Origin of the sequence: Brevibacterium sp. HMSC22B09 (assembly GCF_001806795.1) — a bacterium.
Taxonomy (GTDB): Bacteria; Actinomycetota; Actinomycetes; order Actinomycetales; family Brevibacteriaceae; genus Brevibacterium; species Brevibacterium ravenspurgense.
The window spans coordinates 115344-171835 of sequence record NZ_KV786004.1 but is presented as its reverse complement, the minus strand read 5'-3'; the positions used below and the strand labels follow the sequence as shown (position 1 = coordinate 171835).

Annotated in this window: 53 protein-coding genes and 1 tRNA gene (2 of these 54 cut by a window edge); 18 read left to right on the top strand and 36 right to left on the bottom strand. The window is 63.3% G+C overall.

What is annotated here, in order from left to right; all coding sequences use genetic code 11:
- The 6 genes from HMPREF3087_RS03070 to HMPREF3087_RS03045 form a co-directional block, all read right to left on the bottom strand.
- Positions 1-621, bottom strand: partial view of a M20/M25/M40 family metallo-hydrolase gene (locus tag HMPREF3087_RS03070; protein ID WP_070428004.1) — the start only. It extends 690 nt beyond the left edge of the window; 621 of the gene's 1311 nt are visible here — the first part of the coding sequence; it begins with the start codon at positions 619-621; its stop codon lies beyond the left edge, outside the window.
- A gap of 3 nt (positions 622-624) precedes the next feature.
- Positions 625-1254 carry a hypothetical protein gene (locus HMPREF3087_RS03065; RefSeq protein ID WP_141738853.1) on the bottom strand — a complete coding sequence of 210 codons (630 nt, stop codon included), beginning with the start codon at positions 1252-1254 and terminating at the stop codon, positions 625-627.
- 130 nt (positions 1255-1384) lie between these two features.
- Positions 1385-1472: transfer RNA gene (locus tag HMPREF3087_RS03060), tRNA-Leu, on the bottom strand.
- A gap of 76 nt (positions 1473-1548) precedes the next feature.
- The gene (locus HMPREF3087_RS03055; protein WP_070428002.1) at positions 1549-2385 is read right to left on the bottom strand and encodes a MaoC/PaaZ C-terminal domain-containing protein; all 837 of its coding nucleotides are present in this window, start codon (positions 2383-2385) and stop codon (positions 1549-1551) included.
- Positions 2385-3725 (bottom strand): 3-oxoacyl-ACP reductase, encoded by a 1341-nt coding sequence (locus HMPREF3087_RS03050; protein WP_070428001.1) that lies wholly within the window; start codon positions 3723-3725, stop codon positions 2385-2387. Before HMPREF3087_RS03050 ends, HMPREF3087_RS03055 begins: the two co-directional genes overlap by 1 nt.
- Before the next feature lies 1 nt (position 3726).
- Positions 3727-5007 (bottom strand): acetyl-CoA C-acetyltransferase, encoded by a 1281-nt coding sequence (locus tag HMPREF3087_RS03045; RefSeq protein ID WP_070428000.1) that lies wholly within the window; start codon positions 5005-5007, stop codon positions 3727-3729.
- 53 nt (positions 5008-5060) lie between these two features.
- On the opposite strand from HMPREF3087_RS03045, the gene HMPREF3087_RS03040 reads away from it, so the two are divergent.
- The 3 genes from HMPREF3087_RS03040 (at position 5061) to HMPREF3087_RS03030 (ending at position 8478) form a co-directional block, all read left to right on the top strand.
- Positions 5061-5669: a TetR/AcrR family transcriptional regulator gene (locus HMPREF3087_RS03040; RefSeq protein WP_062021351.1), complete on the top strand. Its 609-nt coding sequence runs from the start codon at positions 5061-5063 to the stop codon at positions 5667-5669.
- Positions 5666-7741 carry an acyl-CoA dehydrogenase family protein gene (locus tag HMPREF3087_RS03035; RefSeq protein WP_070427999.1) on the top strand — a complete coding sequence of 692 codons (2076 nt, stop codon included), beginning with the start codon at positions 5666-5668 and terminating at the stop codon, positions 7739-7741. Before HMPREF3087_RS03040 ends, HMPREF3087_RS03035 begins: the two co-directional genes overlap by 4 nt.
- 89 nt (positions 7742-7830) lie before the next feature.
- A complete protein-coding gene (locus HMPREF3087_RS03030) occupies positions 7831-8478 on the top strand; it encodes a DUF8175 domain-containg protein (protein WP_070427998.1) in 648 nt (215 codons plus the stop codon).
- 50 nt (positions 8479-8528) lie between these two features.
- Here the strand turns inward: HMPREF3087_RS03030 and HMPREF3087_RS03025 are convergent, their stop codons facing one another.
- The 5 genes from HMPREF3087_RS03025 to HMPREF3087_RS03005 all read right to left on the bottom strand — a co-directional run bounded on the left by HMPREF3087_RS03025 (position 8529) and on the right by HMPREF3087_RS03005 (position 16684).
- Positions 8529-9608, bottom strand: a complete 1080-nt coding sequence (locus HMPREF3087_RS03025) for a homoserine O-acetyltransferase MetX (protein WP_070427997.1) — start codon at positions 9606-9608, stop codon at positions 8529-8531.
- A gap of 6 nt (positions 9609-9614) precedes the next feature.
- Positions 9615-10925, bottom strand: a complete 1311-nt coding sequence (locus HMPREF3087_RS03020; protein WP_070427996.1) for a bifunctional o-acetylhomoserine/o-acetylserine sulfhydrylase — start codon at positions 10923-10925, stop codon at positions 9615-9617.
- 200 nt (positions 10926-11125) lie between these two features.
- Positions 11126-14398: an error-prone DNA polymerase gene (locus tag HMPREF3087_RS03015; protein ID WP_083271998.1), complete on the bottom strand. Its 3273-nt coding sequence runs from the start codon at positions 14396-14398 to the stop codon at positions 11126-11128.
- Entirely contained in the window at positions 14395-16035 is a 1641-nt protein-coding gene (locus HMPREF3087_RS03010) for a DNA polymerase Y family protein (protein WP_176744998.1), read from the bottom strand. The genes HMPREF3087_RS03015 and HMPREF3087_RS03010 overlap by 4 nt, the downstream gene beginning before the upstream one ends.
- On the bottom strand, positions 16028-16684 hold the full coding sequence (locus HMPREF3087_RS03005; protein ID WP_070427995.1) for a hypothetical protein: 657 nt from the start codon (positions 16682-16684) through the stop codon (positions 16028-16030). Before HMPREF3087_RS03005 ends, HMPREF3087_RS03010 begins: the two co-directional genes overlap by 8 nt.
- A 63-nt stretch (positions 16685-16747) precedes the next feature.
- On the opposite strand from HMPREF3087_RS03005, the gene HMPREF3087_RS03000 reads away from it, so the two are divergent.
- Both HMPREF3087_RS03000 and HMPREF3087_RS02995 read left to right on the top strand, forming a co-directional pair.
- Entirely contained in the window at positions 16748-17215 is a 468-nt protein-coding gene (locus tag HMPREF3087_RS03000) for a tRNA (cytidine(34)-2'-O)-methyltransferase (protein WP_061942883.1), read from the top strand.
- A 20-nt stretch (positions 17216-17235) separates the two neighbouring features.
- Entirely contained in the window at positions 17236-18066 is an 831-nt protein-coding gene (locus HMPREF3087_RS02995) for a bifunctional hydroxymethylpyrimidine kinase/phosphomethylpyrimidine kinase (protein WP_070427994.1), read from the top strand.
- 129 nt (positions 18067-18195) lie between these two features.
- On the opposite strand, the gene HMPREF3087_RS02990 is transcribed toward HMPREF3087_RS02995, so the two are convergent.
- The 5 genes from HMPREF3087_RS02990 to HMPREF3087_RS02970 form a co-directional block, all read right to left on the bottom strand.
- A complete protein-coding gene (locus HMPREF3087_RS02990) occupies positions 18196-18453 on the bottom strand; it encodes a type B 50S ribosomal protein L31 (RefSeq protein WP_019175036.1) in 258 nt (85 codons plus the stop codon).
- Positions 18454-18628: 175 nt separating this feature from the next.
- The gene (locus HMPREF3087_RS02985; RefSeq protein ID WP_083271997.1) at positions 18629-19393 is read right to left on the bottom strand and encodes a phosphatase; all 765 of its coding nucleotides are present in this window, start codon (positions 19391-19393) and stop codon (positions 18629-18631) included.
- Positions 19386-20273, bottom strand: coding sequence for a TrmH family RNA methyltransferase (locus HMPREF3087_RS02980; protein WP_176744997.1), 888 nt, complete (start codon positions 20271-20273; stop codon positions 19386-19388). Before HMPREF3087_RS02980 ends, HMPREF3087_RS02985 begins: the two co-directional genes overlap by 8 nt.
- Complete coding sequence (locus tag HMPREF3087_RS02975; RefSeq protein ID WP_070427992.1) at positions 20270-21073, bottom strand: sulfite exporter TauE/SafE family protein; 804 nt, start codon at positions 21071-21073, stop codon at positions 20270-20272. The genes HMPREF3087_RS02980 and HMPREF3087_RS02975 overlap by 4 nt, the downstream gene beginning before the upstream one ends.
- Complete coding sequence (locus HMPREF3087_RS02970) at positions 21073-21861, bottom strand: ABC transporter ATP-binding protein (RefSeq protein WP_019175040.1); 789 nt, start codon at positions 21859-21861, stop codon at positions 21073-21075. The genes HMPREF3087_RS02975 and HMPREF3087_RS02970 overlap by 1 nt, the downstream gene beginning before the upstream one ends.
- 39 nt (positions 21862-21900) lie before the next feature.
- Between HMPREF3087_RS02970 and HMPREF3087_RS02965 the strand changes: the two genes are divergently transcribed.
- Both HMPREF3087_RS02965 and serB read left to right on the top strand, forming a co-directional pair.
- A complete protein-coding gene (locus HMPREF3087_RS02965; RefSeq protein WP_070427991.1) occupies positions 21901-22656 on the top strand; it encodes a hypothetical protein in 756 nt (251 codons plus the stop codon).
- Between the two features lie 28 nt (positions 22657-22684).
- Complete coding sequence (serB, locus tag HMPREF3087_RS02960) at positions 22685-23476, top strand: phosphoserine phosphatase SerB (protein WP_070427990.1); 792 nt, start codon at positions 22685-22687, stop codon at positions 23474-23476.
- Positions 23477-23603: 127 nt separating this feature from the next.
- Here serB and HMPREF3087_RS02955 read toward each other — a convergent pair whose 3' ends face one another.
- From HMPREF3087_RS02955 to HMPREF3087_RS02945, 3 genes are read right to left on the bottom strand one after another with little or no spacing between them, the layout of a single operon-like run.
- Positions 23604-24074, bottom strand: coding sequence for a SixA phosphatase family protein (locus HMPREF3087_RS02955; RefSeq protein WP_019175043.1), 471 nt, complete (start codon positions 24072-24074; stop codon positions 23604-23606).
- A gap of 10 nt (positions 24075-24084) precedes the next feature.
- Positions 24085-24843, bottom strand: coding sequence for an enoyl-ACP reductase FabI (gene fabI / locus HMPREF3087_RS02950; protein ID WP_061942899.1), 759 nt, complete (start codon positions 24841-24843; stop codon positions 24085-24087).
- A gap of 26 nt (positions 24844-24869) precedes the next feature.
- The gene (locus HMPREF3087_RS02945; RefSeq protein WP_070423470.1) at positions 24870-25580 is read right to left on the bottom strand and encodes a beta-ketoacyl-ACP reductase; all 711 of its coding nucleotides are present in this window, start codon (positions 25578-25580) and stop codon (positions 24870-24872) included.
- 116 nt (positions 25581-25696) lie between these two features.
- Between HMPREF3087_RS02945 and HMPREF3087_RS02940 the strand changes: the two genes are divergently transcribed.
- Positions 25697-26056 carry a DUF3099 domain-containing protein gene (locus HMPREF3087_RS02940; protein ID WP_070427989.1) on the top strand — a complete coding sequence of 120 codons (360 nt, stop codon included), beginning with the start codon at positions 25697-25699 and terminating at the stop codon, positions 26054-26056.
- 202 nt (positions 26057-26258) lie between these two features.
- The gene (locus HMPREF3087_RS02930) at positions 26259-27155 is read left to right on the top strand and encodes an SURF1 family cytochrome oxidase biogenesis protein (RefSeq protein WP_062021310.1); all 897 of its coding nucleotides are present in this window, start codon (positions 26259-26261) and stop codon (positions 27153-27155) included.
- Positions 27156-27210: 55 nt separating this feature from the next.
- Here the strand turns inward: HMPREF3087_RS02930 and HMPREF3087_RS02925 are convergent, their stop codons facing one another.
- The 8 genes from HMPREF3087_RS02925 to HMPREF3087_RS02890 all read right to left on the bottom strand — a co-directional run bounded on the left by HMPREF3087_RS02925 (position 27211) and on the right by HMPREF3087_RS02890 (position 34379).
- Positions 27211-28812 carry an ABC-F family ATP-binding cassette domain-containing protein gene (locus tag HMPREF3087_RS02925; RefSeq protein WP_070427987.1) on the bottom strand — a complete coding sequence of 534 codons (1602 nt, stop codon included), beginning with the start codon at positions 28810-28812 and terminating at the stop codon, positions 27211-27213.
- Positions 28809-29531 carry a ribonuclease H family protein gene (locus tag HMPREF3087_RS02920; RefSeq protein WP_070427986.1) on the bottom strand — a complete coding sequence of 241 codons (723 nt, stop codon included), beginning with the start codon at positions 29529-29531 and terminating at the stop codon, positions 28809-28811. The genes HMPREF3087_RS02925 and HMPREF3087_RS02920 overlap by 4 nt, the downstream gene beginning before the upstream one ends.
- Positions 29532-29593: 62 nt before the next feature.
- A complete protein-coding gene (locus HMPREF3087_RS02915; protein ID WP_019175051.1) occupies positions 29594-29929 on the bottom strand; it encodes a metal-sulfur cluster assembly factor in 336 nt (111 codons plus the stop codon).
- Positions 29930-29947: 18 nt separating this feature from the next.
- The gene (gene sufC, locus HMPREF3087_RS02910) at positions 29948-30703 is read right to left on the bottom strand and encodes a Fe-S cluster assembly ATPase SufC (protein WP_061942908.1); all 756 of its coding nucleotides are present in this window, start codon (positions 30701-30703) and stop codon (positions 29948-29950) included.
- 11 nt (positions 30704-30714) lie between these two features.
- Positions 30715-31035 (bottom strand): Rieske (2Fe-2S) protein, encoded by a 321-nt coding sequence (locus HMPREF3087_RS02905; RefSeq protein ID WP_019175053.1) that lies wholly within the window; start codon positions 31033-31035, stop codon positions 30715-30717.
- A complete protein-coding gene (gene sufD, locus HMPREF3087_RS02900; protein ID WP_070427985.1) occupies positions 31032-32183 on the bottom strand; it encodes a Fe-S cluster assembly protein SufD in 1152 nt (383 codons plus the stop codon). The genes HMPREF3087_RS02905 and sufD overlap by 4 nt, the downstream gene beginning before the upstream one ends.
- A 40-nt stretch (positions 32184-32223) precedes the next feature.
- Positions 32224-33663 carry a Fe-S cluster assembly protein SufB gene (gene sufB / locus HMPREF3087_RS02895; RefSeq protein ID WP_280512873.1) on the bottom strand — a complete coding sequence of 480 codons (1440 nt, stop codon included), beginning with the start codon at positions 33661-33663 and terminating at the stop codon, positions 32224-32226.
- Positions 33660-34379 carry a helix-turn-helix transcriptional regulator gene (locus tag HMPREF3087_RS02890; protein ID WP_062021300.1) on the bottom strand — a complete coding sequence of 240 codons (720 nt, stop codon included), beginning with the start codon at positions 34377-34379 and terminating at the stop codon, positions 33660-33662. The genes sufB and HMPREF3087_RS02890 overlap by 4 nt, the downstream gene beginning before the upstream one ends.
- Positions 34380-34519: 140 nt before the next feature.
- Here HMPREF3087_RS02890 and HMPREF3087_RS02885 point away from each other — a divergent pair, with 140 nt between their 5' ends.
- From HMPREF3087_RS02885 to HMPREF3087_RS02865, 5 genes are read left to right on the top strand one after another with little or no spacing between them, the layout of a single operon-like run.
- The gene (locus HMPREF3087_RS02885; protein WP_256173020.1) at positions 34520-35422 is read left to right on the top strand and encodes an ABC transporter ATP-binding protein; all 903 of its coding nucleotides are present in this window, start codon (positions 34520-34522) and stop codon (positions 35420-35422) included.
- On the top strand, positions 35419-36204 hold the full coding sequence (locus HMPREF3087_RS02880; protein ID WP_070427983.1) for an ABC transporter permease: 786 nt from the start codon (positions 35419-35421) through the stop codon (positions 36202-36204). The genes HMPREF3087_RS02885 and HMPREF3087_RS02880 overlap by 4 nt, the downstream gene beginning before the upstream one ends.
- 13 nt (positions 36205-36217) lie before the next feature.
- A complete protein-coding gene (locus tag HMPREF3087_RS02875) occupies positions 36218-37186 on the top strand; it encodes a COX15/CtaA family protein (RefSeq protein WP_070427982.1) in 969 nt (322 codons plus the stop codon).
- A gap of 3 nt (positions 37187-37189) precedes the next feature.
- Positions 37190-38917, top strand: coding sequence for an ABC transporter ATP-binding protein (locus tag HMPREF3087_RS02870; protein ID WP_070427981.1), 1728 nt, complete (start codon positions 37190-37192; stop codon positions 38915-38917).
- Positions 38907-40793: an ABC transporter ATP-binding protein gene (locus tag HMPREF3087_RS02865; RefSeq protein WP_070427980.1), complete on the top strand. Its 1887-nt coding sequence runs from the start codon at positions 38907-38909 to the stop codon at positions 40791-40793. The genes HMPREF3087_RS02870 and HMPREF3087_RS02865 overlap by 11 nt, the downstream gene beginning before the upstream one ends.
- Before the next feature lie 198 nt (positions 40794-40991).
- On the opposite strand, the gene HMPREF3087_RS02860 is transcribed toward HMPREF3087_RS02865, so the two are convergent.
- Entirely contained in the window at positions 40992-41966 is a 975-nt protein-coding gene (locus tag HMPREF3087_RS02860) for a heme o synthase (protein ID WP_019175062.1), read from the bottom strand.
- Positions 41967-42119: 153 nt separating this feature from the next.
- Here HMPREF3087_RS02860 and tkt point away from each other — a divergent pair, with 153 nt between their 5' ends.
- From tkt to HMPREF3087_RS02840, 4 genes are all read left to right on the top strand, one after another.
- Complete coding sequence (gene tkt / locus HMPREF3087_RS02855; protein ID WP_070427979.1) at positions 42120-44201, top strand: transketolase; 2082 nt, start codon at positions 42120-42122, stop codon at positions 44199-44201.
- Entirely contained in the window at positions 44198-45289 is a 1092-nt protein-coding gene (tal, locus tag HMPREF3087_RS02850) for a transaldolase (RefSeq protein ID WP_083271996.1), read from the top strand. Before tkt ends, tal begins: the two co-directional genes overlap by 4 nt.
- Positions 45286-46893 (top strand): hypothetical protein, encoded by a 1608-nt coding sequence (locus HMPREF3087_RS02845; protein WP_070427977.1) that lies wholly within the window; start codon positions 45286-45288, stop codon positions 46891-46893. Before tal ends, HMPREF3087_RS02845 begins: the two co-directional genes overlap by 4 nt.
- A gap of 131 nt (positions 46894-47024) precedes the next feature.
- Positions 47025-48689: an alanine/glycine:cation symporter family protein gene (locus HMPREF3087_RS02840; RefSeq protein ID WP_256173019.1), complete on the top strand. Its 1665-nt coding sequence runs from the start codon at positions 47025-47027 to the stop codon at positions 48687-48689.
- 509 nt (positions 48690-49198) lie between these two features.
- Here the strand turns inward: HMPREF3087_RS02840 and secG are convergent.
- The 8 genes in view from secG to uvrC are tightly spaced (at most 48 nt apart) and all read right to left on the bottom strand, a layout consistent with a single transcriptional unit that may run on beyond the window.
- A complete protein-coding gene (gene secG, locus HMPREF3087_RS02835; RefSeq protein WP_082784752.1) occupies positions 49199-49441 on the bottom strand; it encodes a preprotein translocase subunit SecG in 243 nt (80 codons plus the stop codon).
- A 13-nt stretch (positions 49442-49454) separates the two neighbouring features.
- The gene (gene tpiA / locus HMPREF3087_RS02830) at positions 49455-50246 is read right to left on the bottom strand and encodes a triose-phosphate isomerase (protein ID WP_070427975.1); all 792 of its coding nucleotides are present in this window, start codon (positions 50244-50246) and stop codon (positions 49455-49457) included.
- 10 nt (positions 50247-50256) lie between these two features.
- The gene (gene pgk, locus HMPREF3087_RS02825; protein ID WP_070427974.1) at positions 50257-51477 is read right to left on the bottom strand and encodes a phosphoglycerate kinase; all 1221 of its coding nucleotides are present in this window, start codon (positions 51475-51477) and stop codon (positions 50257-50259) included.
- A gap of 25 nt (positions 51478-51502) precedes the next feature.
- Positions 51503-52507, bottom strand: coding sequence for a type I glyceraldehyde-3-phosphate dehydrogenase (gap, locus tag HMPREF3087_RS02820; RefSeq protein WP_062021263.1), 1005 nt, complete (start codon positions 52505-52507; stop codon positions 51503-51505).
- Positions 52508-52555: 48 nt separating this feature from the next.
- A complete protein-coding gene (whiA, locus tag HMPREF3087_RS02815; protein ID WP_019175071.1) occupies positions 52556-53539 on the bottom strand; it encodes a DNA-binding protein WhiA in 984 nt (327 codons plus the stop codon).
- A 16-nt stretch (positions 53540-53555) separates the two neighbouring features.
- Positions 53556-54569 (bottom strand): gluconeogenesis factor YvcK family protein, encoded by a 1014-nt coding sequence (yvcK, locus tag HMPREF3087_RS02810; RefSeq protein ID WP_070427973.1) that lies wholly within the window; start codon positions 54567-54569, stop codon positions 53556-53558.
- Between the two features lies 1 nt (position 54570).
- Positions 54571-55443 carry an RNase adapter RapZ gene (rapZ, locus tag HMPREF3087_RS02805; protein WP_070427972.1) on the bottom strand — a complete coding sequence of 291 codons (873 nt, stop codon included), beginning with the start codon at positions 55441-55443 and terminating at the stop codon, positions 54571-54573.
- A gap of 33 nt (positions 55444-55476) precedes the next feature.
- Positions 55477-56492, bottom strand: partial view of an excinuclease ABC subunit UvrC gene (gene uvrC, locus HMPREF3087_RS02800; protein ID WP_070427971.1) — the 3' portion only. Its footprint extends 841 nt past the window's final position; 1016 of the gene's 1857 nt are visible here — the last part of the coding sequence; the start codon falls outside the window, past its right edge — the gene reads right to left on this strand; its stop codon occupies positions 55477-55479.

Genomic DNA, 56492 nt, shown 5'->3' with positions numbered 1-56492 from the left:
TACCAGTTTGAGCCACTGCAGGCCCTTTTCGGCGGTCTGGACCAAGTAGATCTTCTCACCGCGCACATCAACGGAGTAGCCGCCGACTTCCGAAACCGCCTCGGCAGCGCCTGCGAACACCTCGGGGTGGTTATCGACCATCCAGCGGGAGCCGTACGTTCCGCCGGCTTCTTCGTCAGCGAAGAAGACCACGAGGATGTCACGGTCCGGGACAATGTTCTCGCGCATCATCTGGCGCACTACGGCAATGATCATGGCGCAGCCGTTCTTCATGTCGACGGCACCTCGGCCCCACAGAAGACCGTCCTTGACTTCGCCGCCGAACGGGTCAACGCTCCACTCCGAGGCGTCAGCGGGGACGACATCCGTATGCCCGTGCATGACGAGTGCCGGGCGATCAGGGTTCTTGCCTTTGATGCGTGCCACGAGATTGGCCCGGCCGGGGGCTGATTCGTAGATTTCGGAGTCAAGCCCGACTTCGCGGAACTTCTCTGCGATGTAGTCGGCGGCGGGCCGTTCCGGGTTGGCTTTGCCTTCACCCCAGTTCTGCGTGTCAATCCTGATGAGATCCGAACAGATCTGCACAACTTCGGACTGAGCGGCGGAGAAGTCGATGGTCATGGGTTACTCCTGTGTTTCGTCAGCCTGTGCTTCCTTTGCGGCGGACCAGCTGCCGAAGAATTTGCGCAGCGCCGGTCCTGAGGGGCGGTGCGCTCCCGCGGCGTTCTGGCGAGCCACCCACTCACCGTATGCCCGGAAGGACTGATCGGTCGAAGATTCTGCAATAAAGTCCGTCACAGCCCGCACGTATTGATCTCTGCTGAAGCGTGTAGGCCCGGGAGCTTTGCCTCGCGAGGAAATGGGTATGCCGAGGCTGCGCATGGCTGTGTTCCACTGCTGGCCGCCAAGCTGGGCGCGCACGGTTTGGCTGGTGGGCGGCCACAGGCGGACTCCCGCACTGCCGGCGCGGACAAGACGCGAAACAAACTGCCTGCGGGTCTTGTCGTAGGAAACAGCGCTGAGCGGCTTCGCCTCATCTGATCCGATGTGCTGCTGGGCCGCTGCGATGAGGCCCTCAACTTCGCTGATCTTCTCTGTGGGGGTGCCCTGCTGTTCGAAGCGGTTCAGGAGAAGAGTGCGCACTTCAGGGGTGAGGACGCGGACGCTCACATGGGCCTGCAGCCGGTGGATGCGCGCGTAGGCTGCCAAAACCGCAGCGGTGGTCAGCTCCGATTCGAGATGCGCTTCTGTCATGCGTTCTCCGTTCATCCCAGCGCTCTTTCAGCTGATTTCTAAGCGTACCGCGGGGCACAAGAGGACTCATGCAATTCAGCCGTGTAAAGCACAAGGCCCGGAACCTTAAGTTCCGGGCCTTGTTTCGCTGTGCGCGGAGGGGGACTTGAACCCCCACGACCGTATAAATGGCCACTAGCACCTCAAGCTAGCGCGTCTACCAATTCCGCCACCCGCGCTGGGCAACAGATGACACTCTACACCCTGGTAAGACGATTGCAAAATCGACTGTGCGTCACCGGTTGCGCCGTGTATTCACGCGCCCAACGGGGTGATTTTGGAGATCACGTGAGGCGCCCCATCGGACTTGCGGGTGACAGCCGTTGTAACGCTTTCTCCAGCCCGCTGCAGGCTGAAATCAACCGTGCTTGGCAGCAGAAGAGGCTTGGCGAACTGAATCTCCCACACATATGTTTCACTTGCGACATCAGTCGCATTGAGCGCACGCGCGGCCGTGTACATTCCGTGGGCAATGCGCCGCGGGAAGCCGAAGGCCTTTGCGGCAACACCGCTGAGATGAATCGGGTTGCGGTCCCCTGACACCGCGGCATAGCTGCGGCCGATAGCAGGATCGAGCTTCCACTGAGCTGTCGGCAGGCTGTCCGCCTGCCATTCAATCCGCGGAATCGCTTCGCCTTCATCAGCATCGATCAGTTCCGCACCCTTAGCCAGATAAACCGAGGTTTCTTCGAAAACCGGGGCTCCACCTCGGCGGCCCGTGACCCTGATGTCCACAACGGCACCCTTGGGGTGCCGGCGGGGAGCGGAAACGGATGTCTCCACGGTCAGTTCGTCACCCACCCACACGGGTGCGAGAAGCTCAAAGCGGTTATAGACGTGGACCATGCCGAGCACCGGCAGAGGGAACTGACTGTCAGCCATGAGCTCAAGTGAGGGCAGGAACCCAAACGTGTGCAGGTAGGCGGGGCTGACGCTGTTGCCGACGGGCCCGGACGTGACGCGCTGGAAACGAGCCCACGCGGCAGGGTCGATGCGATGTTCCTCGGTCACTGTTCGCGCGGGTGCGGCTGCTTTCTGCGGCCCTCGACGCAATGCAGTCAGAGCGGCCTTCGCGTAGGTTGAAGCGCTCATCACGCACCGACCATGTTCTGTCCGCACACGCGCAGCGTCTGCCCGTTGATGCCGCCGGCAGCGGGGCTTGCAAGGAAGGCAATGGCCTCAGCGACATCAACGGGAAGGCCGCCCTGCTGCAGGCTGGACAGGCGCCTGGCCGCCTGGCGGGTGAGGAAAGGCATCGCCGCGGTCATATCGGTTTCAATGAAGCCCGGGGCCACCGCGTTGATGCTTCCGCCGCGAGCGGCGAAGTCGTCCGCGCACGCAGCGGCCATGCCGATGACACCGGCCTTGGACGCAGAGTAGTTCGTCTGACCGCGGTTGCCGGCAATGCCCGATGTCGAGGCGAGGCTCACCACGTGCGGTTCACTCCCCCACGCATCGGCCAGCTGCGAGTTGATCCGCAATTGGGATTCAAGGTTGACCGCAAGAACCGAATCCCACTGCTGCTGATTCATATTGGCCAGCAGCTTGTCGCGGGTGATGCCGGCGTTGTGCACGAGGATGTCAACGGGAGCGCCAACAGCCTCAGCAAGTCGCACACCGGCGTCTTCAGCAGTCACATCGAGTGCGCAGGCGCGCCCGCCGATCGAGTTCATGGTTTTTGCGAGAGAATCGCCGGCCGGCGGGACGTCAACGCCGACGACGTCGGCACCGTCGCGGGCGAGGGTCTTCGCAATCGCTGCGCCAATGCCACGGGCGGCACCCGTGACAACAGCCGTCTTGCCTGCCAGGGGGCCGGTCTTCCCGGTGGCGGCGAACTGTTCGGCGTCAATCGACGTACCGGCTGTCGAGTTCACGCGCAGGAACTGACCGGACACATAGGCCGACTTCGACGACAGGAGGAACCACAGGGCGCCCCGGACGCTCGGGGCATCGAGGCCGACGCCGTCCAGCTGAATGCCATTTGTCGTTGAGCCGCGCAGCATTTCGTGTGCCAGCGAACGCGTGATGCCCTCGACGGCCTGGCGTGCAGAGTTGAGCTCTGCAGATGCGCTGTTGTCAGGGGCGTGCGCAATCGTGATGATCCGGGCGCAGGCGGTCATTCGCCTCAGAGCAGAGCCAATTCCCAACGTGATCTCTGCGAGGTCTGCGGGTGTCTCGATCTGCGTGTAGTCGGCGACGATTCCGCCGTATCGGTAGGCCGGGTCAAAGATTCGGTGTACGCGGAAGCCGTTGTCTTCCAGCAGCTGTCCCAGCGTGTCTGCTGAACTGCCTGTCCCGACCAGCAGAATCGGCTCTTTGAGATAGGCCGCACCCGAATCGAAGCGACGCAGCTTCACCGGTGACGGCAATCCGAGCTTCTTGACGATTCCGGCCAGCGGGCCGTTTGCGATGTCGATGTACTTATCAGCCATGTCATGCCTCCACGATTGCTGCGAGTCCCTGACCGCCGGCCGCGCAGATGGAGATGAGTGCGCGTTTACCACCGGTTTCCTTCAGATGTTTGGCCGCCGAAGCGACAATCCGTCCACCGGTTGCCGCGAACGGGTGTCCGGCCGCCAGCGACGATCCGTTCGGGTTGATCTTGCTGCGCTCAATCGCTCCCAGTGGCGAATCCAGGCCCAGGCGTTCACGGCAGAACTCTTCGGATTCCCACGCGGCCAGGTGACACAGAACGGTCGATGCGAACGCCTCGTGGATTTCAAAGAAGTCGAAGTCAGCGAACGTCAGTCCGTTGCGGTCCAGCAGACGCGGCACGGCGTAGGCGGGTGCCATGAGCAGGCCCTCGTCGCCGGTGACGAAGTCAACTGCCGCAACTTCGGCGTCCTTGAGGTAGGCAAGCGGCTCGAAGCCGTGCGCCTGAGCCCAGTCTGGGCTGGCCAGAAGAACCGACGATGCGCCATCGGTCAGCGGTGTCGAGTTGCCCGCGGTCATGGTTGCCGGGGTGTCGAGGCTGTGGCCGAAGACGGTGCCGAGTTTTGCCAGAGCTTCCGGGGTCGAATCGGGGCGCAGGTTGCCATCGCGCTTAAGTCCCAGGTACGGGGTGACGAGGTCATCGAAGAAACCGCGGTCCCACGCCGCGGCAAGGTTTTTGTGCGAGGCGGCTGCAAGCGCATCTTGGTCTTCACGGCTGATGCCCCACGCGGCGGTTGTGCGGGCCTGGTGTTCACCCATCGACAGTCCGGTGCGCGGTTCGGTGTTGCTCGGTGGCGCGGGTGCGAGGTCGGCAGGGCGAATGCTCGCCAGCGCTTTGAGGCGGGCGGGCAGGGTGCGTGCCCGGGAAGCCTCGAGCAGTGCCCTGCGCAGGCCCTCGCTGACTGCGATCGGAGCGTCCGAGGCGGAGTCAACTCCTGATGCGATGCCGGCTTCGATCTGGCCCACCTTGATCTTCTGGGCGATTGAGACGACGGATTCGAGGCCCGTGGCGCAGGCCTGCCCCAGGTCAAAAGCGGGAGTCTGAGGTGCGAGAGCTGAGCCGAGCACCGCCTCGCGCGTGATGTTGAGATCACGTGAGTGGCGAAGAACGGCTCCACCGGCAACAGCCCCAAGGGTCTGTCCTGCAAGGCCGAAGCGGGCGCTGAGACCGTCGATGGCTGATGTGAGCATGTCCTGCACGGAAGCTTCGGCGTACTCACGGTTGGCGCGGGCGAAAGGAATGCGGTTGCCGCCGAGAATTGCGGCCGGAGTCTGTGACACGGGAACCTCCTGAAGAGTTATCTGATACGAACAGTACTTGATACTGTTGCGGTATGGAACCGCAGAGACGCGACGGCCGCGCAGCACGATGGGACGCTCACCGCGCCCGCAGGCGTGCTGACCTGCTTCGATCGGCGCGCAAAGCGGTCGATGCCCACGGCGATCTTTCAATGGATGACATCGCCGCCCAGATCGGGACGTCGAAAACTGTTCTCTACCGCTACTTCGGTGATCGCACCGGCCTGCGTCGCGCTATGGGCGAATGGGCTCTGGGCCGCATAGAGCGCAGCCTCGACACCGGCGGGCAGGGCAGCCCGCAAGGCGAACTGCGCGACATGGTCTTTGCGTTCGCCCAGTTCGCAGCCGGATCCCCCAATGTCTACCGCTTCTGCGATATAGCGGTAAGCCCTGACAGCCCTTTTATGAAGGGCATTGCAGAGCTCATCGCCTCCCGGCTGCGTTTGGCCGGACCTGATGGACTGGCATGGTCCTACGGCGCGCTCGGGTTCATCCACTCCGCCACCCAGCACTGGCTAGCCCAGGCCCCCGCACAGCCCGCTGCTGACCTGCCGGCTGACAGCCTGCCCTCCCACGATCACCTTGCCGCCACGCTGACCGACTGGCTGTACGCATCAGCCCGCACCCTCCCAGGAGAATCATGAGCAGCAAAGACCACCTGACACTCGATGTTGAAGTCCTCTCGGCTCTGCTGGACGGCACCCGCGCTGAATCTCGCGCCGCCGGCCGTGCATTCGCAGGAGGCGACGGCCTTCTGCTCGAAGACAGCTGGACACTGGAGGAAAAGCGCGAAGCAACGCGCGAAAGCCTGCAGAAGCTGGTTGAAACGGGCATCGCGCGCACTCCCCTGCCCGAGCGACTCGGCGGCGAGAACCAGCACGACCAGCACATCACAATGTTCGAAGAGATCGTCACGGTCAGTCCTTCCCTGCAGATCAAAGCGGGCGTGCAGATCGGACTGTTCGCCGGCGCCATTCAGCACCTGGGCAATGAAGAACAGCACGATGCCTGGCTGCTCGACGCGATAGAAGGCCGCCTTCTGGGCTCGTTCGCGATGACGGAAATCGGCCACGGTTCTGACGTCGCCGCTGTTGCCACGACTGCCGAATACGACCCTGAAACACAGGAATTCGTCATCAACACCCCGTTCCGCGCGGCCTACAAGGAGTACATCGGCAACGCGGCCTGCCACGCACAGGCAGCGGTCGTGTTCGCCCGCCTCATCACCGCCGGCGTTGATCACGGCGTGCACGCCCTGTTCGTGCCCGTGCGCGATGAATCCGGCAATCCCCTGCCTGGCATTGCAATCGAAGACGACGGATACAAAGGCGGCCTTCCCGGTGTGGACAACGGCCGCTTTGCCTTCGACCACGTGCGCGTACCCCGCACCCACCTTCTGGACCGCTACGGAAGCGTCTCAGAAGACGGCGAATACTCCTCGCCCATCGAATCGCCCGGCCGGCGCTTCTTCACAATGCTCGGCACCCTGGTGCAGGGCCGCGTCTCCCTTGTCGGGGCATCCAACACGGCGGCGAAACTGGCCGCCGACATAGCAGTGCGCTACGCACTCGCCAGGCGCCAATTCCAATCACCGGACGCCGCGGAAGAATCCACACTGCTCTCCTACCGCCGTCACCAGCGCCGACTCATGCCGAAGCTCGCACAGATCTGGGCCAACCAAGCCGCATACGAGCGCCTTCTGGACCAATTCGACGCGGTGTTCTCCGGACGGGACGACACCGAAGAAGCCCGAGCGGAACTCGAAACGCTGGCCGCCGGACTGAAGGCCACAACCACCTGGGAAGCCCTCGACATCATCCAGGAAGCACGCGAAGCCTGCGGCGGTGCTGGCTTCATGGCCGAAAACCGGCTCGTGGGGCTGCGCCACGACCTCGACGTGTACGCCACCTTCGAAGGTGACAACACGGTCCTGCTGCAGCTGGTCGGCAAGCGCCTCCTGACGGACTACGCGAGCGAAATGCGCGACCTCGACGTCGGCGGCATTGCCCGTTACGTCGGCAGCTACGCCGCTGAGCGCACTCTCTTCCGCTCCGGCATTGCCAATGTCAGCTCGACCATCGGGGACCTCTTCACCCCGGCAATGAACGAAAAGCGCATCCGGTCCGGCCGCCTGCAAGAAGCTCTTCTGGCATCCCGAGCAGAGGTGACGCTGACTGAACTGGCAGCGAACCTCCGACCGGCGAACAAGATGAACTCGACCGACGCCGCCGAACTCTTCAACGACCACCAGAACGACCTCATCGAAACCGCACGCGCATTCATTGAGCTGCACAAGTGGCGCGCACTCAATGACCTCATGCACTCCGTTGACCCTGAGGGCAACCCGGCAGAAGCGAAGTTCCTGCGCCGCATTCGCGACCTCTACGGCCTCGAGCTGATCAGCGCTCACGCCGGATGGCACATTGCCAACGGACGTCTGTCCATGAACCGTGCCCGCCAGATCGAGCCGACCATCAACCGTCTGGTGCGCAAACTCGCCGCCAACGCCGGTGATGCTGTTGCCGCTTTCGGCTATGGCCCCGAACACCGTCGCTGCCCGATTGCCGACGGTGCCGAAGAACAGCGCCAGCAGGAAGCACGGGACTACTACGCCGAGCTCAAGCGCAGCGGAAACATGCCGCAGGATGAAAAGGACATCTATCGCCGCAAACAGCAGCGGGAGGCCCAGCTGAAGGCAAAATCAGCCGACAGCTGAACTGCGTCAACGCGCCTGTCAGCGTCCACTGCGGCCGTTAGTGTCGTATGCATACTGAGCGCCGCTTTGGAAGCGAATCGAGGAGAACAATGGCCACAGAGCACACCAGCAGCCGACAGACCCGCAGATTCAAACCGTGGGCGTGGGGTGTTGGTGCGCTCGGGCTTGTCGCAGTGCTCGTGATCATCGTTGTTGCCATAACGGCAACGGGAAAGCTGCAGGCCGAGACGACGGGAAACGACTGTGCGGGCCTTTCGGATGATCAGGCCAGTCCCAGCGCTGCACCGAACACCACGTGGGAATCGTATGGTGATTCACCTTTCACGCTTCCTACGTCAGACGAATTCGGACCGCTCGGCCACGACGGCGCAATGCCGCGGTGCTTCGCCCATTCCCCGACAGGTGCTGCCTACGCAGCAGCCAACCTCGCAGCCGCATTTTCCATCGGCAGGGAAATAGAGGCCGCAGCGGATTCACCCGAAGCGAAGAAGCAGCTCGAAGCCGAAAAGCTGCAGGGCGAGAACGGCATATTCATGCAGCCCGAGGGGTTTCGGATTGAAAGCTACACAGAAGCTGGCGCGGAAGTGACTCTCTACGCGACGAAAGACACCACCAAGGGTGCATTCACCTACCGGCTCGTCTGGGATGACAACGCCGGCGACTGGCGTCTCGATATGACAGCGCCTCCGCAGTACGATCCGGACCCTCAGGCCTCAGACTTCGTCATGTGGAAGTGAACCGGCCCTCAACCCCTCGCTGGTGAAGCCGACAAGGCTGCTCCGCCTCGTCAGCTGAGGAACTGCGACACGTACGCACCGACCGCGCGAGCTTCCGTGAGGAAGCCGTCGTGGCCCACGTCCGTGGGAATCTCGGCGTACTCAACCTGCCCCGGCAGGTTGTCGGCGATGAGCTTCACCTGCTTCGGCGGGTACAGCCGGTCTGTCGACAGCGACAGAACCAATGCCGGACCCGTGTAGCGCGCAAGGGCCTCATTGAGCGTGTCAGCACGACCGCGGCGCACATCGTGGTCGCGCAGCGCTTCCGTCAGAAGAATGTACGCCTGAGCATCAAAACGGCCCACGAGCTTGTCCCCGTGGTAGTCCAAATAGGACTGCACGGCGTAATAGGGGTCGTCAGACATGTGCTGGAGATTCCGACCGAAACGCGAGTTGAGCTCCGCGTCGCTGCGGTAGGTCAGGTGGGCAATCTGGCGGGCCAAGCCCAGACCCCTTTCAGGCACCGAGCCCAGCACAGCGTAGTCACCGCCTGCGTACTCGGGGTCCATAGTGATGGCTGCGACCTGAGCGTGTGCCCATGCGATCTGGTCTGCTTCCGAATAGGCCGGAGCGGCAAGTACCGTCAGCCGCTGCACTCGCTCCGGCGCTTCGAGCGCCAGCTCCAGGGCACGCGCTCCGCCCATTGAACCGCCGATCGCGGCGTACAGGCGATCGATGCCCAAGTGGTCCAGCAGGAGAAGCTCCAAACGCGCCATGTCGCGAATGCTGACCCGCGGGAACCGTCCGCCGTAGGGCAGGCCGTCAGGTGCTGTTGACAGCGGACCCGTCGTGCCGGTGCACCCACCCAGGGCGTTGGTGCAGATGACGAAGAAGCGGTCAGTGTCAATAGGTCGCCCCGGGCCGACGAGTTCCTCCCACCACCCGGGCGCGGCGCCGGCCGCACGGGAATCCGTGCGGCCGGACGTCACGTGGGAGTCACCGGTGAGGGCGTGTTCGACAATCACCGCATTCGACTTTTCAGCGTTGAGCGTGCCGAATGTTTCGTATGCGAGGCTGATGTGATCGAGAACCCCGGATTCAAGGGTGAAGCCGTCGATCTCAAGAACTCTGTTCACACTGGTGACTGTCATCGTGGATCAGCCGCGAGCTGCGGCAAAGCCCTTCTCGAGGTCGGCCAGGATGTCCTCGATGCCCTCAATGCCCACCGACAGGCGGACGAATGCCGGGTTGACACCTGCTGCGATCTGCTCTTCTTCGCTCAGCTGCGAGTGGGTAGTCGAAGCCGGGTGGATGACCAGCGAGCGGACATCGCCGATATTGGCCACGTGGCTGTGCAGTTCGAGTGCCTCAACGAACTTCACCGCTGCGTCATAGCCGCCGGCGATGTTGAAGCCAAGAACCGCGCCGACACCGTTGGGCAGGTATTTCTTGCCCAGTTCGTACCACGGCGAGGACTCCAGTCCCGCGTAGGACACCGATTCGACGTCATCACGCTCTTCGAGCCATTCGGCGACACGGGTGGCGTTCTCAACGTGACGCTCCATGCGCAACGACAGGGTTTCAATACCCTGCTGCAGGAGGAACGCGTTGAACGGCGACGCTGAAGTGCCGAGGTCGCGCAGCAGCTGGACGCGGATCTTCAGGCCGTAGGACACGTTCGCGCCGAATGGCGAGTCAGCCCCGAGGTCACGGGCGAACACCAAACCGTTGTAGGAGTCGTCCGGTTCGTTGAAGCCGGGGAACTTCTCCGGGTTCTTGCCGTAGTCGAAGTTGCCGGAGTCGACGATGACACCGGCGATCGACGTGCCGTGCCCGCCGAGGAACTTGGTCGCCGAGTGGACGACAACGTCAGCACCGTGCTCGATGGGACGCAGCAGGTACGGGGTGGCAAGCGTGTTGTCGACAATGAGCGGCACACCGGCTTCGTGTGCGACATCGGAAACGGCGCGGATGTCGAGCACGTCCGAACGAGGATTAGAGATTGTTTCGCCGAAGAAGGCCTTGGTGTTGGGCTTCACGGCACGCTTCCACGCGTCGATGTCGCTGGGGTCGTCAACGAAGGTCGTTTCGATGCCGAGCTTGCGCAGGGTCACATTGAGCAGGTTGTAGGTGCCGCCGTAGAGGCTGGGGCTGGACACGATGTGGTCACCGGCCTCAACGATGTTGATCAGCGACAGGAACTCTGCCGACTGACCCGAGGAGACGAGAACCGCGTGGACTCCGCCTTCGAGGCTCGCGATCCGGTTTTCAACCGCTTCGGTCGTCGGGTTGGTCAGGCGGGTGTAGATGGGACCCAGCTCTGCAAGGGCAAAGCGGTTTGCAGCGGTCTTCGTGGATTCGAAGACGAACGAGGTGGTCTGGTAGATGGGCAGCGCACGTGCGCCGGTTTCGCTGTCCACTACCTGGCCGGCGTGGATCTGACGGGTTTCAAAAGCCTGTTCAGTCAAGGGAATCTCCTAAGTCTTTTCCCGGATCTGGTGTGGTCTGGGATGCTGATGCTCACGCTAGGTTCGGCTTCTGGCCCGCGGCCGCGGTCTCGTCATGTCTGCGTCACGGCTCGTCACATTCGGTCATAGAGTCGTCTGTTCGCGTCATGAACCTGTCCTGCTCGACCCAAAAGGACCGGTTTCTGCCCAAAGCTGCGGCTCTACTGGAAGTCGCGGGAGCGGATGGGGACGTCGACTTCCAGCGGCACGATGCTGTGGGCGTAGAGGCTGATGACGCTTCCCGCACGCTGGATGAGCCCCGTGACGGCAATTGCGCTACGGGTCAGCGCGTGGGGTGAAAAACGGCGGATGAGCCCGCGGGTGCACACGATGTTGAGCATGCCGAATTCGTCTTCCAGGTTGATAAAGGTGATGCCCTGGGACGTGCTCGGCCGCTGACGGTGCGTCACAATTCCGGCAACGGTCACGCGCTGGCCCTGGGCGGCACGCTGCACGTCCGCCGTCGACCAGCAGCCGCGAGCAGCAAGCTGCGCGCGCAGGTGCTCCGTCGGATAGCCCTCGACCGTGATTCCGGTAGAGAACAGCTGCGCGAGCGTGACATCGAAGTCGTCCATAGCCGGCAGCGTGGGAGGCTGTGCAGCCGGTGCGGTCCCCGGCAGCGTCTGCGGTCCCGCCCGTCCCAAAGCACCGGCCGTCCACAGTGCCTGCCGGCGATCCACCTCGAAACAGTCAAAAGCCCCGGCCGTGGCAAGAGCCTCAAGGACCCGCACCCCCACCCCGGTGCGTTCGGCGACATCGACGATCGAGGTGTACTCCCCCACCTGCCGTTCCCGCTCTAGGGCAGAAGCAGCATCGGCAACGCCTTTGACCTCATCCAGTCCCAAGCGGATGGCGAACCCGCCGGAAGACTCAGCATCCGCCTCGAGATCCGTGCGTGCAGCGGAAAGATTGATGTGCACCGGGCGGATGGCAATGCCGTGGCGCCGGGCGTCGGAAATGAGCGACTGTGACGAATAGAAGCCCATCGGCTGACTGCGCAGAAGCCCAGCTGTGAAGGCCGCGTGGTGGCGGTATTTGAACCACGCGGACTCATAGACCAGGCCGGCAAAGGACAGAGCGTGGGATTCGGGAAAGCCGTAGTTGGCAAACGCTGCGATCTTGTCGAAGATGACCTGCGCTGTCTGTTCGTCAATCCCTCGCTGTCTGCACCCTGTGTGGAAGCGCTGCTGAAGTTCGCGCATCTTCCGCTGACTGCGGGAAGCACCCATGGCGCGGCGCAGCTCATCGGCATCCGTTCCCGAAAAACCCGCAACATCGATTGCCAGCTGCATGAGCTGTTCCTGAAACAGCGGAACGCCGAGCGTCTTTTCCAGTGCCCGCCGCGTGCTGGGGTGAATGTAGTCAACGTCCTCCAGACCCTGCCGGCGGCGAATATACGGGTGGACGGATCCACCCTGGATGGGGCCGGGGCGGATGAGCGCCACCTGTACCGCGAGGTCATAGAAGTTGCGGGGTTTGAGTCTGGGGAGTGTGGCCAGCTGAGCGCGTGACTCCACTTGGAACACACCTAGGGCATCAGCCCGGCACAGCATGTCGTAGACCCCGTCCTCCTGGGGTATCTGTGCCCTGTCGATGAGTGTTCCCGTGTGCTGCTGAACGAGGTCGACCATTTCGTGCAGGGCACCGAGCATGCCGAGTCCCAGAAGATCGAACTTCACTAAGTCCATTGCCGCGCAGTCGTCTTTGTCCCACTGCAGGACGGTGCGGCCGGGCATGGAGGCCTGTTCGATGGGCACGACTTCGCCCAGTGGGCGGTCGGCGAGCACCATGCCGCCGGAGTGGATCCCCAGGTGACGCGGTGTGCCCAGCAGAGCCTCCGCAACCTGGAGCACTTGGGGTGGAGCCGGGGATTCGTCTGCGGGAGGCAAGGTTCGCCAGCGGCTGACGCCCTTCGTGAAGGCGTCCTGCTGGCCGGGACTGTAGCCCAGGGCGTGAGCGGCATCGCGAATGGCTGAGCGGGGCCTGTAGGTGATGTAGTTGGCCACCTGTGCGGCACGGTCGCGCCCGTATGTGCGGTAGGTGTACTGGATGACCTCTTCGCGGCGACTGGATTCGATGTCGAGGTCGATGTCCGGGTAGCCCGCACGCTCGGGGCTGAGGAAGCGGTCGAACAGCAGCTGGAACTGGACGGCGTCGACGGCGGTTACGCCGAGGACAAAGCACACCGCCGAGTTCGCCGCTGAGCCTCTCCCCTGGCAGAAGATGTTGTTCTCACGGCAGAATCGCGCAATATCTTCGACTATGAGGAAGTAGCCGGCCAGCCCCATGGAGTCGATGACGTCGAGTTCACGGTGGATCTGCTCCCACGCCCGAGGTGCCTGTTCCGGACTGCCGTACCGTTTCCGGGCTCCTTGAATCACCAGGTCGCGCAGGTGCTCGGCGTCTGTTCTCCCAGCTGGTACGGGCGGGCTGGGCAGTCCGGCGCGTGCTGCGCGCAGCTCGAACGCGCATTCCTCGCCGATGGCTGCAGCAGTCGTGACCGGACCGGATCCGAAGCGCGCCAGCATTTCGGCGGGTGTGTGAATCCTGGCCGAGGCTGTTGGAGGCAGCCACCCGGCCAGTTCAGACAGCGGCAGGCGCGAGCGGATGGAGGCCCGCACCTGCGCATCGTGGAATCTTGTGCGGTCGGCGTAGTGCACTGCGTTTGTTGCCGCAGCGGGCAGACGAAACCGGGCGGCGAGCTCCTGCAGGTGGGCTATGCGCGCATCGTCGCCCGGCAGTCCGAAGCGAGTGAGTTCGACGACGACCCGATCGCGGCCGAACAGGTCAACCAGCCGTCGCAGCGCCGCAGCTCCCCCGTCGGGATCATTGAGTGCCCGCCCCAAATGCCCTTTGCGGCAGCCGGTGAGGATCTTCCAGTCGGCCTCAAGAGCGGCGAGTTCTTCGAGTTCGAACACCGGCCGGTTCTTTTCGCCGCGCATATTGGCTCGGGTGATCGCCGCTGAGAGCTGACGGTACCCCTCCACTCCGACGGCGAGCACCTGCAGGTGGTGAGCCTCCGGGTCGATCTGACCGGGAATCTTTTCCTGCAGTCCGAGCGACAGTTCCGCACCGAACACCGTGGGGACATCGTGTTCGCGGGCGGCCTGAGCGAACTGCACGGCACCGCCGAGGCTGTTGTGGTCTGTCAGCGCCATTGCGCTCAGTCCTGTCCGGGCGGCTTCGGCTATCAGTTCGTCTGGCTGCGATGCTCCGTCGAGGAAGCTGTAGACCGAATGCGCGTGCAGTTCGGCATAGCGGACGGAGTGTGGAGCCGTGCGCACTGCCGGTGCGGCCTGGGCCTGAGCGGGCTCCGCTGACGAGGCGGCGGGCCAGCCGGCGCCGACGGGGCGGCTGGCCGCGGGGTCGGGCTTTGTGGCTGATAGGCGGCGTTCGAGTTCTGACCACGGTGTGCGGGGGTTGAAGCCGCTCATTCGTACCTGCCGGCTATTGACCACTGGCCGTTTTCCTTTTTCAGCAGCAGAGCGCGGTCGTCGTCGGTCAGCACCTGCAGACGCACCCGGTACTGTCCCGGTGGGTCCCACCATTCGGCTTCGACCGGCCACGCCGATGAGTAGGCGATGACACGACTGTGCTCCCCGCCCGGCCACACAATCCTGTCCGGTGGACTGTCCAGCCCCGAGGGTCTGGCCACGACAGTGCTGCCGTGGGCGTCAAGAAGGTCGATGTCAGCTGTGTCGACGAGGGTCGGCTGGGGTGCCGGGAGAGCACCGGGCCAGGGTGCCCGGCTGTCCCTAAGCGGCCGAGGTGTCTGCTGCCACGGGGTCCACAGGTTTGTTTCGCTGGGCTCACGGCCGCCCTGCACGTGCGGTACGCGTACAGCGTCGGGGCCGAAGAGACCCTGCAGGCGTTCGAGTGTGCGGCTGACGTCCCCGGAACGCGTGCTGAAGAGGTCCGCGGCGTTTTCCAGCGGTCGGACGAGTTCAGCCGCTGTGAGTTCGATGAGGCTGATGCCGTCATCTGTTCCGTCACCCGTATCAGGTGGGCTGGCAGCCGTCGAGGCCTGCGGTTCTGCGCTCCCGCCTCGTGTGGCCAGCCAGCCGTCAGCCTGCCAGCGGACGCGGTCGGCGATGTGCGATTCGTCCATGTCCGGCAGTCGCCACGTGCGCTGTTCGGCCTCTGCGCTGGAATCATGGAGGACGACTGTCACCTGCGTGCACACCAGCCCGGTGCTGCGAACACGACGGAAGAGGTCTGCGGCAGCACTGCGCGCGTAGAAGGACAGTGCGTCAGTTCGGCCCGTGGACGGTTCAATGGGACAGGAGACGGTCACATCGGCTGTCCGAAGGTGCGTGGCTGGAAGAGATTCGGTCAGTCCCGCCGCCAACAGCCTGGCTGTCTGACCGACAGAGCCGAAGCGCGTGTAGACGCTGTCAGCTGACAGTGCTGCGAGATCGCTCAGAGTTCCCAGCCCCAGACGGCCCAGCTGCTGCGTGAAGTCCGCGTAGCGCTCCGGGTGGGCTTCTGCCAGTGTGCTGACCGGCAGCGGTGCGAGGAACTCTGCTGTTTGCCCTGGTTCAACGCGGTGTGAGCGATGTGCTGCAAGAACTGCTGCAAACGGTGAATCGGCAATGCCTGCCAGCACTTCCCAGCCGGTGGCGTCGGTCAGCGCCGTCAGCAGCTCTTCTGCAGCGGTGTCTTCCGTGTGGGTGCGGGCGAAAGAGCTGACGGGAACGCCGATGGTGCCTGGTCGAAGCAGGGTGAAGCGAGCCATGCGGTCTTCGAGGATTCCCACGCTGCGGGCAAAAAGCCGCTGTTCGGTGTCTTCACTGTAGTTGAGTACGGCAGCCTGCGGGCAGCGGTGGCCGACTGCCCGTCGGTTCAGCCCCACGGCAATACCCGCGGCCCTGGCCTGTGCGTCTGCGCTGATGACCCGCCCGGCATGCAGGACAACCGCTGGGGTGCTCGGCGAAACATCGGCGGCTTCGGCATGAGCGACGGCGGTGAAGTCCGGTACGTGAAGCACGAGTGTGCGCAGCGTTCCGCCGGGCTCGGTCGGCTGCTTCTGGACCGCTGATCCCGCGGTGCCGCTGCGGTGAGCATCAGACAAGGCGGATGCCCCTTTCCTCAGCGCGGCCGGATGCTCCGGGCAGCAGCAGGTGGACGCGTTCGCGACCGCGGTCGACCGTGACGGCGCATTCGCTCAACGTTCCCGCGCCCTGGGCCAGGCCCGCCCACCGCGGAGCAGAGACAGACACCGTGCGGTCCGCGGTTCCCTTCGGCTGTCGGCTGCTGCCCACCACCAGGAGGCTCATGCTGCGTTCACGCACTTTCGCTCGCAGGCGCGCCTGCTCGGTGGGTGTGAGAGAAAAGCCCGGGCGGACGATGATCGCAGAAAAGGACTCCACGAGAATCGACACTGCCCGCAGCCAGTCGCGAGCGTCAACCTCAACGCTGGCGAAGCGGCTGAGCGAAACCCCGTAGTCGGCAATCGCCTGCACAGCGGGCTCCCCCACCCCCACGGCGGCCGCCCAGTGGTCCTCCGCGCTCAGACGAGCCACGGCGGCCAGCGCCAGCGACAGAGCCTGCGGACCGACGATCTCAGTCACCTCGCCGCGCGGAAGCCCAGTGGGAAACACTGAGCGCAGAGCGGAGACCACGGGGAACGCGAGCTTAGCGTCCGCCAGGTCGCGAGCAGTGCTCACGCCCGGCAGACGGCGAAGCTGCGCGAGTGCAGCGGGCACGGCGTGAACGGACATACCTCCAGTATCGAACGCATGTTCTAATAGTGCAAACGGATTTTCGAATAGACTGGTGGCCCTATGAAGCTCAGCATCGTCTTCCACACTCCCGAAATCCCCGGCAATACGGGCAACGCCATCCGTCTGGCCGCTGTGACGGGAGCTCATCTTCACCTGGTGGAACCGCTGGGCTTCGATTTGTCTGACGCAAAGCTGCGCCGCGCGGGACTGGACTATCACGACCTCGCGCACGTTACGGTTCACCCGAATATCGACGACGCCTTCGAACAGCTGGCCGGCCGGCGCATCATTGCGTTCACAACCCACACCGACAAACACTTCGGCAGCCTTGAGTACCGCGAAGACGACGTCCTGCTCTTCGGTCGTGAATCCACGGGCCTGCCGCAGAGCGTTGCCGACGACCCGCGGATTGACGAGCGCGTGCGCATCCCCATGCTGCCCAGTCGCCGCTCCCTCAACCTCGCCAACTCCGCATCCATCGCCGCCTACGAAGCCTGGCGCCAGCTGGGCTACCCCGGCGGCAGCTGAACGTCAGAAGGAGACAGACTATGACGCATCGACGCGCGCTGACAGTTGCCGGATCCGATGTTTCCGGTGGTGCCGGCATTGCCGCGGACCTCAAGATGTTCAACGAATACGGGGTCTTCGGCGCATCTGTCCTCACCTGCATCGTCACCTTCGATCCGGCGGAGGGCTTTGATCACACTATTGACTTCACCACGCCCGAAAGTGTGATCCGACAGTTCGATTCCACGCTCGGCATCCACCGTTTCCACGCCGTCAAATCAGGCATGCTCGGAAGTGTTGACACAGCACCCATGCTTGCCCAGCGCCTGCGCGACATTGACGCCCCGTACGTCTTCGATCCCGTGCTGACCTACAAGGGCACCGGCAAGGGTGTGATCGATCTGTCCCAGATGATGTTGGAGACCTACGTGCCCGCCGCCTCGGTCATGACGCCCAATCTGGACGAAGCGGCAAAGCTGGTTGGGGCCGACTCCCTTGACTCCGTTGAGGACATGACTACCGCCGCCAAACAGCTGCACGCACTCGGCGCGGCAAGCGTCGTCGTCAAGGGCGGCGCCCGCTTCCCCGGACCCGACGCCGTCGATGTCTTCTACGACGGTTCGGAAGTCCACGTGCTGCGCTCGCGTAAGGTCAATGACGAACTCGTCAACGGCGCCGGATGCTCCTTTGCGTCCTCCATCGCCGCGGGCCTCGCGCTGGGGCACAAACCACTCGACGCGGTCGTCAGCGCCAAGGTGAAGGTTGCCCACGGGATTGCCCGCTCCATGCCCAATGCCATGGGCGTCAACTCGATGTTCCATCCGGCAGCCCGCGTCTGGCCGCACCCGGATGTCGCCGTCACCGTCAGCTGAAGCAGTCCCGCCCGTCAGGTGAGATCCACCTCGCAGGCGGTGCCTGAAAGCGTGCGCTCCAGATTTCGCGTCCGGAAAGCAGAAAGCCGCCGGTCCCACGCAGGGATCCGGCGGCTTTTTCGGCGCTGCTTACTTGCGCTTGCCGAAGGACTTGTAGCGGTCCTTGAACTTTTCGACACGGCCAGCGGAGTCGAGGATGCGCTGCTTGCCGGTGTAGAACGGGTGCGATTCCGACGAGATTTCAACGTCGACGAGCGGGTAGGTGTTGCCGTCTTCCCACTCGATGGTCTTGTCGCTCTTGACCGTCGAACGGGTCAGGAGCTTCTTGCCCGAAGCGAGGTCGTTGAAGACAACCGCCTGGTATTCGGGGTGAATGTCCTTCTGCATAAGTCTTTCCTTTGAATTCGTCAGAGCCCCTGGTGCGACCGAGTCGCCTGCCAGCTGCTCAAATTCGGATTGATCGACGCTGAGGCGTCAACCTATGAAACTATACCGGCTCATCCCCTGCAAAGCGAACCGAAGCGACGAGTGTGTCAGCGGTCCACGGTGTTTCAGGATTGCCTCACCGAGTCAGCCAGCGAATGAGCCCCGCGTAGTTGTACGGCGGAATGTTGTCATCCAGCGGCACACAGACTTCCACCTGCCCCTGAGCTTCGGCAACGAAGAGCGCCGGGTCGTTGCAGTCGGCGTAGCCCACGGTGCGCAGTCCCCTGCTGGCCGCTGCTCCTGCCCAGCCGTGGTCGGCAACCACGAGGTCGGGCATGGGCTGGCCCGCTTCTTCCAGTGCGTCAAGCAGAGCGTGCATGGGCTCTGCCAAGTGGGTGTGCGGCAGACCGCCGTGAATGTGCCAGTGCCACACACTGCCGATTTGGCGGACGTCCCCGCCCTCAGACTGCAGCGGAATGAACTGGTCCAGGCGCACAATGTCAGCACCCAACTGTTCAGCCCAGGCGGCCGTGGCTTCGTGAACCGGCAGCAGACCAGAAGGGTGGCCCGTGGCGAACAGGGTTCGCCCACCGCGTCCGGCGACTTCGGATACAGCAGCGCGCAGACGATCCAGCCCATCAAGGCACAGTTCAGTGGAGATCGTGTCAACGCCCTCCGTGTAATCGCGTTCCGAGCGGATACCGCAGCGGGCGACCATGACGTCGAACACGGACTCGTAATCCCAGTCCTGGGTGAGCGGCACACCGAAGTCGAAGTTGCGCTCCTGCGCCAAGAACCTCTGGATGTGCGACAGGTTGTTCTCTCGCGGAGTGGCGACTTCTCCCGTCACCCCGCCTTCAACCAGCGACTCGGCAGCGGCATCGCGCGTGATTTCAACCATCGGCATCCTCCTGGAGTGCAAAGACAGCCACAGCGGCTGCCGCGGCTACATTGAGCGAATCGATTCCGTGAGACATGGGAATGATGACGCAGGCATCGGCGGCTTCGATCGTCCGGCGGCTGAGCCCAGCGCCTTCCGTGCCCATGATCAGCGCAGTTTTGGCATGGCCGGCGCGGGCGAACTCGCGAACGCTGATCGCTCCGTCGCGCAGAGCGAGAGCCGCGGTCGTGAAGCCGTGTTCGCGCAGCAGGTCGATGCCTGCCGGCCAGGGGTCGATCCGCGCCCACGGCACCGAGAACACGGTGCCCATCGACACCCGGATCGACCGACGGTACAGGGGGTCGGCGCATCGTGGGCTGATGAGAACCGCATCGGCGCCCAGGGCGGCCGCAGAACGGAAGATCGCACCGACATTGGTGTGGTCGACAATGTCCTCCAGCACCACAATCCGCTCAGCCCGCCCAAGGATTCCCCTAAGCTTCGGCTGAGGTTTCCGTTCCATGGAGGCCAGGGCACCCCTGTGCAGGTGGAAACCGACGATTCTCTCGAGTTCTGCGGGTGTCCCCAGGATGATCGGAGCGTCTGATCCAGCCAGCTGCGGCGCGAGATCCTCCAGCCAGTTGGGCCGCAGAAGAAACGAACGCGCCGCGTAACCGGCCGCGAGAGCCCGCGTGACGATTTTGGAGGACTCTGCAATGAACAGGCCCTCGGCCGGTTCCCGCTTGCTGCGCAGCTGAACGTCCGTCAGGTCCGTGTAGTCCGCAAGCAGCGATTCGGGCGCGTGGGCGGAGCGGACGACACGGGATTCGTCGATTCCGTGAGCCCGGAGGATCTGCTGTATCTGCGCGTCGTCGATATCGCGTTTGGCCGGCGTGTTCACAGTTGGATGATGCGGAAGAAGGCAATGATGCTGAGGACGACGATGATGCCGCGCAACAGCGGGTCTGGCAGTTTCTGGGCGAACTTCGCTCCCGCGTATCCGCCGATGAGCGAACCGGCTGCCACCAGGAGCACGGCCGTCCAGTTGATCTTGTCGAAGCCGACGATCATGTAGATGATCGCCGCAACCGTGTTGACGCCGAGCACCAAAACGTTTTTGAAGCCGTTGATCTGCTGCAGCGAGTACGCCGTGAGCACACCCAGGAGACCGACGAGCAGAACACCCTGCGCGGCAGCGAAGTAGCCGCCGTAGATCGCGGTGAAGAAGATCGCGGCAAGGACTGCCGCCTTCATAGCGCTCGAGGCGTCTTCCGGCTTGGCCGGAGCTGTGCGGCCAGCTTTTGCGGCACGTTGGGCAAGCGCCTTCTTGAGGAAGGGCTGGCCGATCACCATGATGACCGCAAGCACGATCAGCACGGGAACGACAGCTTCAAAGGTCGTTGACGGCAGAACCACCAGCAACAGCGCGCCGACGATTGAACCGAGGATCGACGCGGGCAGCCAAGCGGCCACCTGTTTGCCGTAGCCGGCCATCTGCTTGCGGTAGCCGAAGGAGCTGGCCACATTGCCGGGGATAAGACCCAGTGCGTTGCTCATAGTCGCTGTCTGCGGTGGAACGCCGAAGGCGACGAGAGCTGGGAATGTGATGAGCGTGCCGGAGCCGACAGCAGCGTTGATTGCTCCGGCACCGAGGCCCGCCGCGAAGATGAGCAGGGCCTCGACGAGGGTGAATGAACCCATCAGCTCAGGCGTGCCTGCGCGTGGAAGCGCCCTTCGGTGACGGTGAGCTGGATGGGCAGGCCGAATGTCTCCGACAGGTTGGCTTCTGTGATGGTGTCCTTGATGTCGCCGGCTGCAACGACACCGCCTTCGCGGATGAGCAGAGCGTGCGTCATCGACTGCGGGATCTCTTCAACGTGGTGGGTCACCATGACGGTGGTCGGCGCGTACTTCGAGCCGATGATCTCAGTCAGTGCCTGCAGGAGCTCTTCGCGTCCACCCAGGTCAAGACCGGTTGCCGGTTCGTCCAGCAGCAGGAGTTCGGGGTCGGTCATGAGCGAACGGGCAATCTGCACGCGCTTCTTTTCGCCGTCTGACAGTGTGCCGAAACGGCGGGTGCCGAAGCCGGCGATGCCGAAGGCCGACAGGAGGTCATCAGCACGGTCGAGGTCGATCTCGTCGTACTCTTCGACCCAGCGGCCCAGCACGCCGTAGGCGGCGGTGAGCACGACATCGTGGACTTTTTCGCTGCCGGGAATCCGCTTTGCCAGCTGCGATGACGTGTAGCCGATCCGTGGGCGCAGCTCGAAGACGTCAACGCGTCCAAGGCGCTCCTCGAGGATGTCGACGGTGCCTTCCGTGGGATGCATGCGTCCGGCCGCAAGCTCCAAAAGGGTTGTCTTTCCGGCGCCGTTGGGGCCGAGAACAGCCCAGTGCTGACCTTCTTCAACCGTGAGGGAGAAATCAGAGAGGAGGTGGTTGGCTCCTCGGCGGACACCGACGTTGTCTAGCTGCAGGACAGTGCTCATGTATCAGACTCTAACGCACTGGCACCTATACTCGGGCGGATGAATCCCCTTTCTCCCGATGCTTCGGCTGTGTTCTTCGCCGCGGCGCTGCAGAGCCTGCTTTCCCAGCGCAGCTCACCGGACACGATTGTCGATGCCTACGCCTCGGCCAGCACCCCGGTTCCCCTCATCGTCGACGACCCAGTGTTCGGCTCTGACACGCCTCAGGGGCTTCTTCTGTGGGCCGCACAGCTGCGACGGGAGGGCATCGACTCGGCACACACCGTTTTCATCCACCCCACGCTTCCCCACCGGGTGCCGCGGACCGATCGGGAGCACCGGCGTCTGTTGGCCCGGGTCTCAAGTGTCACAGTCCTTGAACAGGCTGGTGTTTCGCGCGCCATCGTCGTGCTCAATGCCGACGGAGCCGCCCAGGTGATTCCCACTGCTGCCGTGTCTTCTGCTCCTCTGGGCACTGTTTCGGCTGCCGAGGCGGTGCGGGAGCTGCGCGAATGCACGATGGAGGGGCTGGCTCTTGTTGAACGGCTGGGAGACGAACTGCCGGAGAACCTCCGGCAGGCGCCGTGGCGAGACTGGCAGGCGGACATGGCGCTGGGCCGCCTGGCAGACAACATCGGGGACCTTCTGCCGGAGCCGAGGTGGGCGGCAAGTCTCGTCACAGCCTGCGAAATCCATTCACTGCTGTCACCGGTTTTGGCTCCCCACACCATGCAGCCGCCGGAATTCGGAGCGCTGCTGGCCCGCCTGCACGCTGCGGCAGCGGCCGTCGTGTGGTCTGTTACCCGAGCTCAGTAGACCGGATGCACTCACATAGAATCGCGGCATGGATCGACTGAGCATCATCACCGACGACGGCGGTCTCTTCGTACACTCGGATCTGTTTGACGAAGACGAACGCGATATCGTTGCCCGCGAACTGCTGGAGCAGTACCCCGGCGGCGATCTGTGGACCGTCCCGCTGCCGTTGGGCCTGCTGGGCCCGGAGCTTGTCGTGATGGACGTCGATTCGACCTTCATCAACGAAGAGGTCATTGAAAAGCTCGCAGCCCACGCCGGCCGCGAAGCCGAGGTGCGAGCCGTGACGGAGCGCGCGATGGCCGGTGAGCTCGACTTCGCCGAATCTCTCATTCACCGCGTCGAACAGCTGAACGGCGTGCCGGCCTCAGCACTTGACGAAGTCGCCGAGTCTGTCACCCTGACGCCGGGCGTGGAAAAGCTCGTTGCGAACCTGCACAATGCCGAATGCCACATCGCGCTGGTCTCTGGTGGCTTCACCGCGATCGTCGAGCAGATCGCCGGTCCCCTCGGCATTGACGATGTCACCGCCAACGGCCTGGAGATCGTCGACGGTGCTCTCACCGGCAGGGTCAGCGGGCCGATTGTCGACAGGCAGACGAAAGCCCGCCGACTTCTGGAAATCGTTGAAGACGAAGGGCTCGACATTGCCCGCACCGTGGCGATCGGCGATGGCGCAAACGACATCGACATGATTGAAACCGCCGGCTTCGGAATCGCCTTCTGTGCCAAGCCGGCACTCGTGGAACACGCGGATGCCCAGCTGCGCACCCGACGCCTTGACGCGGTCTACCCCGGGCTTACGGGCATGAGCCTCTAACCGATTCGACCTTCGCACCGCTGAGCAGAGGCCAACACAGATGAGGCGGTGAGCACCTAGCTTGGAGTGCTCACCGCCTCGTCTGTCTATATGCAGTCGATCTCAAACCGCTGTCATGCCTGCTGATTCACGCCCTTTGGACGAAATCGCGGATCTGCGGTTGAGGGAGGATTCCTGCCGCATCATCCCAGCTGTCGAACTCGAATACTGCGATAGAGCTGGGGCGGAACTTCTCAACCGGACGGCCGGAGAACTCGGCCACGGCATCGGCGACCGTGGGGTTGTGGCCCACGATGATCGCAGCCTGTGACTCCGCCGGAATCGTCGCTACAGCTTCCCGCCAGTCCAGCACCTGCGCCTGGTACAGAGCGTCATCCAGGCGGAGCTCAGGCTGAGCGTTCAGCTGTTCGATGATGAGCTGCGCGGTTTCCGCTGTGCGCCGCGCGCTCGAAGCGATGGCACTGTCGATCGGCAGATCCGCAAGAAATTCACCAGCCCTGCGGGCTTCGTCGCGCCCCTCCCCAGTCAGCGGACGGTCGTAGTCCGGACCGGGTTCGTGCGAAGCGTGCGCGTGGCGGGCGAAGATCAGAATCGGCATGGCCCCACCCTCAGGATCCGGTCGAGTGCAGGCCGCCGTCGACGTGGATCATCGAACCGGTGGTCTTGGGGAACCAGTCGGACAGCAGGGCGACGATGCCGCGGCCTGCCGGTTCCGTGTCGCTCTGATCCCAGCCGAGTGGTGCGCGGTCGCCCCACACGTCTTCGAAAGCCTCGAAGCCGGGGATGGACTTCGCCGCGGTCGTCTTGAGCGGGCCTGCCGAAATGAGGTTGACGCGGATGTCGTGCTCACCCAGGTAGCGGGCCAGGTAGCGGCTGGTGGATTCAAGGGCAGCCTTGGACACACCCATCCAGTCGTATGCGGGCCAGGCAACAGTTGCATCGAACGTCAGACCGACAATCGATGCTCCCTTGTTGAGCACCGGCTGAGCTGCCACGGCAATGGCCTTGAGCGAGTACGCCGACACGTGGAGCGCGTTTGACACCGACTCCCACGGGGTGTCGAGGAAAACACCGCCGAGTGCGTCCTTCGGGGCGAAGGCGATTGCGTGGACAATGCCGTCGATGTTTCCGCCCAGACGTTCGGGCAGCGCCGCGAGGTCGTCTTCGTTGGTTGCGTCGAGTTCGATGACTTCGGCGGGCTTCGGCAGACGTTCAGCGATGATCGAGGTGATCTTCATCTGGCGGCCGAAGGAGGACAGGATGACTTCGGCACCCTGTTCCTGGGCCAGGCGGGCCGCCGAAAAGGCGATAGACGATTCGGTGAGCACACCCGTGACGAGGATGCGCTTGCCTTCAAGAATTCCCATGGTGTTCCTTTCTTAGGATTCTGCTGTCAGTGGCCCATGCCCAGGCCGCCGTCGACCGGAATGACGGCGCCGGAGATATAGGCGGCATCGTCCGATGCGAGCCAGGCGACGACGCCCGCAACCTCTTCGGGAAGGGCGAAGCGCTTAGCCGGGATGGTGTCGAGGTATTCCTTCTGCTGCTTCTCGGGCAGTTCGTCCGTCATGTCCGTCTTGATGAAGCCGGGAGCTACGACGTTTGCGGTGATGCCGCGCGCACCGAGTTCGCGGGTGAGTGAACGTGCCATGCCCACGAGTCCGGCCTTAGCCGCCGAATAGTTGAACTGGCCGGGCACGCCGTAAAGACCGGAAACGGAGGAGATGAAGATGATGCGGCCGAACCGCGAGCGGATCATGTTGGTGATGCCCGGCTTGACGGTGCGGTACACGCCGGTGAGGTTGGTGTCGATGACCTGCTCGAAGTCCTCTTCCGACATGCGCATCAGCAGGTTGTCGCGCGTGATGCCGGCATTGGCCACAACGACGTCAACCGTGCCCAGCTCCTTTTCAATGGCCTCGTAGGCCGCTTCGAGCGACGCGAGGTCCGTGACGTCTGCGGCGACTGCGAAAGCTCCTTCGGGAGCATCGCCGTTGCGCGAGGTGACGGCGACCTTGTCGCCCTGGGCGAGGAAACGTTCGGCGATCGTGCGACCGATGCCGCGGTTTCCGCCGGTTACAAGAACAACACGGGGTTCAGCCACGCTGATCCTTTCAGTCTGAAGTCAATCTCTCCCAACCTAGCCTAAAGCCCAGTGGGGCGTGGCTGCACAACAAAGGAGCGATATGCTTTTGTAGTCCGTTTGAAAGGTGGGGAAACGTGAAGAGCAGGCCCGCGGTCAGCATCACCTCGGCCAGCGAATCTCACGAAGCTGATCTCAACGCCCGCACCCGCAAATACCTGATTCTCATGGCCATTCGCATGGTCTGCTTTGTCGGTGCGGTCTTTGCACACGGCTGGTTTCGCTGGACGCTCGTCGCCGGCGCCGTTGTTCTGCCCTGGATCGCAGTTCTCATAGCCAACGCGGTCAAGCGCCGCTACCAGCAAACCGACGCCGAGCCGTCCGTGCCGACGGCCGCCTCGCTCGGCTCACCGAGCGAACGAAGCCAACCGGACCACTCTGATTTCGACGATCCGATCATCATCGACGGCGAAATCGTGGAGGGCGACGATGACTGACCTGCAGTGCTCAGCCAAAGGCTGCCCAGCATTGGCGTCGTGGGCGCTCCTGTGGAACAACCCGAAACTGCACTCGGACGAACGCCGCAAAGTGTGGCTCGCCTGCAGTCTGCATCGAGAAACCCTCGAAGAATTCCTCACACTTCGATCATTTCTGCGTGAAACTGTGCCCGCAGATCGTATCCCCCCAGGAGCTGGATAAGTGCGCTACGGATTCATCTTCTCCGCAAAATGGCTTCGCTACATCGCCATTGCGATCATCTTCGCCATTGCCTGTGCGCTTTTGGCCAACTGGCAGAACAGCCGCCGGGAAGCCCGAAACGCTGAAATCCAGCGCATCGAAGCCAACTACAGTGCCCAACCACAGCAGCTGGACGCCGCGGTGCCATCGGCATCGGATCAACTGCCGGATGACGACGACTGGAAACACGTGACCGTCACCGGAACCTACGACGCTGAGCGCACGGTACTGGCGCGCAACAGGCCCTTAAGCGGCCAACCCGGCTACTTCGTCGTGACACCCCTGAATACCGAAGCCGGTCCTGTTGCGGTTGTGCGCGGCTGGACCGCCAGCTCCAGCGATCCGGATCCGAGCAGCGTCCCCGCTCCCCCTTCTGGCACCGTCACGGTTGACGGTTGGATCCGCCCGGCAGAAGAAGGCGATGCCGACGACAACACACCCGGCACCGTCAAGCAGCTCGACCCGAAGGTCATGAACGGCTACGAGGGCGGCTACACGGGTCTGTACCTCCAGGTGGGCTCCGAAAACCCGCAGGCGCAACAGTCCCTGCAGACGCTGCCGAAGCCGTCTGTCGACCCGGGTTCCCACCTGTCCTACACGATGCAGTGGATTCTGTTCGGCCTCATGGCCCTCGGCGCTCTCATCGTCGCGCTGGTGCGGGAGCGCAAAGCAATTGCAGAAGGCAAGACCGAAGAGAACACCGACTACGTTGTCCTGGAAAAGGCAGCTATCGCCCACGGAGTGCGGGCGTCAGGAAGTCGCTACGGCGACGGCCGACGCCGTGTGAAGTCAGGTCGCCGCGACCGTTCGGCAGAAGACGACGAGGACGCCGCATTGGATTCTCAGGGCTGGGGCTGAAGCAAGCTGCTCGGCCGAACACAGGCCCAAGCGCACCCAGCCGCGCAAGGGCGACTCAGGCCAGCTCGACAAGCTCCAGGTAGTCGTCGCTCCACAGGTCTTCGTCTGCGTCAGGCAGGAGAAGCACCCGGTCGGGGTTAAGAGCCTCAACTGCGCCCGCATCGTGTGTCACCAGCAGAATCGCACCCTCGTAGCGCTCAATGGCTGAGAGGATCTCAACCCTCGACTGGGGGTCGAGGTTGTTTGTCGGTTCGTCAAGAAGAAGCACGTTTGCTGAGGACACCACGAGGCACGCAAGGGCCAGGCGGGTCTTCTCACCACCGGAGAGCACACTGGCGGGTTTATCGACATCGTCGCCGGAGAACAGGAACGAACCGAGCACGGTGCGCACCTTCGTGTCGTCAAACGAGTCTGGTGCGGCTGACTGCATGTTCTCCAGAACCGTCCGGTCGAGGTCCAGAGTGTCGTGTTCCTGCGCAAAATAGCCGAGCTTAAGACCGTGCCCGGCCACGACTTCGCCGCTGTCGGGCTCTTCGACACCAGCCAGAAGCCGCAGAAGGGTTGTCTTGCCGGCGCCGTTGAAGCCGAGAATGACCACGCGCGTCCCCCGGTCAACAGCGAGGTCAACACCCGTGAATACCTCTGTTGAACCGTAGGCCTTGGACAAGCCCTTGGCTTCAAGCGGTACTCGGCCGCACTTGGCCGGTTCGGGGAACCTGAGGTCTGCGACCTTTTCGCGCTGCCTCTCGCCCTGTGTGCCGGCCAGCAGGCGGTCGGCGCGCTTGGCCATGTTCTGCGCGGCGACGGTCTTTGTGGCTTTCGCGCGCATCTTGTCGGCCTGGGCGTGCAGGGCCGCCGCTTTCTTTTCAGCGTTGGCGCGTTCGCGCCTCCTGCGCCGCTCATCGTCTTCGCGCTGTTTGAGGTACTGGCGATAGCCCATCGAGTAGATGTCAATGCACTGACGCGTGGCGTCAAGGAAGAACACCTTGTTGACAACCTCGTCGATCAAATCGAGGTCGTGCGAAATGATAATGAGCCCGCCGGGGTATTTGGCGAGGTAGTCGCGCAGCCACAGAACGCTTTCGGCATCCAGGTGGTTGGTCGGTTCGTCCAAGATCATGGTCTTCGGCGCTTCGAACAGGATGCGGGCAAGCTCCACTCTGCGCCGCTGACCACCGGACAGAGTCTCAAGCTCCTGTTTCAAAAGCTCAGCGTCCAGCCCCAAATTAGCTGCGATCGCAAGGGCTTCGGACTCTGCCGCGTAGCCTCCGGCCGCGATGAACTCGTCTTCAATCCGGGGGTACTTGTCGATTGCCTTCGATGCAGTGTCCGGGTCTGGCGAGGACATCTGCTCTTCGGTCCGGCGCAGACGTTTGGCGAGCACATCGAGCTCACGTCCTGCCAGGATCCTCTCTTTGCCCGTCATGCGGAGGTTGCCGGTCCTCGGGTCCTGCGGCAGATAGCCGACCGAACCAGACCGGAACACCTGTCCGGCACTCGGCGGCACCTCGTCCATGAGCACTTTCGTCAAGGTTGTCTTGCCCGCGCCATTGCGCCCGACCAGGCCAACCCGGTCGCCCTTTTCCACCCGGAAGGTGACATCGGACATGAGCACGCGTGCTCCGACGGTGATTTCAAGACCGGAAGCGGCGATCATCCACGGACCGCCTTCTCAACGAGGCCCGCCAGGTAGTCCTGCGGGCGGACGCCCTCGCTGCGTGCCTGTTCAGCAATTGCGGAGGCGATGTCCCGCGGGACATCGGCCCAGATGCGCACGGTGTCTTCGGCTGATTCTTCCGAGGCCGGGCTGCCGGCTGCAGAGGCGCCTGCTGCCGAGGTGCCTTCTGGGGAGTTCTCTTCTGCCCGGGTATCGGCGGGCTTGCGGGTGTCTCCGACAGTTCCCGCAAAACCGGGACCGCTGTCGGGTTCCGTGCCGTTCTGGTATGCGCCGGCAGCGGCGCGGGCGAGGTCGTCAGCCCTTTCGTTCATCTGGTGATCTGCGTGGCCCTTCACCCATTCGTAGGTAATGGAACGGCCCGCAGACTTGGCGGCAGACATGAGTTCGTCCAGCTGCTTCATCAGATCGTCGTTGAGCACGGGCTTGCCGTCGGCCTTTTTCCATCCGCGCTTCTTCCACCCGGCCATCCACTTGGTGATGGAGTTGATAGCGTACTGCGAATCGCACAGAACGTGAACATCCGAACCGGAATCCTCAACGGCCCGCAGCAGTTCGATGACAGCCTGCAGCTCTCCGCGGTTGTTCGTCGCTTTGGGCCACCCACCCGAGGCCCACTGGTCCTCGCTGATGTACCAGGCCCACCCGGCGGGGCCGGGATTGCCAAGAGCGGAACCGTCAACGGCGGCGATGATCGTCACAGAACTCCTAGAAATAAGTGTGGGGGCGGGTAGATTCTACCCGCCCCCAAAACATCAGATGATCAGATGTTGAAGCCCAAAGCGCGCATCTGCATGCGGCCGTCTTCCGTGATCTTCTCGGGACCCCACGGCGGCATCCAGATCCAGTTAAGGCGGAATGCCGGGACGATCCCGTCGAGAGCCTGGGCAATCTGGTCCTCGATGACGTCGCTCAGCGGGCACGCCGCCGAGGTCAGGGTGATGTCGATGACAGCAGTGCCGTCTTCTTCGACAACAACCCCGTAGACGAGCCCGAGGTCGACGACGTTGACGCCGAGTTCCGGGTCGACGACGTCAAGGAGCGCTTCTGTGACTTCTTCTGCCGAGGCGTTGCTCGGCGAGTCGATGACTTCGGTCACACTGTCCTCCTTGTTGGATCAGGCGTTCTGGAAGAAGCGGTCGTAGCCTTCGTTCTCCAGACGCTCGGCCAGTTCCGGGCCACCCTCTTCGACGATCTTGCCGTCGACGATCACATGCACGAAGTCCGGCTTGATGTACTGCAGGATGCGCGTGTAGTGGGTGATGAGCAGGATGCCGACGTCCGTGTTCTCCTTGGCGCGGTTAACGCCTTCGGACACGATGCGCAGGGCGTCGACGTCCAGACCGGAGTCGGTTTCGTCGAGGATCGCAAAACGCGGCTTGAGCAGCTCCATCTGGAGGATTTCATGGCGCTTCTTTTCACCGCCGGAGAATCCTTCGTTGACGTTGCGGGTGGCAAACGCCGGGTCAACGCGCAGCTTCTCCATTGCTTCGCCCAGTTCCTTCGACCAGGTGCGCAGCTTCGGCGCCTCGCCGTCGATGGCGGTCTTGGCCGAGCGCAGGAAGTTTGTGACGGTCACGCCGGGAACTTCCACGGGGTACTGCATTGCGAGGAACAGGCCGGCCTTGGCGCGTTCGTCGGCTTCCATTTCGGTGATGTCTTCACCGTCGAGCTCAATCGTGCCCGAGGTGATGGTGTAGGCGGGGTGGCCAGCCAGAGCGTAGGCCAGGGTCGACTTACCCGAGCCGTTGGGGCCCATAACGGTGTGGGTCTTCTTCGAGTTGATGTCGAGAGACAGGCCCTTGAGGATCTCCTTGGGGCCTTCGTCGGTTTCTACGCTGACGTGGAGGTCGCGGATAGAGAGAATGGACATGTTTCCTGCTTTCAGTGCGTCGAGTTTATGTCTACGAAGATCGTGCCGTCGCGCTCTTCGGCGGCGTAGACGGCGACTGGCTCAAAAGCCGGCGGTGACTGCGGCTCGCCCGTTGTGAGGTCGAAGGCCGAGCCGTGCAGCCAGCATTCGATCGAACAGCCCGAGACTTCGCCTTCGGCAAGCGATACTTCGCCGTGCGTGCAGACGTCGTTGACGGCGTGGACCGCACCGTCTTCCGTGCGCGCAATGCACACTTCGACGTCGTCGATCACCACGCGGACGGCGGTGCCGACTGCGAGCTCGTCCGATTTCAGTGCCGGCTTGCCGCTCATTCGGCCATGCTCCGGGCGAGCTCTTCTTCGATCTTCTGGTTGAGGACGTCTTCGACTTCCTCGTTTTCGATCTTCTGGATGATTTCGTTGAAGAAGCCGCGCACCACAAGGCGGCGTGCTTCGTCTTCGGGAATGCCGCGGCTCATGAGGTAGAACAGGTGCTCTTCGTCGAACTGTCCGGTCGACGATGCGTGACCGGCACCTTCGATTTCGCCGGTTTCGATTTCCAGGTTCGGAACCGAGTCGGCGCGTGCACCCTTGCTCAGCAGCAGGTTGCGGTTCATTTCGTAGGTGTCGATGCCAAGGGCCTCGGGGCGGATGAGCACATCGCCAATCCAGACGGTGCGCGCGTCCTTGCCGTAGAGGGCGCCCTTGTAGAGCACGTTCGACACGGCCTTCGGGGTGTTGTGGTCCACGTAGGTGCGGTGTTCGAAGTGCTGTCCGGCATCGGCAAAGTACAGGCCGTACATTTCGGCTTCCCCGCCGGGTGCGGAGTAGCGGACGTTGGTGTTCAGACGCACGATCTTTCCGCCGAGCGTGATCTGCACGTGCTTGAAGTACGCGTCCTTGCCGACGACAGCATCGTGCTGCGCGGCGTGCAGGGCGGTGTCGTCCCACAGCTGCAGTTCGATGAAGTCGACGTTTGCGCCGTCGCCCACAACGGTCGTGATGAGCTCGCTGTAGTCGACAGCGCCCTTGTGGGTGACGATGAAGTCGACGTGGGCATTGTCGCCGACGGTCACGAGGGTGTGGCCGTGGACGAGGCCGCCTTCACCCGTGAGGTCGATGCGAACAGGTTCGCTGATTTCAGCGCCGGCTTCCACCGAGTAGTGGGTGACGGCTTCAGCCTGGTTTGCGGCAACGACAGCCGGGAGGTCTTCCGGTGCCACGGCGCCGAGTTCACGAGCACGCTCCAGCGTGATCCTCTCGACGGTGACGCCTTCGGGCAACGTCTCTTCACGGCCCAGCGAACCGCTTCCGGACTGGTTCTGAAGAAGCGCGTCAAGCTTCTTGACCGGGCTGAAGCGCCATTCTTCTTCCCGGCCGGTTACCGCCGGGAAATCGGCAATGTCGAAGCTGCGCGTACGCTGCGAACGAGTGGTGGCAGGCACCTGCTTGGAAGCGGTGCTGCTCGAGGTCTGGGTCATTTCTCTCCTTTGACAGTCGGCGTGGTCTTCGCTGAGGTGATCAGCCGACCGCGCCTTCCATCTGAAGTTCGATAAGGCGGTTGAGTTCGAGTGCGTATTCCATCGGCAGTTCGCGCGCAATGGGCTCGACGAAGCCGCGGACGATCATGGCGTAGGCCTCGGTTTCGTCCAGGCCGCGGCTCATGAGGTAGAACAGCTGGTCTGCCGACACCTTCGACACGGTTGCCTCGTGGCCCAGCGTGACATCGTCGTTGCGGATGTCGATGTACGGGTACGTGTCCGAACGCGAATGGTTGTCCACCAGCAGGGCGTCACACAGCACGTTGTTGGCCGAACCGGACGCGTTCGGGTAGACGTGCACGAGTCCGCGGTATGCGGAACGGCCGCCGCCGCGGGCAACGGACTTCGCAACGATGTTCGAGGACGTGTTCGGAGCGGCGTGCACCATCTTCGAACCGGTGTCCTGATCCTGACCGGAGCCGGCGAAGGCAACCGACAGGGTTTCACCGCGAGCGTGCTCACCGGTCAGCCAGATGGCCGGGTACTTCATGGTGACCTTCGAACCGATGTTGCCGTCGATCCACTCCATGGTGGCGCCCTCTTCGGCGATCGCGCGCTTGGTCACGAGGTTGTACACGTTGTTCGACCAGTTCTGGACGGTCGTGTAGCGAACCTTTGCGCCTTTCTTGGCGACGATTTCGACGACCGCCGAGTGCAGCGAGTCTGACTTGTAGATCGGAGCGGTGCAGCCTTCGACGTAGTGCACCGACGAACCTTCGTCGGCGATGATGAGCGTGCGCTCGAACTGGCCCATGTTCTCGGTGTTGATGCGGAAGTAGGCCTGCAGCGGAATTTCGACGTGAACGCCCTTGGGGACGTAGACGAACGAACCGCCGGACCACACCGCGGTGTTGAGCGCGGAGAACTTGTTGTCACCAGACGGGATGACGGTGCCGAAGTACTCTTCGAAGATCTCCGGGTAGTCCCGCAGACCGGTGTCCGTGTCAACGAAGATGACGCCCTGGCGTTCCAGCTCTTCGTTGATCTTGTGGTACACGACCTCGGATTCGTACTGGGCGGCAACACCTGCGACCAGGCGCTGCTTTTCAGCCTCAGGGATTCCCAGGCGATCGTAGGTGTTCTTGATGTCCTCCGGCAGGTCGTCCCACGTCTGCGCCTGCTCCTCGGTGGAGCGCACAAAGTACTTGATGCTGTCGAAGTCGATGTCGCCCAGGTCCGGGCCCCACTGCGGCAGCGGCTTCTTCTCAAAGAGCTCGAGCGCGCGCAGGCGGCGCTGCAGCATCCATTCGGGCTCGTCCTTCAGCTTCGAAATGTTGCGGACGACATCCTCATTGAGCCCGCGCTGAGCATTGGCGCCTGCTTCATCAGAATCTCGCCAGCCGTATTCGTAGGCGTTCCCGATGTCCTTCAGTTCGGGATTGGCTTCCAGAATCCAGTTGGATTCAGTGGTGTCAGTCACCTTGCTCCTCCTTGGTTTTGATCCGGCGCATCGATCAGCGGTCTGTTGACGTCCGAGGTCGGCACGTGTGTGTTGCACACGTGGCCGCCGGCCGCGAGCGTCGACAGGCGCCTGATGTCTACGCCCAGAAATTCAGAGAAGGCATCGAGCTCTGCTTCGCAGAACTGCGGATACCTTGCGGCAGCTTTGTGTATGGGGCAGTGCCCTTGGCACAGCTGCATGGCCTCCAGCGGTGTTCCCACCGCCACCGGAATGGCCGATGCCGCGTAGCCTTCGTCGTCCAGCGCTGCGGCGAGATCGCGTGAGCGTCCCGCCACGGTTGCCGATCGCCGGCCGACGCGCGCTTCGACACGCTCCATGAGTTCGCCGATTCGCTGCCTGGCGAACTCTTCGATCGCGCCCTCCCCCAGCTTATCTTCGAGGAATTCGAGTGCTTCCACGGTCAGCTCGTCATAGGAGTGGCTGATCCTGCTGTGCCCCGCGGTCGAGACCACGTAGTGCCGTGCCGGCCGTCCCCGACCGGTCTTCGCACCGGCGAGTTCGCGTACCTCGATTGCCCCTTCGTCTGTCAGAGCGTCGAGGTGCCGCCTGATGGCAGCGGCGGTCAGATCGAGCTGGCGGGCGATACTGGCAGCGGTGATCGGACCGTGGTCCAACACCGCCTGCAGCACCCGCGCACGGGTGCGCAGCACAGCCTGCGAACTCTGCTGAGACATAACCTGCCTTGTAGTGTTGATTTGCGAGGCTTTTCGCCTCATCACCATTCAATAACATTAATGTGCCCTAAATTGTTCCACAACCGCTGGGCGGGGGCATCCTCCCGGATCGATCGGCGCGCCGGCTACAGTTGGCACCTGTGACAGCTCTCCAAGTCCGCAACGTGCGATATTCCTACGGCCGCAGCCCTGCCGTCGACGGAATTTCGCTTTCTGTTGAACCGGGTATGACGACCGCGGTTCTGGGCCCCAACGGGGCCGGCAAGTCCACACTCATCTCACTGTGCACGGGCCTTCTTCGCCCGCAGTCCGGAACCGTTAAAGTCTTCGGCCTCAGCCCTCTGGAGACTCAGGCCAGAGCCATGATCGGGGTCATGCTGCAGGATGGTGGGCTGCCGATGGCCGCAAAGCCGCCGGCGATCCTCAAACACCTGGCTCACATGTACGCAGATCCTGCTGACCCGAACGAGCTCATGGATCAGCTTGGAATCCGCTCTTTCGCCGACAGGTCCATCCGTCGGCTCTCCGGCGGACAGAAACAGCGAGTGGGCCTGGCCGCAGCACTCATCGGCAGGCCCAGCCTGGTGTTCCTCGACGAACCGACGGCGGGACTCGACCCGCAGGCATCCCTGGCAGTCAAGGAAATCGTCAGCAGCCTCGCCGACAGTGGAACCGCTGTCGTTTTGACCACCCACAACATGTCCGACGCGCAAGAGCTCGCCGACAACGTCCACATCGTCGACCACGGACAGATCATCGCCGAGGGAACACCATCGGAACTCACCGCCGGTCGTGCGTCGGCCCTGCGCCTGACCTTCGCGGACGCTCCCCCAAGCGAGCTCAGCGAAAAGCTGCGGTCCCGCTGGGGCTTGAGCCCCACCTCGGCAACGGCTATGAACTCAGCCGGCACCTTCAGCGCCGATGACCTCAGCCAGATCACCGCGGAGATCGCAGCCAGCGGAGCAGAGCTGACCGGCCTGTCCATGAGCTCCGGTGACCTGGGGGATGTCTTCCTCCAGCTGACGGGAAGGAGCCTGCGGTGAGCGCGCACACACCCGACACACAGTCCAACGAGCTCCACCAGCAGCCCGCACCGGCTTTTCGCCGGATAGCAGCTCGGGCAGCGTTTGAGGCCAAGGCAATCCTGGGCAATGGCGAACAGCTCATCCTGTCGATCGTGCTGCCCCTGGCCATTCTGTTCACCCTGTCACTGACAGACATACTCGAAGTCTTCGGCTACACCGGCAGCAACCACACGGCTGTCGCGCTGGCAGGCGTGCTCGGTGTGTCGATTGCCTCCAACGCCTTCACGGGTCAGGCGATCGCAACTGCTTTTGAGCGCCGCTACGGGGTTCTGCGCCACACCGCCACCACCCCGCTGGGCGCAAGTGGACTCGTGGCAGGCAAGATCATCGCAGTACTCGGCGTGACCGTCGTCCAGTACGCACTCGCCTTTGCCTGCGCGGCATTTCTCGGTCTGGACGCCAACGTCAACATCGCAGCCGTTGTCATCAGCGCTGTCTTGGGCACAGCGGCCTTCGTCGGCTTGGGTCTACTCATGGCGGGCACCATGAGGCCCGAGGCGGTGCTCGCCTTTGCGAACCTTCTGTGGGCCGCCATGGCAGGCGGGGGCGGACTGCTCATCGATCACGGGGGCGCGTGGGGTGCAATCGTCGGCTTCCTGCCGTCTGGGGCGTTGGGCTCTGCTCTGCGCAGAGCAATCATCGACGGCCGCTTCGATTGGATGAGCCTGCTCGTCCTCACTGTCTGGGCGGTCATTGCAGCGGCAGCGGCTCGCCGTTGGTTCTCTTTCGACGACAGGTGAGAGAATAGGCCCTATGTCGACCTCCGCCTCTGATCTTTCCGCGGCCCAACCGCACAACACCACGACTCTCCCCCGCCGCATTCGCGTCGCTGCATGGGTTGTTCTCATCGCGCAGGTGAGCATCATCGTCACCTCGACCGCTGTGCGCCTGACAGGCTCCGGTTTGGGATGCTCCGACTGGCCCATGTGCGAACCCGGATCGCTCACCAACACCCCGGAGATGGGCATTCACGGCTTCATTGAGTTCGGCAACCGCGTCCTGGGTGTTGTTCTGGGCCTCATCTGCCTGGCTGCGCTCATCGTGGTCTGGCCGTGGCGGCGCGAACGGCCCGAACTTGCGTGGTCGACATTTGCACTCCTCATGGTTGTGCCGGTCCAGGCTGTCATCGGCGGTCTGTCAGTGCTGAGCAAACTCAACCCCTGGGTTGTCGCCAGCCATTTCATTCCATCGGCCGCATCGGTCGCGGTCGCCGCGTACCTGATTGTGCGTGTGTATTCCGGACCCGGTCCGCGCCGCCCTGTTGGCCCGCAGAAGCTGCGCAAGCTCATGTGGGTTATTGCTGCTCTGCTCGTCGTTGTCCTTGTATTCGGTGTTCTCACCACCGGAGCCGGCCCGCACGCGGGCGACCGCGAATCCGCCCGCAACGGTCTGCCCACCGTATGGATGGCGCGCTTCCACGCATTCCCGGTGTGGCTCATGGTGATCACCGCGGTGTGGACTCGCGTTATCGCGGCAAAAGAAGGAGCAGTCCCCCAGGCTCGCGCCATCGACTTCCTGCTGGTCGTCACAGTGCTTCAGGGCCTGATCGGCTACGTGCAGTACTTCACCGGCCTGCCGATTGGCATTGTGCTCGTTCACATGTTCGGGCTGACGCTGGTCATTATGGCCGCGGTCTTCGCCATCATGTCCAACTATTCGTGGAAGGCCGCTCCAGCGCACCCCGCCGACGATATTCTCGAACCAGCTGACAGCCGAGCTTGACGCATGCTTCTGCGTCTTTTCCGCAGGTTCGTCCTGCCCCTTTGGCCTGCGCTGTTGGGCCTGCTCTTTTTTGAGGCCCTGCAGATCGCCGCATCCCTTGCGCTGCCGGCGCTCAACGCGCGGGTCGTCGACGACGGCATCGCCGTGGGCAACACCGCCGAGGTGTGGCGCCTGGGAGGCATCATGCTCGCCGTCACCTTTGGGCAGGTCATCGCCAACGTCCTCGCGATCGCCTGCGGCGCCTACGCCTCGCTCAAGGGAGCGCAGCGGATCCGCTCGGCGTTCTTCGACAAGGTCTCGTCCTTCGGATTCCAGGAGCTGGCGGAGTTCAGCTCCTCCAGCCTCGTGACCCGCTCGACGAATGACGTCCGCCAGGTCCAGCAGTTCCTCACCATGGCCATGTCGATCACGATCATGGCCCCGTTCACGGCCGCCGGCGGACTCATCATGGCGATGACCCAGGACGTCAAGCTGTCCTGGACCGTTCTCGTGACAGTCGGGCTGCTCGTCATCGTCATGGTGTGGGCCATCCGCGGCATGGTGCCGAGCTTCCGCGCCATGCAGGAGCGGCTGGACGCCATGGGCTCGGTTCTGGCTCAGCAGCTGTCCGGCCTGCGCGTCATCCGGGCCTTCGTGAAGGAGGACCGCGAAAAGCAGCGCTACGCCGAGGTCAACAGGTCGATGACGGATGCCTATATGACCGTCGGCAAGTACTTCGTGACGCTCTTTCCGCTCATCATGCTCGTCGTCGGACTCGGCGAGATGGCGATCATCTGGTTCGGCGCCCTCGGCGTCGAATCGGGCGATACGCAGGTCGGCACGCTCATGGCGTTCACGCAGTACCTCATGCTCATCCTCATGGGCGTCATGATGGCCTCGTTCTTGGCCATGATGCTGCCGCGCGCCGAAGTCGCGGCCGGCCGCATCTGGAACGTGCTCAAGACGGAGCCGGCGCAGACGCGCTCCGGCGACGTCGACGAGTTGCCCGCCCCGGGCGCCCTCGAGCTCGCCGGCGTCACCTTCTGCTTCCCCGGGGCCGAGGCGCCCGTCGTCTCCGACGTGTCCTTCTCCGCTGCACCGGGAACCACGACCGCCGTCATCGGCGCGACGGGCTCCGGCAAGACGGTGCTCATGCAGCTCATCGTCGGCCTGCTCGAGCCGACGAGCGGCTCAGTTCGCATCGGGGGCGTGCCGGCTGGCGATCTCACTGCTGATACCCGCAGCGCCCAGTTCGGCTATGTGCCGCAGAAGCCGCAGGTCTTCGCCGACACGATCGCAGGAAATCTGCGCAAGGGCAATCCGACCGCCTCGGACGCCGAGATCCGCGAGGCCCTGCAGACCGCGCAGGCGTGGGAGTACGTCGAGCGGCTCGACGGCCAGACGGAGTTCACCGTGAACCAGGGCGGCACCAACCTCTCGGGCGGACAGCGGCAGCGCCTGGCGATCGCCATGGCGCTCGTCCGCACAAGCCCGATCCTCATGTTCGACGATTCGTTCTCCGCCCTCGACACGACCACGGAGGCCGCAGTGCGCTCCAGAATCGACGCGCCCGGGGAACGCACGCAGGTCGTCGTCACACAGCGCTGCTCCACAGCTGAGAAGGCCGATCAGATCGTCGTCCTCGACGCCGGCCGCGCAGTCGCGGTGGGCACGCACAGCGAGCTCGTCGAGTCCTCCGAGGTCTACCGCGAGATCGTCGAATCGCAGACGGGAGTCAGCCATGAGCGATGAGCGTCCGCCGAACGAGAAGTCGACGCACTTCTGGAAGACCGTCCGCCGCGTGATCGGCGAATTCGGCGCCCACCGCGGCCAGATGGTCATCACCGTCATCACGCTGTTCATCGGAACGGTGCTCACGATCGCCGCGCCGTATGTCTTCGGCCTGGCGACCGACGCCGTGTTCGCCGGCTATCTGTCGTCGAAGACCTCGCCCGGACAGTCGACGGCGGAGGCCGCCGCGGAGCTCCAGGCCGGCGGGCAGTCCGATCTCGCGGCCGTCCTCGACACGATGGACGTCGTGCCCGGCGCCGGCATGGACTTCGGCCTCATCGGCCGGCTCGTCATGCTGGGCGTGGCCGTCTACGCGCTGTCGTCGCTGTTCACCTACATCGGCGGGCGCGTGAGCATCGGCGTGGTCAACACCGTCATGAGCGGCATGCGCACGCGCGTCGAGGCGAAGCTCCACCGCGTGCCCCTGTCGTACTCGGACCGCCAGCGCCGCGGCGATGTCCTCTCCAGGCTCAACAACGACCTCGACAATCTCACGCAGGTCGCCAATGAGAACCTGCAGCAGATCATCACGAGCGTCATCACCTTCGTCGGCGTGCTCGCCGTCATGTTCACCCTGTCCTGGCAGCTGGCGCTCGTCGCGATTGCCGCGATCCCGCTGACGGCGATCATCTTCGCCCTAGTCGGCGTGCCCAGCCAGAGGCAGTTCAAGAAGCAGTGGACCACGACCGGCGAGCTCAACGCGCATGTCGAGGAGTCGATCTCCGGCCTGTCGCTGCTGCGCGTCCACGGCGGCCTTCCGACTGCCCGCGAGGAGTTCGAGAAGATGAACGCGGACGTCTACTCCTCCAGTGTGCGCGCCCAGATCCTGTCGGGCTCGATGATGCCGGCGATGCTCTTCGTGTCGAACCTCGTCTTCGTGGCCACTGCCATCCTCGGCGCGGCCCTCGTGGCCGGAGGGGCCCTCACGCTCGGCGTCGTGCAGGCGTTCGTCTGGTACTCCCGCCAGTTCTCCCAGACCTTCGGGCAGCTGGGCGGCATGGCCTCGCGGCTGCAGTCGGCGGCCGCCAGCGCCGAACGCGTCTACGAGCTGCTCGACGCACCCGAGGAGACCCCGAACGCCGATGCCGAGCCGTTCTCCCCGACCGCCGGTCGGGTCGAGTTCGATGAGGTCGACTTCTCCTATGATCCCGAGGCGAAGCTCATCAAGGGCCTCTCCCTCACCGCCGAGCCGGGCCAGACGATCGCCGTCGTGGGGCCCACCGGCGCAGGCAAGACGACGGTCGTCAACCTGCTCATGCGCTTCTACGACGTCGACTCCGGAGCCATCCGCATCGACGGCCGGGATGTGCGCGATATGAGCCGGACGGATCTGCGCCGGCCGATCGGAATGGTCCTGCAGGACACCTGGCTGTTCGAGGGAAGCATTCGGGACAACATCGCATACGGCAACGAGAACGCCGACCGGCAGGCCATCGAGGCTGCGGCCGAGGCCGCCTATGTCGATCGCTTCGCCAAGCACCTCCCCGACGGGCTGGACTCTGTCATCACGGAGACGGCGGACAACATATCGGCCGGTGAGCGCCAGCTCATCACGATTGCGCGCGCCTTCGCCTCCGAGCCGACGATCCTCATCCTCGACGAGGCGACCTCGAACGTCGACACCCGAACAGAGGTGCTCGTGCAGGAGGCTATGAACCGCCTGCAGGCCGGACGGACGAGCTTCGTCATCGCCCACCGTCTGTCGACCATCCGCAATGCCGATGTCATCGTCGTCATGAACAAAGGTCGGATTGTCGAACAGGGATCGCATGCCGAACTCATTGCCTCTGGCGGCCTCTACGCATCACTGCACGCGGCAGGTTTTGAGGAAGACTGAGGCTCAGGAGTGGGTCCGTCAAAGATCGCAGCGCGAAGCGCACTACTCGGATAGCGGCGTGAGCACCCTTGCTTTCACAGCAGTCTCCTGAACACCGGCCGCCATCCTCGTCAGCAGAGCCCACCAACAGCAGACAGAAAAACGCGGGGCCGGTGAGAACTGATTCTCACCGGCCCCGCTCTTTCAGCTTTCAGAACATCAGCCGATGAACGGGTTGAGGAACGGGTCGATGGCAACTGCCAGGAACAGGATCGACAGATAGGTGATGGATCCGTGGAACACGCGCATTGCCTTCAACTGGGTTCCGCTCAGACCCTTCTTGGCGCGCTTGAGGAAGGTGATGCACTCCCACAGGAACCAAGCACCGGAGCCCAGAGCGACAACCGCGTAGAGCGGCCCCATGGGCGCCAGCGGGATAACTGCCAGGGATGCTGCGATCATGGCCACGGTGTAGCCGATCATCTGCACGCCGACGGTCTTCGGCGGAACCTTGTTCGGAAGCATCGGAACATCCGCAGCTTCGTAGTCCGCCTTGTACTTAATGGCCAGCGGCCAGTAGTGCGGCGGAGTCCAGAAGAACACCACCAGGAACAGCGCGACGGGAGCCCAGTCGAGCGAACCGGTGACAGCTGACCAGCCGATGAAAACCGGCATGCAGCCAGCGGCGCCTCCCCAGACGATGTTCTGGGTGGTGCGGCGCTTGAGGATCATGGTGTAGAAGACGGCGTACAGGAGGATCGCGGCGGCGGTCAGACCGGCCGCAACCCAGTTGGTGAAGCCGCCCATCCACAGGATCGAGCCGATGGCCAGCGTGAAGGCGAAGATCGTTGCTTCCTTCACCGAAATTTCACCCGTGACGAGCGGACGGGTTTCGGTGCGCGCCATGCGGGCATCGATATCGCGGTCGAAAATCGAGTTGAAAACAGACGCCGATGCCGCTGCCGCCGAACCGCCGATCAGGGTGGCGATGATGAGCCACAGGTTGGGCAGTCCGCGTTCGGCAAGGAACATCACCGGCGCCGTCGTAACGAGCAGCAGCTCGATAACGCGGGGTTTGGTGAGCGAAACGAAAGCCATGAAGCGGCTGCGGTTCTCAACCGAAGCAGCCGGTCGCTGTTCATCCCGAAGACGCTGCAGCGGACGTTCTGCTTGGTGCTGCTGATGAGCGCTCACGCATTCACTTCCTGTTAATCGACGCGAAGATTCTCACTGGATTTTCCCAGCGTCCGCCCATTCTATCCGCTGTGCCTGTGAATACCAGCTCCCACCCGGTGCGCGCGCCCGTTACAGTTGGTGTGGACGCACGTCAACAGGAGGAACCTACGCATGAGCCCGCTGAACTGGTCTGCTGAAGATCAGGCTGCTGTCAACACCGCTCGACTTCTCGCCGCTGATGCCGTTCAGGCCGCCGGCAACGGCCACCCGGGTACGGCTATGAGCCTCGCCCCGGCAGCGCACTACCTGTACCAATACGCGATGACCCACAGCCCCGCCGACCCGGACTGGGTGGGCCGCGACCGTTTCGTTCTGTCGGCCGGACACGCCAGCCTCACGCAGTACGTTCAGCTGTTCCTCACCGGCTACGGGCTGGAACTGGACGACATCAAGCAGCTGCGCCAGTGGGGTTCGCTCACTCCCGGCCACCCCGAGGTGGGGCACACTGCTGGTGTCGAAATCACCACCGGCCCGCTGGGCTCGGGTATTGCCAGTGCTGTTGGCATGGCAATGGCAGCACGCCGGGAACGTGGCCTGTTCGACCCGGAGACTCCGAAGGGCGAAAGCGTTTTCGACCACAACATCTTCGTCATCGCCGGTGACGGAGACCTACAGGAAGGCGTGTCCGGCGAAGCATCGTCGCTTGCCGGCACACAGCGCCTGAGCAACCTCATCGTAATCTGGGATGACAACCGCATCTCGATTGAAGACGACACCTCGATTGCGTTCACAGAAGACGTCGAAGCGCGCTACGCCGCATACGGCTGGCACACCCAGCACGTCTCCTGGGTCAAGGAAGACGGCACCTACGTCGAAGACCTCGACGCCCTCCACCTCGCCGTGGAAGCTGCCAAGGAAGACGACCGACCGTCGTTCATCCGCCTGTCGACCATCATCGCCTGGCCCGCCCCGAACGCCCAGAACACGGGTGCTTCGCACGGCGCCGCACTGGGCGATGACGAAATTGCCCAGACTAAGAAGATGCTGGGCTTCGACCCCGAAGAGAAGTTCGCGGTCGCCCCAGCGGTCCTCGACTACACCCGAAAGGCAGCTGAGCGCGGCCGCGAAGCACAGCGGGAATGGGACGAGCGCTTCCAGCAGTGGCGCACGGCCAATCCGGAAGCCGCCGAACTGTTTGACCGTCTGCAGGCTCGCGAACTCCCCGAAGGTCTTGCAGACACCCTGCCGACTTTCGACGCCGACGACAAGGGCATCGCCACCCGCGCAGCCTCGGGTCAGGTCCTGCAGGCGCTCGGTGCGGCAATGCCCGAACTGTGGGGTGGATCCTCCGACCTCGCGGGCTCGAACAACACCCTCATCAAGGCCGACCCGTCCTTCCTGCCGGAAGACCGCTCTTCCGACATGTTCAGCGGCAATGAATACGGCCGCAACCTGCACTTCGGCGTTCGTGAGTTCGCAGCGGGACTCATCTGCAACGGCATTGCCCTGCACGGTCCCACCCGCCCCTACTCCGGCACGTTCCTCGTGTTCTCCGACTACCAACGCGCTGCCGTTCGCCTGGCAGCTCTGCAGAACCTGCCGAACGTGTTCGTGTGGACGCATGACTCCATCGGCCTGGGCGAAGACGGACCAACCCACCAGCCGGTTGAGCACCTCAGCTCCCTGCGCGCCATCCCCGGGCTCGACGTTGTCCGCCCCGCAGACGCCAACGAAACAGTGTTCGCGTGGCTGAAGATCCTCGAACGCACCGACGGACCATCCGGCCTCGTGCTGTCACGGCAGAACCTGCCGGTGTTCGACCGCACGGAACTGGCAGGTGCCGAGAACACCGCCAAGGGCGCCTACGTGCTTTCCGACGACGCTGACGCTGAAGTCATCCTGATGGCTACCGGTTCGGAAGTGCAGCTGGCGCTCGAAGCAGCCCAGCAGCTGCGCCACGACGGCACGGCAGTGCGCGTCGTTTCGATGCCCAGCCACGAATGGTTCGACGCACAGCCTGCCGACTACCGCGACAGCGTTCTGCCATCACACATCCGCGCACGCGTTTCGGTTGAAGCCGGTTCGGCCATGAGCTGGCACCGCTACCTCGGAACGGACGGACGAGCCGTGTCACTCGAACACTTCGGCGCATCCGCCGACTACAAGCGCCTCTACCAGGAATTCGGCATCACCGCCGACGCTGTTGTCGCCGCCGCCCGCGAATCCATCCGCGCGGCCAAGGGGGAACAGTGAGCCTTGAAGCACTGAGCACAAACGGCGTATCCATTTGGCTTGACGACCTTTCGCGCACGCGAATCGAATCCGGTTCGCTCGCGAAGTCCGTGGCGGAAGACTCCGTCGTCGGTGTGACCACGAACCCGACGATCTTCGCAGCCGCACTTGCGGAAGGAAGCGGCTACGAAGACCAGCTGAGCGAGCTCAAGGCCAGCGGCACCTCGACAGAGGATGCCGTTGATGCCCTGACCGTTCGGGATGTCCAGCTCGCCTGCGACATCCTCGAGCCGGTCTATGACGCAACGGGTGGTCGTGACGGTCGCGTGTCGATTGAGGTGCCGCCGACGCTCGCTCACGATGCCGAGGGCACAGCTGAATGCGCGCGCAAGCTGCACCGCATGATCGACCGGCCCGGCGTCATGATCAAAATCCCAGCAACCCCCGAGGGCCTGCGGGCCATCACCGCGGTCACGGCTGAGGGCATCAGCGTCAATGTCACGCTGATCTTCTCGCTCGATCGCTACCGCCGGGTGGTTGAGGCCTACATCAACGGCCTTGAAAGGGCGCGAGAAGCAGGCCACGACCTCGGCACCATCTACTCGGTCGCCTCGATTTTCGTATCCCGGGTTGATACCGAGGTCGACAAGCGCCTGGAGAACATCGGCACCGATGCGGCTATGGCGTTGCGCGGCAAAGCCGGCATCGCCAACTGCCGTGCTGCCTACCGCATTGCCGAAGAGCAGTTCAGCTCGGAGCGCTTCGCTGTGCTCGAAGCTGCGGGAGCCAACCGCCAGCGTCCGCTGTGGGCCTCGACCGGCACGAAGAACCCCGAGTACCGCGACACGCTCTATGTTGAAGAGCTCACGGCCCCGGGAACGGTCAACACAATGCCGGAGAAGACCCTGCGCGCCTACGCGGACCACGGCGAGGACAAGGGCGACACCGTCACCGGCACTGCTGCCGAAGCCAGCAGCGTTCTTGACGCTTTGGCCGCTGCGGGCATTGACTACGCCGACGTTATGCGGGTTCTGGAAGAAGAGGGCCTGCAGAAGTTCGACGACAGCTGGGCTGAGCTCGTGCAGACGGTCGAGGAGGGCCTGCGATGAAGGTCGTCCTCTCCCCCGCCTCCGCTGAATCCTACGAACACGAACTCGCGATCCTCACGGAAGCTCGCGCCGCGTCGCGCCTGGCCGCGCGTGACGCGCACCTATGGGGCGATTCCAGCGCACAGACCGCAGAGAACCGTCTCGGCTGGGTTGACCTGCCCGCTTCAGATCACCCGGAGATCGCCCGCGCAGAAGAGCTGCGACACGAACTCGCCAAGCGAGGCGTGCACCGTTTCGTCCTGTCCGGTATGGGCGGATCGTCACTGGGTGCGGCTGTTATCGCCAAAGCTCTCGAGGTGGAGCTCACCTTCCTGACAAGCACCGCACCAGCCGCTGTGCGCCGAGCTTTTGGTGACGATCTCAAGCACACGGGGCTCATTGTCGCCTCGAAATCCGGCACAACCGTCGAAACCCGGTCACACTTGGCTGCCTTTGAGGCGGCTTGTGCCGACGCTGGGCTCGATGCGGCTGAGCGCCTTGTCGCAATCACCGACGCGGGTTCGGAACTCGATGACGCTGCGCGCTTTGCCGCGGTATTCACGGCTCCCGCCGATGTCGGGGGACGCTATTCGGCCTTTACGGCCTTTGGACTTGTGCCGGCGGTTCTTGCCGGCGGTGATCCGCGTTCACTGGTGGATTCAGCCGCAAAGTGCGCAGCTGTCCTCCCTGGCGACGAAGACAACCCGGCAATGGAACTGGCAGCGTTCCTTTCCAGTGCGCATGCCCGCGATGTTGACAAGCTCGTCCTTGCCGATCAGACAGGTGTTGGTCTGGGCGCGTGGATTGAGCAGCTCATCGGCGAATCACTCGGCAAAAACGGCAGGGGTCTGCTGCCGATCGCGGTTGAAGATCCGGCCTCGGAACTCATTCAGAATGCCGGCCCGGATGTCAGCACTGTCGTGCTGGCCTCGAGCGGCGCTGAATACACGGAACCGCCAGCCCCCGTGTCTGGTCATTTCGGCGCGGTCTCGGGTTCGCTGGGCGGCGCACTCTACCTGTGGGAGTTCACAACCGCCCTCCTGGCCTTCTCGACGGCTGTTGACCCTTTCGACCAGCCTGACGTCGAATCAGCTAAAGTCTCTGCCCGCGCAGCGCTGGCCGATCCAGAATCTGTGCAGAGCATGGAACTGGTCTTCAGCTACGAAAACATCGACGTCTACGGTGATGAACACACACTGGGCAGCGTGCGCAGCATCAGCGGTGCCGTTCGCGCACTCGCCGACGCAGTGCCCGAGTACGGCTATTTGGCCATCCAGGCTTTCGTCGACCCGGACCGCTTTGCTGCGATCGGCGCTCTTCGCGAAGCAGTTTTCCGTCTGACCGGTGTTGTGACAACATTCGGCTACGGCCCCGCGTACCTGCACTCCACGGGCCAGTACCACAAGGGCGGACGCAATAACGGTGCGTTCATCCAGATCACGGCTGACCGTGTCGGAGATGACCTTCCCGTTCCGGGCAAGGACTGTACGTTTGCACAGCTTCTCCGAGCCCAAGCCGATGGCGACGCAGACGCACTCCGACGCGCCGAACGTCCCGTGATTCGCCTACACTTGCGGACTGACGGCTGGGAGCAGCTCGGCCGGTCTCTGGGCCTGGAAATATAACGGAATCAGAACCTTCCTGACCGGAGTTTGTGCATTCTCTCAGCATTTCCCCTAAGGTGAATGCATGGCGTGGATCACAGTGACTCTGTGAATTCACAGCTGAGACCATGTACCCGAACTTCGGAGAGATTATGATCTCTGGCTCACGACCAGATTTCCTGGCACAAGAGGGCTCGTCACTCGAGTCCGTCGACGCGACCATTCAGAGCATTCTGGGACCGTTCTCAGACTGGCTCAACAAGGTGGTCTTCTACGCGCCGAGTGTCGGCGGCGTCGAGATTCCGCTCATCGTCGTCTGGCTTATGGCCGGCGCTATCTTCCTGACCGTCTACTTCCGGTTCCAGCCGTTTACCGGCCTGAAGTACTCCTACAAGGTGGTTCAGGGCCGCCTGACCCGAAAGACGGACCCCGGCCAGGTGTCATCGTTCCAGGCTCTTGCCACCGAACTCTCCGGAACCGTGGGCCTCGGCAATATCGCCGGTGTGGCTGTCGCCATTACGATCGGCGGTCCGGGCGCTGTCCTGTGGATCATCATCTTCGGCTTCCTCGCCATGACTATGAAGATGGTCGAAGCAACCCTTGGTGTTAAATACCGCGAAGTCGATGACAAGGGCGAAGTCATCGGCGGCCCCATGTACTACCTGCGCAACGGTCTGCGCGAAAAGGGCATGCCCGGCTTCGGTTCCTTCCTCGGCTACTTCTACGCCATTGCAACCCTCGTCGGCGTGTTCGGCGCAGGCAACCTGTTCCAGGCCAACCAGGTCGCCATGCTCGTACAGAACGCCACCGGCGGCGACGAATCGTTCTTCGCGGGCCGCCTGTGGATCATCGGCCTCATCATGGCGATCCTCGCCGGTATTGTGATCCTCGGCGGCATCAGCCGCATCGCACAGTGGACTTCGGCTATCACCCCGCTCATGGGTGTCATGTACGTAGCATGTGTCCTCATCATCCTCGTCATCAACGTGCAGCACCTGCCGGGCGCTGTCGGCGCCATCTTCACCGGCGCATTCACAGGCGAAGGCGTAACCGGCGGTATTGTCGGCGTCGCGATTGTCGGTATTCAGCGAGCTCTGTTCTCGAACGTCGGTGGTGTTGGTACCGCAGGTATGGCCCACGCAGCAGTCAAGACTCGCCACCCCGCAACTGAGGGCTTCACCGCCCTGTGGGAGCCGTTCGTCGACTCCGTCGTCATCTGCACCCTGACCGGTCTGGCCATCACCGTCACCGGTGTCTACCAGGGTGACGCCAGCGGCGACGGCATCGTCCTGACCACCGAGGCATTCGCCACTGTCACCTCGTGGTTCCCGATCTTCGTCACCGTTGCTGCCGTTCTGTTCGGCTTCTCGACAGTGCTGTCCTACGCCTACTACGGCGAGGTTGCGATCGGGTTCCTCACCAAGAAGAGCCGTGCTGCCGTCCTCGCCTTCCACATCGTGTGGATCCTCGCAGTCGTCATCGGTTCGGCTATGACCCTGGAAAGCGTTGTCGGCATTTCCGACGCCACGCTGTTCATCATGGCCTTCCCGAACCTCCTGGGCATCTACTTCCTGGCGCGCAGGGCTAAGAAGGAAATCTGGGTCTACCGAGCCCGCGTCAAGGCCGGCACCCTCGACGAGATCCCGGAAGACCTGCAGGTGGGTCTGCGCGACCACGAACCGACACAGCAGCAGATCGACGAGGAATACGCTCGTCTGAAGGCAGAACGCGAAGAACAGTCGCGTGTCCGCAAGGCATTCCGCAAGATCACTGCTGATCGTCGCGAAGGACGCGAAGACAAGCACACCAAGCTGTAACAACAGCTTGAAACGCACGGCGGAGCTTTCCGCCTGAACGACTGAGGGCCCCCCAGCCATGTGCTGCGGGGCCCTCAATCTTGTGCTGGGACGCTGCCGAGGTCGAGGCCCGGTGCCGAGGTATGTTCTGCTCCCAGCCGGGGCGGCACCTCGGACCCACCGCCCGACTGTTGAAACAAGCCCAAACAAAAACACCTGTTAGCAAGAAATCCACCCCTTAGCCGCAAAGAAACTCCCGGCAGCCGGAATCTGCGCCTTAGCAAGAACTGCTAACGGGAGTTTCTGTTGCTAAAGCGTGGGCAGCCATTGTTGGGAGTTCTGCCGAGGCGGGGTGCCAGTAACAGCTGCCTCATCATGTGCGGGATACTCACGAGGTGGAGATCCAGTGCCGAGGTATGTTCTGCCCCCAGCCGGGGCGGCACCTCGGACTTAAGCCCGAGCAGAAAGCCTCCGGACAGCACAAAAGCGCCGCTGCCACACGGGCAGCGGCGCTTCAGAGATCAGCCCTCTTACTGGAAACGGACGATAAGTCCCAGAAGAACAATGGCGGCAACCCACACGATCGCGGTGAGCGCGGTGAACCTGTTGAGGTTGCCTTCAGCGACACCGGACGCACCAAGGTTGGCGCTCATGCCGCCGCCGAACATGTCGGACATGCCGCCGCCCTTGCCTTTGTGCAGAAGAATGAACAGCACAAGAATGAAGCTCGAGAGCACGAGTACGCCTGTCAGAATCCACGTCAGAATAGTCACGCCGGATATCCTATCAGTCAGCCGAAGCTCGTACAGCGCTCAGGCACAGCGTGGCGAAACCTGTCGGATCGAGGCTCGCTCCTCCGACAAGGGCACCATCGACATCAGCCTGGCGCATGATGTCGCCGACATTGTCCTGGTTGACGGAACCGCCGTACAGAATGCGCACCGACTGCGCGAATGCATCCCCATAGGAATCACTCAAGAGCCCGCGGACGGCCGTAGCCATCGTGCCGGCGTCCTCAGCCGTCGCGGTTTCGCCAGTGCCGATAGCCCACACGGGTTCATAGGCGATGACGAGTCCTTCAAGGTCGTCCGCAGACTGTCCTTCAAGCGCCCCAGTTACCTGCGACAGGGTGTACTCGATGTGGCTTCCCTCTGCACGGACTTCCTGCGGTTCGCCCACACACAGAATCGGCGTAAGCCCGTGGCGCCGCGCGGCGCGAACCTTCTGACCGACGAGCGCGTCGTCCTCACCGTGGTGTGCACGGCGCTCGGAGTGGCCGACGACAACGTACTCGCAGCCCAGCTGGCTGAGGAAACGACCGCTGATTTCGCCGGTGTAGGCGCCTTCGTCGTGAACTGAGAGGTCCTGTGCCCCGTAAGACACTGGAACCTTGTCGGCCTGGACGAGTGTCTGCACCGAACGGATATCGGTGAACGGTGGGATCACTGCGATGTCAGCGGTCGAGCCGTCGAAGCGCGCGTCGCGCAGCGACCATGCCAGCTTCTGGACCGAGGCGATCGCCTCGAGATGATCGTTGTTCATCTTCCAGTTGCCGGCCAGGAGTGGTTTGCGGGTCATTGCTGTGCTTTCAGTTGAGTGCTGTCAGTCCGGGCAGTTCTTTGCCTTCGAGGTATTCGAGGCTCGCACCGCCGCCGGTCGAGATGTGGCCGAAGTCGTCATCGGAGAAGCCGAGAGAGCGCACTGCCGCGGCGGAGTCTCCCCCGCCGACAACTGTGAGCCGGCCATCGGCCTCGGAACCGTGGGCGGTGGTCAGCGCCTCGGCTACCGCCTTGGTGCCGGCCGCGAAAGCCGGGATTTCGAATACTCCCATGGGACCGTTCCAGAAGACCGTCTTGGCCTGCTTGATGATCTCAGCGAAGTGCGCCGCGGATTCCGGCCCGATGTCGAGGCCAAGAGCATCCGCACCGGCCGGGGTGTCCTCGAGCGCGTCAACCGGTGCAACCCAATGCTGCGCGTCCGCACCGAACTTTTCCGCCATGACAATGTCGGTGGGCAGCACGATGTCAACACCGGCCTTTTCGGCCTTTTCGAGGTAGCCCTTGACAGTGTCGATCTGGTCCTCTTCCAGCAGCGAAGACCCAACCTCGAAGCCCTGGGCTTTGAGGAAGGTGAAGACCATACCGCCACCGATCAGCAGCGAATCAGCGCGATCAATGAGCGAATCGATGACGCCGAGCTTGTCCGACACCTTCGAACCGCCGAGGACAACCGCGTACGGGCGCTTGGGATCGTGCAGCAGGCGTTCGCTCACTTCGACTTCAGCGGCGACGAGACCACCCGCGAAGTGCGGAAGGCGTGCAGGAAGGTCGAACACGCTGGCCTGCTTGCGGTGAACAACACCGAAACCGTCAGAGACGAAGGCCTCCCCCAGGGCTGCCAGCTGGTCCGCGAAGGCGCCGCGTTCGGCACCGTCCTTCGATGTTTCGCCCGGGTTGAAGCGCAGGTTCTCCAACAACAGGACTTCGCCGTCGGCCAGCGCACCAGCGCGGGCTGCTGCGTCTTCACCCACGGTGTCCGTGGCGAACTGCACCGGACGGCCGATGGCCTCAGCCAGTGCCGGGGCTACCGGACCAAGGCTGAACTCGGGGTTCGGTTCGCCCTTGGGACGGCCCAGGTGCGCAATGACGATGACGCGAGCACCCGCTTCGGCCAAAGAGGCGATGGTCGGAGCGGAGGCCTCGATTCGGCCGGGGTCGGTGATGGTGTCGCCGTCCATCGGCACGTTGAGGTCAGAACGAACGATGACGCGCTTGCCGGCGAAGTCGCTCGGATTGGTGAGAGTCTGCATAGTGTCCTTTTCTCAGTGCCGTTGTTCAGAGGCGTTCGGCTACGTAGTTTGTCAGATCGACCAGGCGCTCGGAGTAGCCCCACTCGTTGTCGTACCAGGAAACGACCTTGATCTGGTCGCCGACTTTGCGGGTGAGCTGAGCATCGAAGATCGAGGAGCGGTCTTCCATCACGATGTCCGAGGACACGATCGGGTCTTCCGTGTAGCCCAGAATTCCCTTCAGCGGGCCCTCGGCAGCCTTTTTGACCGCAGCGTTGACTTCTTCGACCGTGGCGGCCTTGCTGGGCAGGAACGTCAGGTCGACGAGCGATCCCGTGACGACCGGCACGCGGACTGCGAAGCCGTCCAGCTTGCCTTCGAGTTCAGGCAGAACCTTGCCGACGGCATTTGCAGCACCGGTGGTTGTCGGCACGATGTTGACAGCGGCCGCACGTGCCCGGCGCAGGTCCTTGTGCGGCCCGTCGACGAGAGCCTGACCGCCCGTGTAGGCGTGGATCGTGGTCATGATGCCGGATTCGATGCCGAACTCTTCGTGCAGGACCTTCGCCAGCGGCGCAAGGCAGTTGGTGGTGCAGGACGCATTCGAGAACACGTGGTGCTTCTGCGGGTCGAAGTCCTCGTGGTTGACGCCCATGACGAACATGCCGTCGTCTTTTTTGCCCGGAGCTGACAGAAGAACCTTCTTAGCGCCCCCGTCGATGTGCTTCTGGGCCTGGTCGCGCTTGCGGAACTTGCCGGTCGCTTCGATGACGATGTCGACGCCGAGCTCACCCCACGGGATGTCAGACGGGTCTTTGTGGGCGCTGGCGTGGATCGTTTTGCCATCGATGATGAGCGCGTCGTCGGTGTGTTCTACGGTGCCGCCGAAGCGGCCCCACACGGTGTCGTAGCGGAACAAGTGGGCGAGGCTTGCGTTGTCGGTGAGGTCGTTGACGGCAACCACTTCGAGCGAAGTGTTCCCGGCGAGGATCTGGCGCAGGACGGAACGGCCGATGCGGCCGAACCCGTTGATTCCGATGCGGACTGTCATGGTGTCTGCCTTTCGCGTGTGCAGGGTTCCGTGAGTACGAGGTGGTGGTCAGACGTCATCGAGCATTTCGGGGGTGAGGCTGGCCTTCGTGTCGGGAACGCCCATTTCTTCAGCCTTCTTGTCCGCGGTGGCCAGCAGCCTGCGAACACGGCCGGCAATGGCGTCTTTTGTCATGGGCGGATCGGCCAGCTGGCCGAGCTCTTCCAGCGAGGCCTGCTTGTGCTTGAGCCTCAGCTTCCCAGCGTAGCGGAGGTGATCGGGAACATCGTCACCGAGAATCTCGAGTGCTCGCTCAACGCGGGCGCCGGCGGCGACAGCGGCACGGGCGCTGCGGCGCAGGTTGGCATCGTCGAAGTTCGCCAGGCGGTTGGCGGTGGCGCGGACTTCACGGCGCTGGCGGCCTTCTTCCCACTCTTTGCGCACCTCGGTCGCGCCCATGGCTTCAAGAAGTTCGCCGATTGCTTCACCGTCACGGATGACCACCCGGTCGACTCCGCGGACTTCGCGGGCCTTCGCGATGATGCCCAGGCGGCGAGCAGCACCGACGAGCGCCAGTGCCGCTTCCGGTCCGGGGCACGTGACTTCGAGAGCTGATGACCGGCCCGGTTCGGTGAGCGAACCGTGGGCGAGGAACGCGCCGCGCCATGCGGCCTTCGAATCGTTGATGGAACCGTTGACAACGGCCGGCGGCAGACCGCGCACGGGCCGCCCGCGGTTGTCGATCAGGCCCGTCTGGCGGGCCAGTGCCGGCCCTTCGGCGGTGACGCGCACGATGTAGCGTTCGCGCTTGTTCAGGCCCGAGGCTCCCATGACGGCGACTTCCGGCGATGCGCCGTAAAGGGTTGCGATTTCGCCGTACAGGCGGCGGGCTGCCGCCGCAGTGTCGAGTTCAGCTTCGATGACGATTGAACCGGCCACAATGTGCAGAGCCGACGCGAAGCGCAGCGTCGACGCGACCTCAGCTTTGCGGGCGGGCGAACGGCGTTCTTCCACCCGGGTGAGTTCGTCTTTGACCTTTGCGGTCAGGGACATGGGGTTCCTTCCTCAGTCACCACTGTTCATCGGTCTTCAGACCGGCGTTGACAAACATATCGCGATAGCAGGCAGCCAGCTTCAGCGTGTCGTGCTGGCCGCGGACACGTGCCGCAAGCGGCCTTTCCCACAGCGTTGCCGAAAAGAGCCTTTCCGCTGCCTCTCGCAGACCTTTTTCCTCCGCAGCTGCTGTTTCGTCGACCAGAATGTAGTCGAAACTGAGCTCCGGCGCGTGTTCGTTCAGCGATTCCAGGTGCTCAGTCAGACTCAGCCCCCGGGTTTCTGCTGATGCTCCCGGCAGGTTGAGGGTGAGCGACTTCACAGCTGACGAGGTGCAGATCGCCTTGGCCAGTTCCGGCACCAACAGGTGCGGCATGACCGAGGTGTACCACGATCCGGGGCCGAGGTTGAGAACATCGGCCTGCTCCACCTCGGCAATTGTCTCCGACCGCGCCGGCGGCGCGGCGGGATCGAGCCGCACTTGAGACACGGTCCCCTGACTCGAGGCAATCTGAGACTGCCCGCGAATAACACCGACTGAGCCATGGCTGTCGGCAACGTCGGCTTCGATCGTCAGCGGCAGCGACGACATGGGCAGAACTCGGCCGTGAGCGCGCAGCAGGCGGGCCACCCAGTCGAGGCCGTCGACTTCGTCCCCATGGATCTGCCACAGGGCGCTGATGAGAAGATTGCCCACCGAGTGGCCGTCGAGGGGACCCGTGGAAGCGAAGCGGTGCTGAATGACGTCGCGCCAGATGCGGCCCCATTCGCTGTCATCCGTCAGAGCGGCCAGAGCCATGCGCAGGTCCCCCGGCGGCAGACCGCCGAACTCCTGACGCAGACGTCCGGAGGAACCACCGTCGTCAGCGACTGTGACAACTGCAACGAGGTCCTCCGTCAGCAGGCGAAAAGCCCGCAGGGCTGCGTACAGGCCGTGACCGCCGCCGAAAGACACGACCTTCGGGCCAGAGCGCTTGGCGGGATGCTTCAGATACAGCGGAAGCTCCGCTGTTGTAACCGGGGGTTCCATGTCATTCCTTCCCCAGGTCGCGGTGGCGCAGAGTGGCGGACGCGTTCGTCAGTTCCGCCAACCGGCGATGAACCGCCTCAGCGACAGCTACCGAGCGGTGTTTGCCGCCGGTGCATCCAATGGCGATCGTCGCGTAGGGACGGTGGTCGGCCAAATAGCCGTCGATGACGATTTCCAAGGCCGACACGTAGCGGTCAATGAAGTCTTGGGCGCGAGGCTGCGTGAGCACGTATTCGGCAACCGGCTCATCTGTTCCGCGCAGCGCTTTGAGTTCCGGCACCCAGAAGGGGTTCGGCAGGAAGCGCACATCGGCCACGTAGTCGGCGTCTTTCGGGGTGCCGTATTTGAATCCAAAGCTCATAACGGTCAAGCGCAGAGCAGATGACCCGTCCTTGTCGAACAGACGGCGGATTTCATCGCTCAGCTGGTGAACGTTGAGGTCGGACGTGTCGATGATGACATCAGCGCTGGAGCGCACCGGATCAAGCTCGCTGCGCTCAGCTTGGAGCCCGTCGACAATCGTGCCGTCCCCCTGCAGCGGATGAGGGCGGCGAACAGATTCGTAGCGGCGCACAAGGGCGTCGTCGTTGGCGTCAAGATAGAGAATGCGGATGCCCTCGGGGCCATGCAGGTTACGCAGCGTGTCTTTGAGCGTTGTGAACATGCCGCGCCCTCGGACATCGGCAACGACCGCGACCTTCGGGCCGTCGCCGTCGACTCGGCTTACAAGGTCGACAAGACCGCTGATCATCTGCGGCGGCAGATTGTCCACAACGTACCAGCCCATGTCTTCGAGGGCCTTCGCCGCGGTTGAACGTCCGGCACCGGACATGCCCGTCACGACGAGCACAGTGTCACGCTGATTGGTGGTCATGCGTTCTCCTTATTGCTTCCCCGCCTGATTCTTTCAGTCTTTTCTGAACGCGGCCACAATGCGCTCGGCCAAAGCGGGGCCGATCCCCTTGACTTCGGTCAGCTCTTCGACGCTGGCCTTTTTGATCTTCGTGACGGAGCCGAAGTGGTCAAGAAGAGCAGTGCGTTTGGCGGCACCAAGGCCTTCGACGGTGTCGAGTGCCGAGGCGGTGATCTTTCGTTTGCTGCGCTGGAAGGTGATGGCGAAGCGGTGCGCTTCGTCGCGGATGCGCTGCAGCATGAACAGGCCTTCCGAGTTGCGCGGGAAGATGACGGGGAAGTCATCCCACGACACCCATACCTCTTCGAGCCGCTTGGCCAGGCCGACGACTGTAATGTCGACCAAACCAAGGTCATCGAGTGCTCGTCTGGCAGCCGACACCTGCGGCAGGGCGCCGTCGACCACGAGCAGCGAGGGTCGGTAGCCGAACTTGGGATCCTCGTCTTCACGGGCCAGGGATTCCAGGTACCGGCTGAATCTGCGGGACACGACGTCGTACATTGCCGAGGTGTCGTCCCGGGCCGCGTCCCCTGTCACCGAGAACCTGCGGTAGTCCCGCTTGACCGGCAGGCCGTCTTCGAACACCACGAGTGAACCGACGACGTCCTCACCGTGGAAGTGCGAGTTGTCGATGCACTCAATGCGCAGGGGAGCTTCTTCCAATCCCAGATTCTCTTGGATTTCATTGAGCGCCTGGCTGCGCGTTGTCAGGTCTGACGACCGCCGTTTCTTGTGCAGTTCAAGCGCCTGCTCGGCGTTGGCAATGACGGTTGTGAGCGCTGCGGCCTTCTCCCCGCGTTCGGGAACCCTGATCGTCACCTTCGAACCGCGCGTTTCGCCGAGCCAGTCTTCCAGCACCGTGTGGTCTTCCGGAAGGGTATCGACGAGGATTTCCTTCGGAATGGCATCGGCTTCGACGTCCAGGTATGCCTGCCGCAGGTAGTCACTTGTCAGCTGGGCTGCAGTGAGGTCCTGCATGCGTTCGATGATCCACCCGCGCTGACCGCGGA

Bases quoted from the DNA above. Each gene is read 5' to 3' on its own strand.
- yvcK (WP_070427973.1), bottom strand. From the start codon at position 54,569: ATGGAACCCCCGGTTACAACAGCGGAGCTTCCGCTGTATCTGAAGCAT.
- rapZ (WP_070427972.1), bottom strand. From the start codon at position 55,443: ATGACCACCAATCAGCGTGACACTGTGCTCGTCGTGACGGGCATGTCC.
- whiA (WP_019175071.1), bottom strand. From the start codon at position 53,539: ATGTCCCTGACCGCAAAGGTCAAAGACGAACTCACCCGGGTGGAAGAA.
- sufC (WP_061942908.1), bottom strand. From the start codon at position 30,703: ATGTCCATTCTCTCTATCCGCGACCTCCACGTCAGCGTAGAAACCGAC.
- serB (WP_070427990.1), top strand. From the start codon at position 22,685: ATGGATCGACTGAGCATCATCACCGACGACGGCGGTCTCTTCGTACAC.
- HMPREF3087_RS02925 (WP_070427987.1), bottom strand. From the start codon at position 28,812: ATGATCGCCGCTTCCGGTCTTGAAATCACCGTCGGAGCACGCGTGCTC.
- HMPREF3087_RS02970 (WP_019175040.1), bottom strand. From the start codon at position 21,861: ATGAGCACTGTCCTGCAGCTAGACAACGTCGGTGTCCGCCGAGGAGCC.
- HMPREF3087_RS02870 (WP_070427981.1), top strand. From the start codon at position 37,190: ATGCTTCTGCGTCTTTTCCGCAGGTTCGTCCTGCCCCTTTGGCCTGCG.
- pgk (WP_070427974.1), bottom strand. From the start codon at position 51,477: ATGCAGACTCTCACCAATCCGAGCGACTTCGCCGGCAAGCGCGTCATC.
- HMPREF3087_RS03065 (WP_141738853.1), bottom strand. From the start codon at position 1,254: ATGACAGAAGCGCATCTCGAATCGGAGCTGACCACCGCTGCGGTTTTG.
- HMPREF3087_RS03005 (WP_070427995.1), bottom strand. From the start codon at position 16,684: ATGTCCGTTCACGCCGTGCCCGCTGCACTCGCGCAGCTTCGCCGTCTG.
- HMPREF3087_RS03040 (WP_062021351.1), top strand. From the start codon at position 5,061: ATGGAACCGCAGAGACGCGACGGCCGCGCAGCACGATGGGACGCTCAC.
- HMPREF3087_RS02975 (WP_070427992.1), bottom strand. From the start codon at position 21,073: ATGGGTTCATTCACCCTCGTCGAGGCCCTGCTCATCTTCGCGGCGGGC.
- fabI (WP_061942899.1), bottom strand. From the start codon at position 24,843: ATGGGAATTCTTGAAGGCAAGCGCATCCTCGTCACGGGTGTGCTCACC.
- HMPREF3087_RS03000 (WP_061942883.1), top strand. From the start codon at position 16,748: ATGAAGCTCAGCATCGTCTTCCACACTCCCGAAATCCCCGGCAATACG.
- tpiA (WP_070427975.1), bottom strand. From the start codon at position 50,246: ATGACCCGCAAACCACTCCTGGCCGGCAACTGGAAGATGAACAACGAT.
- HMPREF3087_RS02875 (WP_070427982.1), top strand. From the start codon at position 36,218: ATGTCGACCTCCGCCTCTGATCTTTCCGCGGCCCAACCGCACAACACC.
- HMPREF3087_RS02845 (WP_070427977.1), top strand. From the start codon at position 45,286: ATGAAGGTCGTCCTCTCCCCCGCCTCCGCTGAATCCTACGAACACGAA.
- HMPREF3087_RS02985 (WP_083271997.1), bottom strand. From the start codon at position 19,393: ATGGTTGAAATCACGCGCGATGCCGCTGCCGAGTCGCTGGTTGAAGGC.
- gap (WP_062021263.1), bottom strand. From the start codon at position 52,507: ATGACAGTCCGCATCGGAATCAACGGGTTCGGCCGCATCGGCCGTTCC.
- HMPREF3087_RS03030 (WP_070427998.1), top strand. From the start codon at position 7,831: ATGGCCACAGAGCACACCAGCAGCCGACAGACCCGCAGATTCAAACCG.
- HMPREF3087_RS02840 (WP_256173019.1), top strand. From the start codon at position 47,025: ATGATCTCTGGCTCACGACCAGATTTCCTGGCACAAGAGGGCTCGTCA.
- HMPREF3087_RS02990 (WP_019175036.1), bottom strand. From the start codon at position 18,453: ATGCAGAAGGACATTCACCCCGAATACCAGGCGGTTGTCTTCAACGAC.
- HMPREF3087_RS02995 (WP_070427994.1), top strand. From the start codon at position 17,236: ATGACGCATCGACGCGCGCTGACAGTTGCCGGATCCGATGTTTCCGGT.
- HMPREF3087_RS02955 (WP_019175043.1), bottom strand. From the start codon at position 24,074: ATGCCGATTCTGATCTTCGCCCGCCACGCGCACGCTTCGCACGAACCC.
- tkt (WP_070427979.1), top strand. From the start codon at position 42,120: ATGAGCCCGCTGAACTGGTCTGCTGAAGATCAGGCTGCTGTCAACACC.
- HMPREF3087_RS02865 (WP_070427980.1), top strand. From the start codon at position 38,907: ATGAGCGATGAGCGTCCGCCGAACGAGAAGTCGACGCACTTCTGGAAG.
- HMPREF3087_RS02890 (WP_062021300.1), bottom strand. From the start codon at position 34,379: ATGTCTCAGCAGAGTTCGCAGGCTGTGCTGCGCACCCGTGCGCGGGTG.
- HMPREF3087_RS03025 (WP_070427997.1), bottom strand. From the start codon at position 9,608: ATGACAGTCACCAGTGTGAACAGAGTTCTTGAGATCGACGGCTTCACC.
- sufD (WP_070427985.1), bottom strand. From the start codon at position 32,183: ATGACCCAGACCTCGAGCAGCACCGCTTCCAAGCAGGTGCCTGCCACC.
- HMPREF3087_RS02905 (WP_019175053.1), bottom strand. From the start codon at position 31,035: ATGAGCGGCAAGCCGGCACTGAAATCGGACGAGCTCGCAGTCGGCACC.
- HMPREF3087_RS03055 (WP_070428002.1), bottom strand. From the start codon at position 2,385: ATGAGCGCTTCAACCTACGCGAAGGCCGCTCTGACTGCATTGCGTCGA.
- HMPREF3087_RS03015 (WP_083271998.1), bottom strand. From the start codon at position 14,398: ATGAGCGGCTTCAACCCCCGCACACCGTGGTCAGAACTCGAACGCCGC.
- HMPREF3087_RS03035 (WP_070427999.1), top strand. From the start codon at position 5,666: ATGAGCAGCAAAGACCACCTGACACTCGATGTTGAAGTCCTCTCGGCT.
- HMPREF3087_RS02965 (WP_070427991.1), top strand. From the start codon at position 21,901: ATGAATCCCCTTTCTCCCGATGCTTCGGCTGTGTTCTTCGCCGCGGCG.
- HMPREF3087_RS03050 (WP_070428001.1), bottom strand. From the start codon at position 3,725: ATGGCTGATAAGTACATCGACATCGCAAACGGCCCGCTGGCCGGAATC.